This window comes from Amycolatopsis sp. NPDC058986, from assembly GCF_042741125.1.
GTDB lineage: Bacteria > Actinomycetota > Actinomycetes > Mycobacteriales > Pseudonocardiaceae > Amycolatopsis.
The window spans coordinates 1-52,850 of sequence record NZ_JBHYJW010000039.1 but is presented as its reverse complement, the minus strand read 5'-3'; the positions used below and the strand labels follow the sequence as shown (position 1 = coordinate 52,850).

The 52,850-nt window shown below is 68.9% G+C and carries 56 protein-coding genes and 1 pseudogene; 24 read left to right on the top strand and 33 right to left on the bottom strand.

Features of this window, described 5'->3' with window-relative positions; genetic code table 11:
* Positions 1 to 475 (bottom strand): annotated as a pseudogene (locus tag ACFW0G_RS29610) (DNA-binding protein); the annotation flags it as partial.
* A gap of 95 nt (positions 476 to 570) precedes the next feature.
* Between ACFW0G_RS29610 and ACFW0G_RS29605 the strand changes: the two are divergent.
* The 3 genes from ACFW0G_RS29605 to ACFW0G_RS29595 all read left to right on the top strand — a co-directional run bounded on the left by ACFW0G_RS29605 (position 571) and on the right by ACFW0G_RS29595 (position 3,923).
* Positions 571 to 753, top strand: a complete 183-nt coding sequence (locus tag ACFW0G_RS29605) for a hypothetical protein (protein ID WP_378328733.1) — start codon at positions 571 to 573, stop codon at positions 751 to 753.
* A 101-nt stretch (positions 754 to 854) separates the two neighbouring features.
* A complete protein-coding gene (locus ACFW0G_RS29600; RefSeq protein ID WP_378328701.1) occupies positions 855 to 2,255 on the top strand; it encodes an NAD-dependent malic enzyme in 1,401 nt (466 codons plus the stop codon).
* Between the two features lie 123 nt (positions 2,256 to 2,378).
* The gene (locus ACFW0G_RS29595; RefSeq protein WP_378328700.1) at positions 2,379 to 3,923 is read left to right on the top strand and encodes an alpha/beta hydrolase; all 1,545 of its coding nucleotides are present in this window, start codon (positions 2,379 to 2,381) and stop codon (positions 3,921 to 3,923) included.
* A 45-nt stretch (positions 3,924 to 3,968) separates the two neighbouring features.
* Here ACFW0G_RS29595 and ACFW0G_RS29590 read toward each other — a convergent pair whose 3' ends face one another.
* Both ACFW0G_RS29590 and ACFW0G_RS29585 read right to left on the bottom strand, forming a co-directional pair.
* Entirely contained in the window at positions 3,969 to 4,379 is a 411-nt protein-coding gene (locus tag ACFW0G_RS29590; RefSeq protein WP_378328699.1) for a PIN domain-containing protein, read from the bottom strand.
* A complete protein-coding gene (locus ACFW0G_RS29585; protein ID WP_378328698.1) occupies positions 4,367 to 4,633 on the bottom strand; it encodes a type II toxin-antitoxin system Phd/YefM family antitoxin in 267 nt (88 codons plus the stop codon). The genes ACFW0G_RS29590 and ACFW0G_RS29585 overlap by 13 nt, the downstream gene beginning before the upstream one ends.
* A gap of 93 nt (positions 4,634 to 4,726) precedes the next feature.
* Between ACFW0G_RS29585 and moaC the strand changes: the two genes are divergently transcribed.
* Entirely contained in the window at positions 4,727 to 5,197 is a 471-nt protein-coding gene (gene moaC, locus ACFW0G_RS29580) for a cyclic pyranopterin monophosphate synthase MoaC (protein ID WP_378328697.1), read from the top strand.
* Complete coding sequence (locus ACFW0G_RS29575) at positions 5,194 to 6,123, top strand: molybdenum cofactor biosynthesis protein MoaE (RefSeq protein ID WP_378328696.1); 930 nt, start codon at positions 5,194 to 5,196, stop codon at positions 6,121 to 6,123. Before moaC ends, ACFW0G_RS29575 begins: the two co-directional genes overlap by 4 nt.
* Before the next feature lie 750 nt (positions 6,124 to 6,873).
* Here the strand turns inward: ACFW0G_RS29575 and ACFW0G_RS29570 are convergent.
* The 3 genes from ACFW0G_RS29570 to moaA form a co-directional block, all read right to left on the bottom strand.
* The gene (locus tag ACFW0G_RS29570) at positions 6,874 to 7,500 is read right to left on the bottom strand and encodes a transglycosylase family protein (protein ID WP_378328695.1); all 627 of its coding nucleotides are present in this window, start codon (positions 7,498 to 7,500) and stop codon (positions 6,874 to 6,876) included.
* A 503-nt stretch (positions 7,501 to 8,003) separates the two neighbouring features.
* Entirely contained in the window at positions 8,004 to 8,270 is a 267-nt protein-coding gene (locus tag ACFW0G_RS29565; protein ID WP_378328694.1) for a MoaD/ThiS family protein, read from the bottom strand.
* A gap of 1 nt (position 8,271) precedes the next feature.
* A complete protein-coding gene (gene moaA / locus ACFW0G_RS29560; RefSeq protein WP_378328693.1) occupies positions 8,272 to 9,345 on the bottom strand; it encodes a GTP 3',8-cyclase MoaA in 1,074 nt (357 codons plus the stop codon).
* A 110-nt stretch (positions 9,346 to 9,455) separates the two neighbouring features.
* Here moaA and ACFW0G_RS29555 point away from each other — a divergent pair, with 110 nt between their 5' ends.
* The 5 genes from ACFW0G_RS29555 to ACFW0G_RS29535 all read left to right on the top strand — a co-directional run bounded on the left by ACFW0G_RS29555 (position 9,456) and on the right by ACFW0G_RS29535 (position 13,227).
* Entirely contained in the window at positions 9,456 to 9,944 is a 489-nt protein-coding gene (locus ACFW0G_RS29555; protein ID WP_378328692.1) for a MarR family winged helix-turn-helix transcriptional regulator, read from the top strand.
* A 50-nt stretch (positions 9,945 to 9,994) separates the two neighbouring features.
* Positions 9,995 to 10,399 (top strand): molybdopterin-binding protein, encoded by a 405-nt coding sequence (locus ACFW0G_RS29550; protein ID WP_378328691.1) that lies wholly within the window; start codon positions 9,995 to 9,997, stop codon positions 10,397 to 10,399.
* The gene (modA, locus tag ACFW0G_RS29545) at positions 10,396 to 11,196 is read left to right on the top strand and encodes a molybdate ABC transporter substrate-binding protein (protein WP_378328690.1); all 801 of its coding nucleotides are present in this window, start codon (positions 10,396 to 10,398) and stop codon (positions 11,194 to 11,196) included. The genes ACFW0G_RS29550 and modA overlap by 4 nt, the downstream gene beginning before the upstream one ends.
* Positions 11,197 to 11,216: 20 nt before the next feature.
* On the top strand, positions 11,217 to 11,984 hold the full coding sequence (locus tag ACFW0G_RS29540; RefSeq protein ID WP_378328732.1) for an ABC transporter permease: 768 nt from the start codon (positions 11,217 to 11,219) through the stop codon (positions 11,982 to 11,984).
* 163 nt (positions 11,985 to 12,147) lie between these two features.
* A complete protein-coding gene (locus ACFW0G_RS29535; protein ID WP_378328689.1) occupies positions 12,148 to 13,227 on the top strand; it encodes a sulfate/molybdate ABC transporter ATP-binding protein in 1,080 nt (359 codons plus the stop codon).
* Between the two features lie 54 nt (positions 13,228 to 13,281).
* Here the strand turns inward: ACFW0G_RS29535 and ACFW0G_RS29530 are convergent, their stop codons facing one another.
* Positions 13,282 to 15,111 (bottom strand): multicopper oxidase domain-containing protein, encoded by a 1,830-nt coding sequence (locus ACFW0G_RS29530; RefSeq protein ID WP_378328688.1) that lies wholly within the window; start codon positions 15,109 to 15,111, stop codon positions 13,282 to 13,284.
* Between the two features lie 259 nt (positions 15,112 to 15,370).
* On the opposite strand from ACFW0G_RS29530, the gene ACFW0G_RS29525 reads away from it, so the two are divergent.
* Positions 15,371 to 16,165 (top strand): HAD-IIA family hydrolase, encoded by a 795-nt coding sequence (locus tag ACFW0G_RS29525; RefSeq protein ID WP_378328687.1) that lies wholly within the window; start codon positions 15,371 to 15,373, stop codon positions 16,163 to 16,165.
* A 36-nt stretch (positions 16,166 to 16,201) separates the two neighbouring features.
* Positions 16,202 to 17,008 (top strand): metallophosphoesterase family protein, encoded by an 807-nt coding sequence (locus tag ACFW0G_RS29520; protein WP_378328686.1) that lies wholly within the window; start codon positions 16,202 to 16,204, stop codon positions 17,006 to 17,008.
* On the opposite strand, the gene ACFW0G_RS29515 is transcribed toward ACFW0G_RS29520, so the two are convergent.
* The 6 genes from ACFW0G_RS29515 to ACFW0G_RS29490 all read right to left on the bottom strand — a co-directional run bounded on the left by ACFW0G_RS29515 (position 17,005) and on the right by ACFW0G_RS29490 (position 21,708).
* The gene (locus tag ACFW0G_RS29515) at positions 17,005 to 17,379 is read right to left on the bottom strand and encodes a YccF domain-containing protein (RefSeq protein ID WP_378328685.1); all 375 of its coding nucleotides are present in this window, start codon (positions 17,377 to 17,379) and stop codon (positions 17,005 to 17,007) included. The genes ACFW0G_RS29520 and ACFW0G_RS29515 overlap by 4 nt on opposite strands.
* Complete coding sequence (locus tag ACFW0G_RS29510) at positions 17,379 to 18,140, bottom strand: PhzF family phenazine biosynthesis protein (RefSeq protein WP_378328684.1); 762 nt, start codon at positions 18,138 to 18,140, stop codon at positions 17,379 to 17,381. Before ACFW0G_RS29510 ends, ACFW0G_RS29515 begins: the two co-directional genes overlap by 1 nt.
* A 76-nt stretch (positions 18,141 to 18,216) precedes the next feature.
* The gene (locus ACFW0G_RS29505) at positions 18,217 to 19,662 is read right to left on the bottom strand and encodes a hypothetical protein (protein ID WP_378328683.1); all 1,446 of its coding nucleotides are present in this window, start codon (positions 19,660 to 19,662) and stop codon (positions 18,217 to 18,219) included.
* A 13-nt stretch (positions 19,663 to 19,675) separates the two neighbouring features.
* Positions 19,676 to 20,242: a DUF3558 family protein gene (locus tag ACFW0G_RS29500; RefSeq protein WP_378328682.1), complete on the bottom strand. Its 567-nt coding sequence runs from the start codon at positions 20,240 to 20,242 to the stop codon at positions 19,676 to 19,678.
* Positions 20,242 to 20,739 carry a hypothetical protein gene (locus tag ACFW0G_RS29495; protein WP_378328681.1) on the bottom strand — a complete coding sequence of 166 codons (498 nt, stop codon included), beginning with the start codon at positions 20,737 to 20,739 and terminating at the stop codon, positions 20,242 to 20,244. Before ACFW0G_RS29495 ends, ACFW0G_RS29500 begins: the two co-directional genes overlap by 1 nt.
* A 189-nt stretch (positions 20,740 to 20,928) precedes the next feature.
* Complete coding sequence (locus tag ACFW0G_RS29490; protein WP_378328680.1) at positions 20,929 to 21,708, bottom strand: ESX secretion-associated protein EspG; 780 nt, start codon at positions 21,706 to 21,708, stop codon at positions 20,929 to 20,931.
* 375 nt (positions 21,709 to 22,083) lie between these two features.
* On the opposite strand from ACFW0G_RS29490, the gene ACFW0G_RS29485 reads away from it, so the two are divergent.
* Entirely contained in the window at positions 22,084 to 23,736 is a 1,653-nt protein-coding gene (locus ACFW0G_RS29485; RefSeq protein ID WP_378328679.1) for an AMP-binding protein, read from the top strand.
* Here the strand turns inward: ACFW0G_RS29485 and ACFW0G_RS29480 are convergent.
* From ACFW0G_RS29480 to ACFW0G_RS29465, 4 genes are all read right to left on the bottom strand, one after another.
* Positions 23,733 to 24,302 carry a L,D-transpeptidase gene (locus ACFW0G_RS29480; protein ID WP_378328678.1) on the bottom strand — a complete coding sequence of 190 codons (570 nt, stop codon included), beginning with the start codon at positions 24,300 to 24,302 and terminating at the stop codon, positions 23,733 to 23,735. The genes ACFW0G_RS29485 and ACFW0G_RS29480 overlap by 4 nt on opposite strands.
* Before the next feature lie 114 nt (positions 24,303 to 24,416).
* Complete coding sequence (locus tag ACFW0G_RS29475; protein WP_378328677.1) at positions 24,417 to 25,184, bottom strand: serine protease; 768 nt, start codon at positions 25,182 to 25,184, stop codon at positions 24,417 to 24,419.
* A gap of 247 nt (positions 25,185 to 25,431) precedes the next feature.
* Positions 25,432 to 26,400 carry a R2-like ligand-binding oxidase gene (locus ACFW0G_RS29470; RefSeq protein WP_378328676.1) on the bottom strand — a complete coding sequence of 323 codons (969 nt, stop codon included), beginning with the start codon at positions 26,398 to 26,400 and terminating at the stop codon, positions 25,432 to 25,434.
* Between the two features lie 15 nt (positions 26,401 to 26,415).
* Positions 26,416 to 27,036: a TetR family transcriptional regulator gene (locus ACFW0G_RS29465; RefSeq protein WP_378328731.1), complete on the bottom strand. Its 621-nt coding sequence runs from the start codon at positions 27,034 to 27,036 to the stop codon at positions 26,416 to 26,418.
* Between the two features lie 118 nt (positions 27,037 to 27,154).
* Here ACFW0G_RS29465 and ACFW0G_RS29460 point away from each other — a divergent pair, with 118 nt between their 5' ends.
* Positions 27,155 to 27,787, top strand: coding sequence for an HAD family hydrolase (locus ACFW0G_RS29460; protein ID WP_378328675.1), 633 nt, complete (start codon positions 27,155 to 27,157; stop codon positions 27,785 to 27,787).
* A 40-nt stretch (positions 27,788 to 27,827) separates the two neighbouring features.
* Here ACFW0G_RS29460 and ACFW0G_RS29455 read toward each other — a convergent pair whose 3' ends face one another.
* Positions 27,828 to 28,064, bottom strand: coding sequence for a hypothetical protein (locus ACFW0G_RS29455; protein ID WP_378328674.1), 237 nt, complete (start codon positions 28,062 to 28,064; stop codon positions 27,828 to 27,830).
* A gap of 131 nt (positions 28,065 to 28,195) precedes the next feature.
* On the opposite strand from ACFW0G_RS29455, the gene ACFW0G_RS29450 reads away from it, so the two are divergent.
* Complete coding sequence (locus ACFW0G_RS29450; RefSeq protein ID WP_007033367.1) at positions 28,196 to 28,582, top strand: cold-shock protein; 387 nt, start codon at positions 28,196 to 28,198, stop codon at positions 28,580 to 28,582.
* Between the two features lie 350 nt (positions 28,583 to 28,932).
* Here ACFW0G_RS29450 and ACFW0G_RS29445 read toward each other — a convergent pair whose 3' ends face one another.
* The 3 genes from ACFW0G_RS29445 to ACFW0G_RS29435 are packed head-to-tail and all read right to left on the bottom strand — an operon-like array spanning position 28,933 to position 32,194.
* Positions 28,933 to 29,409, bottom strand: coding sequence for a DUF2771 family protein (locus tag ACFW0G_RS29445; RefSeq protein ID WP_378328673.1), 477 nt, complete (start codon positions 29,407 to 29,409; stop codon positions 28,933 to 28,935).
* Between the two features lie 10 nt (positions 29,410 to 29,419).
* Positions 29,420 to 31,381 (bottom strand): MFS transporter, encoded by a 1,962-nt coding sequence (locus tag ACFW0G_RS29440; protein ID WP_378328672.1) that lies wholly within the window; start codon positions 31,379 to 31,381, stop codon positions 29,420 to 29,422.
* 57 nt (positions 31,382 to 31,438) lie between these two features.
* Positions 31,439 to 32,194, bottom strand: coding sequence for a glutaminyl-peptide cyclotransferase (locus ACFW0G_RS29435; RefSeq protein ID WP_378328671.1), 756 nt, complete (start codon positions 32,192 to 32,194; stop codon positions 31,439 to 31,441).
* Between the two features lie 51 nt (positions 32,195 to 32,245).
* Here ACFW0G_RS29435 and ACFW0G_RS29430 point away from each other — a divergent pair, with 51 nt between their 5' ends.
* The 3 genes from ACFW0G_RS29430 to ACFW0G_RS29420 are packed head-to-tail and all read left to right on the top strand — an operon-like array spanning position 32,246 to position 36,665.
* The gene (locus tag ACFW0G_RS29430) at positions 32,246 to 33,397 is read left to right on the top strand and encodes a DUF3027 domain-containing protein (protein WP_378328670.1); all 1,152 of its coding nucleotides are present in this window, start codon (positions 32,246 to 32,248) and stop codon (positions 33,395 to 33,397) included.
* A 7-nt stretch (positions 33,398 to 33,404) separates the two neighbouring features.
* Entirely contained in the window at positions 33,405 to 36,233 is a 2,829-nt protein-coding gene (locus tag ACFW0G_RS29425; protein WP_378328669.1) for a sacsin N-terminal ATP-binding-like domain-containing protein, read from the top strand.
* A gap of 9 nt (positions 36,234 to 36,242) precedes the next feature.
* The gene (locus ACFW0G_RS29420) at positions 36,243 to 36,665 is read left to right on the top strand and encodes a GNAT family N-acetyltransferase (protein ID WP_378328668.1); all 423 of its coding nucleotides are present in this window, start codon (positions 36,243 to 36,245) and stop codon (positions 36,663 to 36,665) included.
* On the opposite strand, the gene ACFW0G_RS29415 is transcribed toward ACFW0G_RS29420, so the two are convergent.
* Positions 36,662 to 36,889, bottom strand: a complete 228-nt coding sequence (locus ACFW0G_RS29415) for a DUF2530 domain-containing protein (RefSeq protein WP_378328730.1) — start codon at positions 36,887 to 36,889, stop codon at positions 36,662 to 36,664. The genes ACFW0G_RS29420 and ACFW0G_RS29415 overlap by 4 nt on opposite strands.
* A gap of 82 nt (positions 36,890 to 36,971) precedes the next feature.
* Between ACFW0G_RS29415 and ACFW0G_RS29410 the strand changes: the two genes are divergently transcribed.
* The 3 genes from ACFW0G_RS29410 to ACFW0G_RS29400 all read left to right on the top strand — a co-directional run bounded on the left by ACFW0G_RS29410 (position 36,972) and on the right by ACFW0G_RS29400 (position 40,309).
* Entirely contained in the window at positions 36,972 to 38,429 is a 1,458-nt protein-coding gene (locus tag ACFW0G_RS29410) for an NCS2 family permease (protein ID WP_378328667.1), read from the top strand.
* A gap of 75 nt (positions 38,430 to 38,504) precedes the next feature.
* Positions 38,505 to 38,945, top strand: a complete 441-nt coding sequence (locus ACFW0G_RS29405) for a MarR family winged helix-turn-helix transcriptional regulator (RefSeq protein ID WP_378328666.1) — start codon at positions 38,505 to 38,507, stop codon at positions 38,943 to 38,945.
* Positions 38,946 to 39,061: 116 nt separating this feature from the next.
* Positions 39,062 to 40,309: an MFS transporter gene (locus tag ACFW0G_RS29400; protein WP_378328729.1), complete on the top strand. Its 1,248-nt coding sequence runs from the start codon at positions 39,062 to 39,064 to the stop codon at positions 40,307 to 40,309.
* 4 nt (positions 40,310 to 40,313) lie between these two features.
* Here ACFW0G_RS29400 and ACFW0G_RS29395 read toward each other — a convergent pair whose 3' ends face one another.
* The 6 genes from ACFW0G_RS29395 to ACFW0G_RS29370 all read right to left on the bottom strand — a co-directional run bounded on the left by ACFW0G_RS29395 (position 40,314) and on the right by ACFW0G_RS29370 (position 46,619).
* A complete protein-coding gene (locus ACFW0G_RS29395; RefSeq protein ID WP_378328665.1) occupies positions 40,314 to 41,351 on the bottom strand; it encodes a hypothetical protein in 1,038 nt (345 codons plus the stop codon).
* A gap of 266 nt (positions 41,352 to 41,617) precedes the next feature.
* The gene (locus tag ACFW0G_RS29390; protein ID WP_378328664.1) at positions 41,618 to 42,388 is read right to left on the bottom strand and encodes an arylamine N-acetyltransferase; all 771 of its coding nucleotides are present in this window, start codon (positions 42,386 to 42,388) and stop codon (positions 41,618 to 41,620) included.
* 88 nt (positions 42,389 to 42,476) lie between these two features.
* The gene (locus ACFW0G_RS29385; protein WP_378328663.1) at positions 42,477 to 43,100 is read right to left on the bottom strand and encodes a superoxide dismutase; all 624 of its coding nucleotides are present in this window, start codon (positions 43,098 to 43,100) and stop codon (positions 42,477 to 42,479) included.
* 637 nt (positions 43,101 to 43,737) lie between these two features.
* Entirely contained in the window at positions 43,738 to 44,400 is a 663-nt protein-coding gene (locus ACFW0G_RS29380; RefSeq protein ID WP_378328662.1) for a heme oxygenase (biliverdin-producing), read from the bottom strand.
* A 75-nt stretch (positions 44,401 to 44,475) separates the two neighbouring features.
* Complete coding sequence (locus tag ACFW0G_RS29375; protein WP_378328661.1) at positions 44,476 to 45,093, bottom strand: TetR/AcrR family transcriptional regulator; 618 nt, start codon at positions 45,091 to 45,093, stop codon at positions 44,476 to 44,478.
* A gap of 26 nt (positions 45,094 to 45,119) precedes the next feature.
* A complete protein-coding gene (locus ACFW0G_RS29370; RefSeq protein WP_378328660.1) occupies positions 45,120 to 46,619 on the bottom strand; it encodes a glutamate--cysteine ligase in 1,500 nt (499 codons plus the stop codon).
* Between the two features lie 219 nt (positions 46,620 to 46,838).
* Between ACFW0G_RS29370 and ACFW0G_RS29365 the strand changes: the two genes are divergently transcribed.
* Positions 46,839 to 47,642, top strand: a complete 804-nt coding sequence (locus tag ACFW0G_RS29365) for a TrmH family RNA methyltransferase (RefSeq protein ID WP_378328728.1) — start codon at positions 46,839 to 46,841, stop codon at positions 47,640 to 47,642.
* Between the two features lie 36 nt (positions 47,643 to 47,678).
* Positions 47,679 to 48,296: a DUF2537 domain-containing protein gene (locus tag ACFW0G_RS29360; RefSeq protein WP_378328659.1), complete on the top strand. Its 618-nt coding sequence runs from the start codon at positions 47,679 to 47,681 to the stop codon at positions 48,294 to 48,296.
* A 3-nt stretch (positions 48,297 to 48,299) separates the two neighbouring features.
* On the opposite strand, the gene ACFW0G_RS29355 is transcribed toward ACFW0G_RS29360, so the two are convergent.
* Genes ACFW0G_RS29355 through ACFW0G_RS29335 form a run of 5 tightly spaced genes read right to left on the bottom strand, consistent with a single transcriptional unit; the run spans position 48,300 to position 52,385 of the window.
* Positions 48,300 to 48,635, bottom strand: a complete 336-nt coding sequence (locus ACFW0G_RS29355) for a YbaB/EbfC family nucleoid-associated protein (protein ID WP_378328658.1) — start codon at positions 48,633 to 48,635, stop codon at positions 48,300 to 48,302.
* Entirely contained in the window at positions 48,632 to 50,137 is a 1,506-nt protein-coding gene (locus ACFW0G_RS29350; RefSeq protein WP_378328657.1) for a hypothetical protein, read from the bottom strand. The genes ACFW0G_RS29355 and ACFW0G_RS29350 overlap by 4 nt, the downstream gene beginning before the upstream one ends.
* Before the next feature lie 14 nt (positions 50,138 to 50,151).
* Positions 50,152 to 50,775, bottom strand: coding sequence for a hypothetical protein (locus tag ACFW0G_RS29345; protein WP_378328656.1), 624 nt, complete (start codon positions 50,773 to 50,775; stop codon positions 50,152 to 50,154).
* A 3-nt stretch (positions 50,776 to 50,778) separates the two neighbouring features.
* Complete coding sequence (locus ACFW0G_RS29340; RefSeq protein ID WP_378328655.1) at positions 50,779 to 52,005, bottom strand: WXG100 family type VII secretion target; 1,227 nt, start codon at positions 52,003 to 52,005, stop codon at positions 50,779 to 50,781.
* The gene (locus tag ACFW0G_RS29335; protein WP_378328654.1) at positions 52,002 to 52,385 is read right to left on the bottom strand and encodes a hypothetical protein; all 384 of its coding nucleotides are present in this window, start codon (positions 52,383 to 52,385) and stop codon (positions 52,002 to 52,004) included. Before ACFW0G_RS29335 ends, ACFW0G_RS29340 begins: the two co-directional genes overlap by 4 nt.
* 62 nt (positions 52,386 to 52,447) lie before the next feature.
* Between ACFW0G_RS29335 and ACFW0G_RS29330 the strand changes: the two genes are divergently transcribed.
* On the top strand, positions 52,448 to 52,807 hold the full coding sequence (locus ACFW0G_RS29330) for an MmcQ/YjbR family DNA-binding protein (RefSeq protein ID WP_378328653.1): 360 nt from the start codon (positions 52,448 to 52,450) through the stop codon (positions 52,805 to 52,807).
* The last annotated feature ends 43 nt before the right edge of the window (positions 52,808 to 52,850 follow it).

The following is a 52,850-nucleotide window of genomic DNA, read 5'->3' as shown; positions in this document are numbered from 1 at the left end:
CCGACAACGTCGTCAGTAGCGCTCGCTCGTCCGCGCCGACGTCCGCGAGCAACGTCTCGACGTCGGCTCCCGCCAGCGCGGGCGACGAAGCGCCGAGACCGGCGGGGAAGGGCCCGAGCGCGTCCCGCATCGACGGCGGTACGCGCAACGCGTCGTCGGGTCCCCACACGAGCGCGCGGGCACGCAGCCGCGCGAGGGCTTCGGCGACGTCGGCTCCGATGAGGTCGGCGATGGCGGCCAGCGGTACCGGCCCGGCGTCGGCACCCGCGAGCAGGAGCGCGTCCAGCACGGCGAGGGTGAACGTGTCGAGGTCCTCGCAGGCCCGCGCGATCGAGCCCGGGGTGCCCGCGCGCGTGGCGAGCACGGTGGTGTCGGACGGGGGCGGGGTCGACAGATCACGCCGCGAGCGGAGCAGCGCGGTCAGTGCGTCGTCGGACTCCGCACGCAGCCAGTCCGCCAAAGAGGTCGCGGGCATAGACGACCAGGATACCGGGCTGGTGCCGGTCCCCGAGCCGTGCTCAGGCAGACTGTGTACCTGAGGACCGGTTGAGCAAGTTCTTGGAGGGCGTTGTGGCGAAGGGTCAGCAGAGCAAGAGCAAGGGCATCGACCCGACGTGGCCTGCGGAGAACGGTGACCACCCGGTGACCGAGCTGGCCGCCGACCGGCAGGGCGCGCTGTCGCCGTTCGGCGACACCACGTTCCCGCTCGAGCAGGTGCCCTACCGGCACCCGCAGACGGAGATCAACAAGTAGCGTTGTTACTGGTCAGTCACCCAGCTGGGGCCGCGTGGCGCCGATCACGGGGCTAGGGTTTCACCCGTCCCATTCGGAGTTTCCCAGCGGGGGTAAGTGCCATGCCGGTTCCCGGTCCCGGGTATTCGATCACTGTCCGGGTCGAGGCCCCGGCGTCGTCCACCGCCGCGGGTGATCTGACCACCGCCGTCGGGCGTGTCGGCGGTGTCCTGACGGCGTTCGACGTCGTCGAGTCGCACGCCGACTCGATCGTCGTCGACATCAGCGCCAACGCGCTGTCGGAGAACCACGCGCAGGACATCACGCAGACCCTGGACTCGCTGCCGGGCGTGCGGGTCCGCAAGGTCTCCGACCGGACCTTCCTCATCCACCTCGGCGGCAAGATCGAGGTCACGCCCAAGGTCGCGCTCCGCAACCGTGACGACCTCTCCCGCGCGTACACCCCCGGTGTCGCGCGGGTGTGCCAGGCGATCGCGAACAACCCCGAGGACGCCCGGCGGCTGACCATCAAGCGCAACACCGTCGCCGTGGTCACCGACGGATCCGCCGTGCTCGGCCTCGGCAACATCGGCCCCGCCGCGGCGCTGCCGGTGATGGAGGGCAAGGCGGCGCTGTTCAAGAAGTTCGCCGACGTCGACGCCTGGCCGGTCTGCCTGGACACCCAGGACACCGAGGAGATCATCAAGATCGTCAAGGCGATCGCGCCGGTATACGCGGGTATCAACCTCGAGGACATCGCCGCGCCGCGCTGCTTCGAGATCGAGGCGCGGCTGCGCGAGCAGCTCGACATCCCGGTGTTCCACGACGACCAGCACGGCACCGCGATCGTCGTCGTCGCCGCGCTGCGTAACGCGCTGCGCGTGGTCGGCAAGAACATCGAGGACTGCAAGATCGTGGTCAGCGGCGTCGGCGCGGCCGGCTCGGCGATCATCCGCCTGCTGCTGCGCAAGAACCCGGCCGACATCGTCGCCGCCGACATCAACGGCATCGTGCACCCCGACCGCGGCGACCTCGACGACAACCTGGCCTCGATCGCGGCGGAGACGAACAAGCAGCGCGCGTCCGGCACGCTGCACGAGGCGCTCGTCGGGGCCGACGTGTTCATCGGCGTCTCGGCGCCCAACCTGTTCGGCGCCGAGCAGGTGGCCACCATGGCCGACGACGCCGTCGTGTTCGCGCTGGCCAACCCGGATCCGGAGGTCGACCCGCTGGAGGCGCAGAAGCACGCAGCCGTCGTCGCCACCGGCCGCAGCGACTTCCCGAACCAGATCAACAACGTGCTGGCGTTCCCCGGCGTGTTCCGCGGCCTGCTCGACGCGCACGCGCACAAGATCGACGACACCATGCTGCTGGCCGCGGCCGACGCGATCGCCGACGTCGTGGACAACGGCAAGCTCAACGCGTCGTTCATCGTGCCCAGCGTGTTCGACAACGCCGTCGCCCCGGCGGTCGCCGACGCGATCAAGAAGGCCGTGCGCGCGGAAGCCGCCGAACGGGCGTAGGGAAAACCCTGACGCGGGATTCACCACCGTGGGGGACGCCGGATACGCCCGGAGACGGACGCCCCCGCGGTGGGAAGTCCCTAGCCTGATTCCGACGATGCCGTCGATATCAGGGGGTTTGGGATGCGTTCGTCCGTCTCGCGCGGACTCGGCCTGCTGGCCGCCGCGGTCGCCACGACCGCGATCGTCGTACCCGGTACCGCCGCCGCGGCGGAGAGCCCGGCGGTGAAGTGGGGCCCGTGCCCTGCCGACGTCGCGGCTCCGCAGCTGCAGTGCGGCACGCTCGACGTCCCGCTCGACTACCGGAAGCCGGACGGGAAGAAACTCCAGGTCGCCGTGTCGCGCCTGGCCAGCACGAAACCCGCGCAGCGCCGCGGTGTCCTGCTGATGAACCCGGGCGGCCCCGGTGGGCCGGGCCTGAACATGCCGTTGCAGCTGCTGCAACTCGGCCTGCCCGCCAGTGTCGCCGACAGTTACGACCTGATCGGCTTCGATCCGCGGGGTGTCGGCCACAGCACGCCGGTGACCTGCGACCTGAAGACGCTGCAGAGCAACGTGCCGCCGTACGCGCGTGACGCGGCCGACGTCGCGAAGCGCGCCACGGCGGTGGAGGGCGTCGCGAAGAAGTGCGCCACCTCGAAGACGGCGTCGATCCTGCCCTACATCACCACGGCGAACACCGCCCGCGACATGGACGCCATCCGGGCCGCGCTGGGCGAGAAGAAGATCTCGTACTACGGCATTTCCTACGGCACGTACCTCGGCTCGGTGTTTTCGACGCTGTTCCCGCAGCGGACCGACCGGATCGTGCTCGACAGCGTCGTCGGCCCCGGCGGCCTCGACGTGACCGGCTCGCGCCGGTTCGGCCAGGGTTTCCAAGACCGCTTCCCGGACTTCGCGAAGTGGGCGGCGGCGCGCAACGACAGCTACGGGCTCGGCAAGACGCCGCAGCAGGTGACGGCGAACTACTTCGCGCTGGCCGAGCGGCTCGACAAGACCCCGGTGGGCGCCATCGACGGTTCCGCGTTCCGCGCCGGGGTGCTCGGCGCGCTGTACGACACCACTTCGTTCCCGAAGCTGGCGCAGCAGTGGCAGGCACTGACCCGTGGGGTCACACCCGCCGTCGAGGCGGCGGCGTTGCCGCCGGAGGCCATCGAAAACCTGCTCGCCTCGCAGCTGCACGTGGCCTGCAACGACAACGCCTGGCCGCGCTCGGTGGCGACGTATCAGCACAACGTCGCCGTCGACCGGGAGCGGTACCCGATGTTCGGCGCGGCGGCGGCCAACATCTGGGCGTGCGCGTTCTGGCCGTCGCAGCCGCTCGAACCGCCGGTGAAGATCGGCGACCGCGGTCCGTCGAACATCCTGGTCGTGCAGAACCTGCGTGACCCGGCGACGCCGCTCGTCGGTGCGCGGGAAACCCGCCGGGCACTGGGTGACCGGGCCCGGATGGTGACGGTGGACCAGGGCGGCCACGGCGTGTACGTGTTCGCGCCGAACGCCTGTGGCAACAACGCCGTGAACCGGTTCCTGGTGGACGGGCAGCGTCCGGCGCACGACACCGCCTGCGGTGCCGACACCGGGAACGCGTTCAGCGGGCTGTCGCCCGAGCAGCAGCGTCAGCGTGAGCAGGCGCTGGACGAGCGGCGGGCACTGCCGGTCTCCTGAGGTTGTGCCCAGCCGGTGAATCCCGGGCTTTCGCGGGCCCGGGATTCACCGGCTGCGTTCGAGCAGCCGCACCTCGACATCGGGGAGTTCGTCGAAACGTGCGTGGGCGTCAGTGGTCACGAGCACCCTGCCGGTCGCGCGAGCCGTTGCGGCGATCATCAGATCGTGGGCTCCTCGGCTTTGTCCGGTGCGTTGGAGGTGCGCTATGAGTTCGGCGTGGTGATCGACGATCTCGATGGTGTACTCGACGGTCGGTGTGACAGCCAGGATCTCGTCCAGGTAGGCCGTGTGTGCCGCGCGGCGGGCCGGATTCGGGTCGAGCAGCAGGCCGACGCGGTACTCCGCGATCGCCACAGCGGGTACGGCGACATCATCGTCACTACCGATGGCATCGGACGGCAGTCGTTGCCGGGCCGCCTCGATGAGCACGCCCGTGTCGAGAATCAATCGTGCCACGGGTCGCTGTCCCCCTCGGCGGACGCCGTTTCGCGAACCTTGGCAACGTTGTCCGCGAAGGTTTCGTCCGCGCTCAGCTTGCCACCCCAACGGTGGAACACCGCGCATACCGCGGCGCCGTTCGTGCGCGGCGCGGGGACGATGAGCGCCACTCGGCGCCCATTGCGCGTGACCACGATTGTTTCGCCGTTCTCCGCGTCGTCGAGTACGGAGGAGAACGACCGGGACGCTTCGGAAGCGGTGAGTTCTCGCACAGGAATCAGATTATCAGATATTGACTGTCTGATCGAGAGCCGTCCGGGTTGGCGGTACGTGCCCTGCCTGTGCAAGGCATTAGCCTCCTGCAGGTGAGTGAACTGAGCCATGTCGACGAGACCGGGGCCGCCCGGATGGTCGACGTCTCCGGCAAGACGGCCACGGCGCGCACCGCGCTCGCCGCCGGGACCGTGCGCACGACGGCCGAGGTGCTGGCCCTGCTGGCCTCGAACGGCCTGCCCAAGGGCGACGCGCTGGCGACCGCGCGGATCGCCGGGATCATGGGGGCCAAGAAGGTGCCCGACCTGATCCCGTTGTGCCACCAGATCGCGTTGTCCGGGGTCAAGGTGGAATTCGAGCTGGCCGAGGCCGCCGTGCACATCAGCGCGACCGCGAAGACCACCGACCGCACCGGCGTCGAGATGGAGGCGCTGACCGCGGTCGCCGTCGCCGGGCTCACCCTGCACGACATGATCAAGGCCGTCGACCCGGCCGCGACGCTCGACGACGTCCGGTTGCTGCGCAAGGACGGCGGCAAGACCGGGACCTGGGAGCGGCCATGACGTCTTCTCGCACTGCTCGCGTCATCGTGGCCTCGAACCGCGCCGCGAAGGGGATCTACGAGGACAAGACGGGCCCCGTCATCGCCCGATGGCTCGCCGACCGCGGCTACGACGTCCCGGCGCCGGTCGTGGTCGAGGACGGCGAGCCCGTCGGGGTCGCGCTGCGGGCCGCCGTGGCGGACGGCGTCGCGGTCGTCATCTCGACGGGCGGCACCGGGATCTCGCCGACCGACCGCACCCCGGACGTCACTCGCGGTGTCCTGGACTACGAGCTGCCGGGCGTCGCGGACGCGATCAGAGCCGCCGGCCTGCCGAAGGTGCCGACCGCGGTGCTGTCGCGCGGCGTCGCCGGGGTCGCGGGGCGGACGCTGGTGGTGAACCTGCCGGGGTCCAGCGGCGGCGTGAAGGACGGTCTCGGCGTGCTCGAAGGCGTCCTGGACCACGCCGTCGACCAGCTGGCAGGTGGTGACCACCCGCGTGCGGCGCCGACGGGTACCGTCGCCGTCCGGGTGGCGCGGGCGATCGTGACCGAGACGCCGCTTTCCGTCGAGGAACACGCCCAGCTCGTCGAGGACGACGCCGCGGGAGCCGTGGTGACCTTCGGCGGGGTCGTCCGGGACCACGACGGCGGCCGTTCGGTGCGGGATCTGGTCTACGAGGGCCACCCGAGCGCCTCGGACGTCCTCGCCTCGGTCGTCGCTGAACTCGCGGCGGGCTGGACGGGGGTGCGCGCGGTGGCGGTGAGCCACCGGGTCGGGCCACTGACGATCGGCGACGTCGCCCTGGCGTGCGCGGTGGCGGCCGAACACCGGGGGCAGGCGTTCGCGGCGTGCTCGGCGCTGGTGGACGAGCTCAAGGCCCGGTTGCCGATCTGGAAGCACCAGCACTTCACCGACGGCACCGACGAGTGGGTCAACTCGCCCTGAGCGGCTCTGTCCGCCGTTAAGGCCCCCTTACGGGCGTCCGACGCCCGTAAGGGGGCCTTAACGGCTATGTGCCGTTCCTGAGGGTGCCGGGGGAGCAAGGGACCTTTGCTCCCGTTTCGCGTGGAGTGTCGGCTAGTCACAGTGGCCTCATTGGTCATATGAGCCACAGCAGCACCTTTTGTCACATTGACGCGCTTCGATTCCCGCCCGGTGCCGTGCGCCCCAATGCCACTTTCGGTGCGTTGGACGCACCGAACGCCACATTGGGGTTTTCTCGGTAAGGGGCGGGAGTGTGGCTTCGCTGGGGGTGTTTTCCCGAGGTGGTCGGGTGGTGTCGGTGGCTGGTGGGGCGGGCTTGCGGAGGTGTCGGTGTCTCGAAAGCTCCGTTGGGGGCGGTGAACGTCCTGAACGACGCGTTCGGGGCATGAGGCCCGGCACTGGAGTGTCGTGAATGGACATTGACGGCGTTGAACGTCCCCAATGTCCCATTCGCGACACTGCTGACCAGGGCGAAAGCCCGCAACCGCTGTCGCCCGTATCGAACGCAACCGACCACTACTGAGAAACCTCATTGGGGCGCTTGGGGCGTCGCGGGACCCGGAGGTGGAGACGCGAAGGTGCCCACGGCCGGAAGAAGGCCGCGGGCACCTCGCGGGGAAAAGCCAGGACCCCACCGCCGGGGGAATTCGCGGTGGGGTCCTGGGCAAGTACGGCGAAGCCGCCGGACTCAAGCCTTCAAGCAGGCTCGGGTCACTTGGTGGCGAGCTTCTGGCCGACCACGATGAAGTCGGGGTTCGGCACGTACTGCTTGTTCAGCTCCTGCAGCTTCTGGTAGCCGCCCTGGACGTTGAACTGCTGGGCGATCTTGGAGAGCGTGTCGCCCGCGGCGACGGTGTAGTCACCGGCCGGGTTCGAGCTGGCCACCTGGGTCACCGGGGCAGCGGACTGGACCGGCGCCGGGGTGCTCTTCTTCGGGGTGGCCTTCTGCGGGGTGCTCTGCTTGGGGGTCACGGACTTGGCGGTCGTGCCGCCGGCACCCTTGGCGCCACAGACCGGCCAGGCGCCGATGCCCTGGCCCTGCAGGACGCGCTCGGCCACGGCGATCTGCTGCTCACGCGAAGCGTTCTGCGGGCTGCCGGTGCCGCCGTAGGCCTTCCAGGTGCTCGGGGTGAACTGCAGACCGCCGGAGAAGCCGTTACCGGTGTTGGTGCTCCAGTTGCCGCCGCTCTCGCACTGCGCGATGGCGTCCCAGTTGGTCGCCGACGCGGGGGTCGCGGCGATCGCGATGGGGGCGCCGACCGCGATGCCCGCGACAGCGACGCGGGCGATGTGGCGGGTAGCGGCGGACATCTTGCGGTGCTTGCCTCGGTAAGACATTTGAGTACTTCTCGTTTCCTGCGCCTACGAGACTGAGCTGAGGGTCAGGCCTGGGTTCGGCCTGTCCGTCCGTTGCCGGCCGGCTGACCTCGACTCCGCACGACGCGTCGTCTCGGTCCCCTCGTCCCTGTCCGGAATGCTTTCGCTCGGGGTATGGGTCCGGGGATCCGTCGGACAGGGCTAGGCGCTACGGATTCCCGGTCTTGCGTGGTCGGTCGGGGCCAACCGAAAAGCGACGGTACGTAACGAGAGCCGTGATCGGAAATTATTCGGGGTGTGACCTACGTCACAGTAACAGCACGGAACCCACTGCGATTCGGCTGTTTTCCCTGTTCAAGCCACCGTTATCTGCCCGTTTCCTAGTCGAGATAAAACACAGATCGTGAGGTCTGCATCACGTGTTTCGCGGAGCGATTGGACCATTCGTGCGCGTGGCGAACGAAATAGCCGCGCACCTTATCGATCTTGGGGCCGCTATGCCAGTCCACTGAATGACAAGCGTGTCAGCCACCCGCGAACGGGGGGAGTACATCCAGCTGGTCACTGTCACACAGGGTGCGGCTCGTGTCCCGGACGGCGACCTCGTTCAGCAGGAGGCTCGCCGCGTCGAGGACGCGGTCGAGCGCGCCGGGGTGCAGTTCGCGCACCTGCCGGACGGCGTCGGCCACGGTGGCGCCACCGGGCAGCCGCACCTTCTCCTCTTCCACGCCCGCCGCGGCCCTCGCCGAGGCGAAGTAGCGCACGAGCACCGACACGGTCGTCTCAGTCATCTCAACCGCCGATCGCGCTCATCGGCCGGATCGGCTGCGCGAACCCGGCCTCGTTGATTTCGTGCCCGGCGAGCTTGCCCCACATCGTGCGCCGCCAGGCGTCGGCCACCTCTTCGTCGCGCGCGCCCGCGCGCACGAGCGCGCGTAGGTCGGTCTCGTCGTTGCTGAACAGGCAGGACCGGACCTGGCCGTCCGCGGTCAGCCGGGTGCGCTCGCAGGCCGAGCAGAACGGCCGCGTGACCGACGCGATCACGCCGACGTCGCCGGGGCCGCCGTCGACCAGCCAGCGTTCGGCGGGGGCGCCGCCGCGCGCGGCGGGGAACGGCGAAAGCTCGAACTCCGCGCGGAGCATGCCGAGGATCTCCTCGGCGGTGATCATGTCGCCCCGGTTCCAGCCGTGCTGGGCGTCCAGCGGCATCTGCTCGATGAACCGGAGGTGATAGCCCTCGGCGAGGCTGAACCGCAGCAGTGGCACGGCTTCGTGCTCGTTGAGCCCGCGCATCAGCACCGCGTTGATCTTGACCGGTGTCATCCCGGCGTCGCGGGCGGCGGCGAGACCGTCCAGTACATGGGAAAGCCGGTCGCGCCGGGTGATCCGGACGAACGTCTCGGGGGCGACGCTGTCGAGCGAGACGTTGATCCGGTCCAAACCGGACGCGGCGAGCGCGGCGGCCCGCTTCGCGAGGCCGATCCCGTTGGTGGTCATGGACAATCGGGGCCGCGGCTCGAGGGCGCTGATCCGCGCGACGAGGTCCTCCAGGCCGGGTCGCAGCAGCGGTTCCCCGCCGGTGAGCCGGATGTCGGTGACGCCGAGCCGCTCGACCGCGACCCGGAGCAGCCGCAGCAGCTCGTCGTCGGTCAGCACCTGCTCGCCGGGCATCCAGTCGAGCCCCTCGGCGGGCATGCAGTAGGTGCAGCGCAGATTGCACCGGTCGGTCAGCGACACCCGGAGATCGGTGGCGACGCGGCCGAACGTGTCGATGAGTTCCGGCGTGTCGGGACGGGGTTTCGTGGGCGCGCCGGACGCACCTCGTGTACCGGGGACGCGAGGAAACCCGAGATCCACTGCTGTCATTGGCTCCAGCCTAACCCCGGAGTGTGTCGAGTCCGACTCGTTAGACTCTTTCATGAAGTGAGCCGCTCAGTAGCCGAACGACCCGCGGCACACGGTGAAAGGGTTGCGTGATGTCGAGCACCACAGGAAAGACGTATCCCGTCACCGCCGGCGAACTCGCCAGGTTCGCGCAGCTGGGCCGGGAGGGCAGCACCCTTGCCGTCATCCGGCACGCCAGGATCGCCGAACAGATGGGGCTGGCCTCCAGTGATCACAAGGCGCTCGACCTGGTCAGCCAGGCTCCAGGCCCGCTGACCGCGGGCCGGATCGCCGAGCTCACCGGGCTTTCCACCGGCGCGGTCACCGGCGTCATCGACCGGCTGGAGAAGGCCGGGCTGGTCCGGCGCGTGCGCGACCCGGAGGACCGCCGCAAGGTCCTCGTCGAGGTGGTGCCGAACGCCATGGCCAAGTTCGCCCCGCTGTTCGAGTCGGCCGCGGACGCGCTGGAGCGGATCCTGGCAGGGTTCTCACCCGAGGAACGGAAAGTGGTGGAACGCTTTCAGAACGCGATGCTCGACGAGGTACGCGCCGACATCCTGGACAATTCCCGCCCCGCGTAATTCCCCACCCGCCATGGCTATTCCGCAGGTGCGGCGTTAATGTCGCTGCCATGCCGCAATTCCGGCTGTCCGAGGCAGCCAAACTCCTCGGCGTCAGCGACGACACCGTCCGCCGCTGGGTACGGGCCGGTCAGCTGACCGCCACCGACGACGCCGTCGGGCGGAAGGTCGTCGACGGCGCCCAGCTCGCTGCCTTCGCCCGCGCACAGGCGTCCGGGCCCGACGATCCCTCCGAGGTCGGGCGGTCGGCGCGCAACCGCTTCGTCGGGCTGGTCACCGAGGTCATCGTCGACAAGGTGATGTCCCAGGTGGAACTGCAGTGCGGCGCGCATCGCGTGGTGTCGCTGATGAGTACCGAAGCCGTCCGCGAGCTGGGCCTGCGCCCGGGCGTGCTCGCGGTCGCCGTCGTCAAGGCCACCACCGTCGTGGTGGAAACCCCGGAAGGAACCCGATGAAGCTCTCCGGCGCCCCCACCGTCGCCGCGGTCGCCGCCGCCGTCGCGCTGGCCGCCACCGCGTGCAGCAGCTCCGACAAGGCCAGCTCGAACCCCGGCGGCCAGGCCCCGGCGCCGTCGCCGGGCGGCACGCTCACGGTGTTCGCGGCGGCCTCGCTGACCGAGTCCTTCGGCGCGCTCGGCAAGCAGTTCGAGGCCAAGCACCCCGGCGTCACCGTGAAGTTCGACTTCGAGGGTTCGTCCGCTCTGGTCCAGAAGCTCACCAACGGCGCGAAGGCCGACGTCTTCGCCTCCGCCGACCAGGCCAATATGGACAAGGCCGCCAAGGCGCAGGTGATCGACGGCTCGCCGGCGGTGTTCGCCACGAACAAGCTGACCATCGCCGTTGGCAAGGGCGATCCGAAGGGGATCAAGGCGTTCGCCGATCTCGCCAAGGGCGGCACGACCGTCGTCGTGTGCGCACCGCAGGTGCCGTGTGGCGCGGCGACGAAGAAGATCGAGCAGAGCACCGGCGTCACGCTCAAGCCCGCGAGCGAGGAGCAGGACGTCAAGCAGGTGCTGGCGAAGGTGTCGTCGGGCGACGCCGACGCCGGGCTCGTCTACGTCACCGACGCGACGTCGGCGGCGGGGAAGGTGGACAAGGTCGACTTCCCCGAGGCCGCGGGGGCGATCAACAACTACCCGATCGGCGTCGTGAAGGACGCGCCGCAGGCCGCGCTGGCCAAGGAGTTCACCGAGTTCGTGCGCGGGCCGGAGGGGAAGGCCGAGCTGGGCAAGGTCGGGTTTGGCACGCCGTGACCGAAGTGCGCGTCCCCGGGGTGCTGTGGGTGCCGGCGGTGCTGGCGCTGGCGCTGGTGGTGTTGCCGGTGGTGGGGCTGCTGACGCGGTCCGATCTGACCCGGCTGCCGTCGCTGCTGGTCCAGCCCTCGTCGCTCAACGCGCTGCGGCTGTCGCTGGTCACCGCCGCACTGTCCACAGTGGCCTGTGTACTGCTCGGCGTCCCGCTGGCCGTGGTGCTGGCGCGCTCGCGGGTGCCGGGGATCCGGTTCCTGCGCTCGGTCGTGCTGCTGCCGCTGGTGCTCCCGCCGGTGGTCGGCGGGCTGGCCCTGCTGTACCTGCTGGGCAGAAAGGGCTTTCTCGGCGAGCTGATCGGCTGGGCGACCGGTGCGCAGGTGCCGTTCACCACCGCCGCGGTCGTCATCGCGCAGACGTTCGTGGCGATGCCGTTCCTGGTGGTCAGCCTGGAGGGTGCGCTGCGGGGCGCCGGTGACCGTTACGAACGGATCGCCGCGACGCTCGGGGCCCGGCCGTGGACGGTGTTCCGCCGGGTCACCCTGCCGCTGCTGCTGCCCGCGCTCGGCTCCGGCGTCGTGCTCAGTTTCGCCAGGGCGCTGGGCGAGTTCGGCGCCACCATCACCTTCGCGGGCAGTCTGGAGGACGTCACGCGCACGCTGCCGCTGGAGGTCTACCAGCAGGCCGAGGTCGACGTCGACAGCGCCGTCGCGCTCGCCCTGCTGCTGATCGTGGTCGCGATCGTCGTCATCGCCCTCGCCCGGCCGCGTGCGCTGGAAGGGGTGCGGTCATGAGCGATGCTTGCGAGCGAATCATGGGCATCATGCTCATGCGCGACAAAGGATTGGACACTGTCTCGCGAAGCGAGTCGACCGCCATGAGCGATGCTTGCGAGCGAATCATGGATGTCATGCGCCGAAAAGGATTGGACGCTGTCTCGCGAAGCGAGTCGACCGCATGACGCTCGAGGCCGGGCTCGAACTCACGAGGGGCGAGTTCGAGCTGGCCGTGGACTTCACCGTGCCCGAGGGGCACGTACTCGCCCTGCTCGGCCCGAACGGCTCGGGCAAGTCGACCGTGCTCGGCAGCCTTGCCGGGCTGATCGCTCCTCGGCAGGCCAGGATCACGCTCGCCGGGCGGGTGCTCGCCGACGACCGCGTGCGCCTGGCGCCCCACCGGCGGAAGATCGGCCTGCTCGCGCAGGACGCGTTGCTGTTCCCTCATCTGTCCTCTTTGGACAATGTCGCCTTCGCGCCGCGTTCGGCGGGTGTGGGAAAGCAGCGCTCCCGCGAGATCGCCGAGGGGTGGCTGTCCGAAGTGGACGCCGCGGAACTCGCGGACCGGAAGCCCGCACAGCTTTCCGGCGGGCAGGCCCAGCGCGTCGCGATCGCGCGGGCACTGGCCGCCGAGCCGGATCTGCTGCTGCTCGACGAGCCGTTCGCCGCGCTCGACGTCGATTCGGCACCCGCCATCCGCGGGCTGCTGCGCCGGGTGCTGCGGACCGGCCCGACGACGGTGCTCGTGACCCACGATCCGCTGGACGCGCTCGCGCTGGCCGACCACGTCGCCGTGCTCGCGGGCGGCCGGATCGTCGAACGCGGGCCGACCCGCGAGGTGCTGGCGGCGCCGCGCTCGGCGTTCACCGCGCGGATCGCCGGGCTCAACCTGGTCGCCGGGACCGCGGTCGCGGACGGGCTGCGGACCCCGGAAGGTCAGGTGGTGAGCGGTATTCCGGCCGACGACGCGGTCGACGGCGAAGCCGCGGTCGCGGTGTTCGCGCCCAGCGCCGTCGCGGTCTATCCGCACGACGGCGAGCACCACGGCAGCCCGCGCAACACCGTCGACGCGGTCGTCGCCGCGCTGGAGCCGCACGGGCCGGTGGTGCGGCTGCGGGTCCGCGGCGACGGCTGGGCGCACGGCCTGACCGCCGATCTCACCCCGGCCGCCGTCGCCGACCTCGCGCTCGAACCGGGATCCCCGGTCACGTTGTCCGTCAAGGCCGCCACGGTCGCCGTCCACCCGGCCGCCGGGAGCTGACGCCGCGGACCGTGGGGCCTCCTTGAACTACGGGAGGCCCCACGGACCGACCCCTCAGCCGTGGTGGTGGCCACCGCCGTGGTGGTGGAACTTCGCCACCTCCTTCGGGTGCACCACGAACGGCCGCATCATGCCCTCGTCCTCGTGGTCGAGGATGTGGCAGTGGTACATGAACTCCCCGGTACCGCCGCCGAAGTTGCCCGCGACGCTCACCCATTGCCCCGGCTTGACGATGAAGGTGTCCTTCCAGCCTTCCTCGTACTTCTCCAGCGGGAGATCGTCGATCGGGTCGGGCTTCCCGGTCTGCGGGTTCACGCTGCCGATCGGGCGTGTCGTCCGCTCGTCGCGCGAGGAGAACGTCGTGGTGAAGTGCTTCCGGAACAGTGCCTGGAACTCCGTCAGGTGAATGTGGATCGGATGCTGTGGGCCACCCAGGTGCAGGATGTTCCACACCGCCCAGCCGTTGTACTCGAGGAAGATGCCCGTGGTGTCGTCGAACAGCTTCCCGATCCGGCGGAACGTCCGCAGTTTCGGCGGATTCGCCGTCGGGTCCTGGAGCTGGATGATCCCGTCCCCGCCGGGGTCCGGCGTGTGCAGCTCCTCCAGATCCCACATTTCCGGGTGCCCGTCCTTGTTCAGCAGCAGCGCGATCCACACGTGGTCGTGCTTTTCGGGCAGCGTGTCGCCGTGCTTCAGCCGGACATAGGACTTCGACACCTTTTCCGGCAGCTTGAACGCATCGTGCCGGTTCCGGTTCTCCACCCGGAACTCCATCAGATCCGGTTCGACGGTGCCCAGGTTCGGGTCGAGGTTGGTCAGCCGGAGCTTCCGCCCTTTGAACCTGCTGAAGTCGATCAGCAGATCGAACCGCTCGGCCGGGGCGGTGCTGAGGCCGCCGGGATACTCGGCGGTCTTGGCCGGTAGTGGCGCAGGGGCGGGCAGCAGCCCGCCGTCGGTCCCGATCAGGCGGACCGCGTCGTTCTGCGGCACCCCGTTCTCGTCCACCAGGTTCAGCACGTAGAACCGCGCGTTCGACGCGTTCAGCAGCCGGAACCGGTACCACCGGGCGTCCACGTCCAGATGCGGCCAGACCACGCCGTTGACCAGTGTGAACGGGCCGGTGAACGGGAGCAGGATCCCGCCGCCCACGTCCGCCACCTTGTACAGCAGCTGGCCGGTGAGCGCGCCCGTCGCCGGGTCGCGGTCGAGGTTGCGGTCGGCGATGATCAGCGGGATCTCGTGATCGCCGCCCGGCAGGTCGAGCGCGTCCTCCTCGTCGTCCCTGACCAGGTACATCCCCGCGAGTCCGGTGTGGACGTTGAAGCGGGTGATGGCCATCGCGTGGTCGTGGTACCACAGTGGCATCGCCTGCTGGACGTTGTCGTGCTCGGTCAGCTGCGAGGTGCCGGCGAGGTTGGCGTTGTGTGCCCAGCCGTCGTTGCCGGCGTTGGTGCGGGCGCCGTGCAGGTGCACCACGGTCCACGCGGGCAGGTCGGCGACCCCTTCGATGATCTTGTAGTCCTTGAGGTCGAGTTCGCTGCCCGGCCTGCTCGACGGATTGGTGCCCGCCGGGCCCTGCGCCGCGACGAGCGGAATCTTTCCCTCGATGTCGTTGTTCCACGAAATCCGCAGTCGCTTGCCGCTGCGCACTTCGATTGTCGGACCCGGGAATTCCCCCGCATAGGTCCACAGCTTCGACGGCGGCAGCTGTGAATGCAGCCGCTGCGTCTTGGTGACCATCGGAATGGTGATCATTTCGTGGTGCCACCACGAATGCGGCCGGATCACCGGCGGAATCCGCAGTGGATCAAGGAACTTGGTCAGTCCCCAGTTCGGCCCCGCCAATTCCGTGGTTTGTGTCCGGCGGTCGATTGTTTCCGTCATGAATCGTCCCTGCCCTCCTGTGTGTGGCAATGCCAAGGGCAGGGTGAATTGCGCTGAGAGACATGTGATTCCCCCGCTCGCACGAAAACTGTGTTCGTGACTTTTCGTATTCCCCCAAATCCCCGTTGTGCGCGCCGACCCTGCGACTCCCCTCGCAATCGGCGGCTATTTCCACTGTAGCCAGTTCGGCGGTACGGCGCACACGTGTCGTGGGCGGAGTGCCAGGAGAGCTCCCGGGTTTGCCCGTAGGATCCGGGACATGAACGATCGGCAGTGGACTTACCTGAGCGACATGGACGGCGTCCTGGTCAGGGAGGAACACCTCGTTCCCGGCGCCGACGAGTTCCTCGCGGAGCTCCGGTCGAACGGGATCGACTTCCTGGTGCTGACCAACAACTCGATCTACACCCCGCGTGACCTGCGGGCCCGGCTGCTGCGCACTGGTCTGGACATCCCGGAGGAGGCCATCTGGACCTCCGCGCTGGCCACCGCGAAGTTCCTCTCCGCACAGCGGCCGAACGGGTCGGCGTTCGTGATCGGCGAGGCCGGGCTGACCACGGCGCTGCACGAAGTCGGCTACGTGCTGACCGAGCGCGACCCGGACTACGTCGTGCTCGGCGAGACCAGGACGTACAGCTTCAGCGCGATCACCCGCGCGATCCGGCTGATCGAGGGCGGGGCGCGGTTCATCGCCACCAACCCGGACGCCACCGGGCCGAGCCTGGAGGGTTCGATGCCTGCCACCGGATCGGTCGCCGCGTTGATCGAGAGGGCCACCGGGCGCTCGCCGTACTACGTCGGCAAGCCGAACCCGCTGATGATGCGCAGTGCCCTGCGCAGGCTCGGCGCGCATTCGGAGTCGACGCTGATGATCGGCGACCGGATGGACACCGACGTGCACTCCGGGATCGAGGCCGGCCTGCAGACCATCCTCGTGCTCACCGGCATCTCCACCCGGGAGTCGGCCGAACGCTATCCGTATCGGCCCACCCTGGTGCTCGACTCGGTGGCCGACCTGATCGGGCGGACCCGTGACCCGTTCGGCGAAGGCTGATCGTCGGCTGCCGGGAGCAGGGCTTATCGTCGGGAGATGAGCAAGGACCGGTCCACGTATGTGGTGGGCGACGTGCACGGCCACCGTGACGCGCTGGCCGATGCCCTCAGAGCCGAAGGGCTCCTCGACGACGACGAGAACTGGGCGGGAGGGGAGGACCACCTGTGGTTCCTCGGCGACTTCGTCGATCGCGGGCCCGACGGCGTCGGCGCGATCGACCTGGTGATGCGGCTGGAAACCGAGGCCGCCGAGGCGGGTGGCCTGGTCCAGACGCTGCTGGGCAACCACGAGATCCTGCTGCTGGGGATGTACCACTTCGGCGACGAGCCGGTGCCGTCGGATTTCGGGCCACGCAGCTTCGCGCGCAGCTGGGAGATCAACGGCGGGCTGGCCGACGACCAGGACAGGCTCACCGGCGAGCACATCGCGTGGCTGACCAGCCGTCCGCTGGGGGCACTCGCCGACGAGCACCTGCTGCTGCATTCGGACACGCTCGAATACCTCGAATGGGGCGAGGACATCGAGGGCATCAACGCCGGTGTCCGCGAGATCCTCGAAGGCCGTGATCTGGAGGCCTGGTGGGACGTGTGGCGGCGGATGACCACGCGCTACGCCTTCCGCGGCCCGGACGGCGAGGAGGCCGCCCAGCGCCTGCTCGACCTGCTCGGCGGGGAGCGGGTCGTGCACGGCCACAGCGTGATCGCCGACCAGCTGGGGATCCACCCGGCGCAGATCGACGGGCCGTACCTCTACGCGGGCGGCAAGGCGCTCGGCGTCGACGGCGGGTTGTTCGTCGGCGGTCCGTGCCTGGTCGTCGAGCTGCCGTTCGAGCCGGAGGACTAGGGCAGGTCGACGATCTCCTTGCCCAGCGGGGTCAGCGACACCGGGATCATCTTGAAGTTCGCGATGCCGAGCGGGATGCCGATGATCGTGACGCACAGCGCGATCCCGGTGAGGACGTGCCCGATGGCCAGCCACAGCCCGGCGAACACGAACCAGATGACATTGCCGAGGCACGACGCGGCACCGGCGTCGCGGCGGTCGACGACGGTCCGGCCGAACGGCCACAGCGCGTAGTGCGCGATCCGGAACGACGCGAGCCCGAACGGGATCGTGATGATCAGGACGCAGCAGATGATCCCGGCGACGAGGTAACCGAGCGCCATCCAGAAGCCGCAGAAAACGACCCAGATGATGTTGAGGATGAATCGCATCAGACGTGCAGCTCCCCGCTCACGATGGTGACGGCCTGACCGGCCAGCTCGACGCGGTCGCCGTCGAGCTTCGTCCGCACGATCCCGCCGCGTTCGGACACCTGGTGCCCGGTCAACTCGGCGCGGCCGTGCCGCCCCGACCAGTACGGCGCCAGCATGCAGTGCGCCGAGCCGGTGACCGGGTCCTCGTCGACGCCGACGCCGGGCCCGAAGAACCGGCTGACGAAGTCGACGCCCTCGGCGTCGCCCGGTGCGGTGACGAGCAGCCTGCCGTTCCAGGTCGCCTTCAACGCGGCGAGGTCCGGCGTGAGGCGGCGGACGACGTCGGCGTCCTTGACCACCGCGAACAGGTTGTCGACCCCGCGCCCGGTTTCCTCGATCTCGACACCGGGCAGGATCGCGCTCAGGTCGTCCTCGGTGGGCTGCGGCGGGTCGGCGGGGAAGTTCAGCGTCACCCAGCCGTCCTCGGCCCGGCAGCGCAGCTCGCCGCTGCGGGTCGTGTAGACCTGCTCGCCGCCGAGCACGTGCGTCGTCGCGACGGTGGCGTGGCCGCAGAGATCCACTTCGGCGGCCGGAGTGAACCAGCGCAGCGACTTCGGTCCGTCGCCGGTGGTGACGACGAACGCCGTCTCGGAGTGCTTCATCTCCGCGGCCACCATCTGCATCCACGTGGGATCGGCGGGCGCGTCGAGCAGGACAACCCCGGCCGGGTTACCCGCGAAGGCACGGTCGGTGAAGGCGTCGACCAGGTAGAAGCGCATGACTTCCACGATATCGAGGCGAGCGGCCCGGAGGGACCGCTGTGAGGAGGTCCCCAGCGGCGCAACCCCCTAAGGGTCAGCCGCCGATGACCGGCGGGACGATCTTCTCGCCGTCGGGCCCGCGATCCGGCTTCACCTCGAACACCTCGTCGTCCTGCAACGGCATCTTGTTCTTGTGTTCCTTGTCCTCTTCTTTCTTCTTGCCGGCGCCTTGCCCGCCCGCGGCACCCGGCGCTCCCGCCTTGCCCGCTTTGCCTGCGTTGGCCGCGGCCGTCGCGCCACGCTCGAGGCGTTCCCCTGCGGGCTTGCCCGAGCCACTGCCGCCGCTGCCCTTGCCCACGGCCTGCTCGCCCTTGCCGGGGCTGTAGCCACCGCCGGACACCCGGGAGCCCGCGAAGTTGCTGCCCGCGCGTCCGGACCCCGTCCCCGGCTTGCTCCGCGTGATGTCCCCGCCCTTGCCGCCGGGATTGACCGGCGGGGCGCCGGCGAGCCCGAAGTCGCCGGGGCGCGTGCCGGGGGGCATGGTCATCGGCGGCCTGGTGCCGGGGCCGCCGACCGGGGGCAGGTTGGGGTTGCCCGTGCCCGTGGTGAGTCTCGGCGGCGGGCTGTAGCTGCTGCCACCACCGCCGGTGTACGGCGTGGAGGAACCGGTGAACTGGCCTCCACCAGGTGTTCCCGTCCCCGGGCCGACACCGCTCGTGGTGCCCGTGCCGCTGAACCCGGTGGCGTGCGCGCTGCTCGCGGTCGTGCTGTCGTTGCCCGGCTGCGGCGGCGGAGTGTAGGTCGGCTGGGTCGAGGCCGTCTCGTGATAGGTCGTGTCCAGGTTCTGCATGACCTGCACCGCCCGGCCGTGCGCCTCGTCGGCCTGCTGCTGCTTGGCGGTGATCCCGCTCATCGTCTCGGTCGCCGCGGCGTGGTCACCGGTGACGAACTGCTGGACCGCCTTGTTCATCTCGGCGTCCTGGTTGAACCCGGTCGGCTCCGGCATGTTCGTCTTGGCGTAGTGCGCGGCCGAGGACTGCTGGGAGTACCGGTTCGACGTCAGCTGCACCGCGTTGCTCGCCTGCTCGGCATGGCTCGCGGTGGATTGGAAGAACCCGTGCGCGCCGGACGCGGCCTCTCCCTGCCACTGGGTCTGCGCCCCGCTGCCCGCGTCGGCGAACGCGTTGGACACATCAGCCAGCCAGTTACCGAACTGGTTGGTGACCTCGCTGTACCTGTTGATCTGTTCAAGGTCCAGATTGTCGTGGGCCATGCGGTACAACTCTTCGTGCGCCATGCCCGGGTAGTGCTGCTCGGGCGTTGGAAAATCAGTCCGCGTTGTCTGGCCCTGCAGTAGCGCGTGCCCCTGGGTGACCGAATACACGGAGGCCATGTCCTGGGTCTGTTGCCCGATCCCGTCCCGCGCTTCGTCCCAGTCCTCGGACCCCAGGTGGCGTGCGTTCCCCGCCAGCTGCCGTTGCGTCTCGGCGTAGAACTCACCCGCCGACTGCTGGTGTTGTGCCCGGTGCGGCTGGTTCATGACGGAGCTCCCCTCACGCCTTCGGCAACAACGGATCGACCTTTTCCGCAAGGTCACCGGCCATCTTGCACGCACGTTCGGTATCCAAACCTGACGTCACCAGAACGTCCATCCGTGAATTGGTGGCGACCTGGAGATTGATCTGGCACTGCCCACTGGAGTTGAGCGGCTCCGGCTGGAGAACCACAGGACGACCACTGGCGTCGATCGTTCCCGGCTTGGCCTTGGCCGGGTTATTGATGTTCTCGTTGACCTTCTGGCCTGGGTAAAGTCCGAGACCGATCGATGCGCTCCCCTTGGGGTCGTTCACAGGCCTGGTCGTGTCGCACGCGTGTTTCTTGTCCGCCAGCGACGGAGCGGCTGGGGGAAACCCCTGCCCGGACAGCAACTGGTCCAGCATCGTGCACGGATTCATGCCGGCGAACGGGTTACTCGGATCTGCTGTGGTGGGAGTCGACCTGGTCGCCGCAGGGGACGATGCCGAAGGGCTGGCTTGGCCGCCGACCTGGCTGGAACACGCGGTGAGTGTGATGACCGCTATGGCCAGGGACATGATGCTGGGCAGGACGTGTCGGCTCACTAGTGATCGAGTTCCTTGTTGAGCTTGGCGAAGGTGATGTTGTGGGCTTCCTCGGTCTCGCGGTAGTTCTTCCGCGCGATCAGCAACGCCGCCCTGGCGTCCTCGATGCCCTTGTACATGAGCTGGAGGTTCGGCAGTAGTGCCTGGTCATCACCACCCGCGACCTTCGCGTTGAAGTTCGCGACCTTCTTCGCGTAGTCGCTGCCGCCCATCTTGGCCGGCTGGGTAAGGCGCTGGAGCTGTCCTCTCCAGTAATCAAATCCGCCAAGGAACTTGTCGCAGGCTTTGAGGTAGGCCTGGAGTCCGGCTTCGTTGATCGCGAAGCTGCCGTTCTCGGCCATCTTCTTCAGATCGGCCCCACCGGTCGAGATTCGCTTGGCCGCGTCGGCGTCCATCGGCGCGCTCAGTATGCCCTTGAGAAGGTTTTGGCCCGCATCGCCGGCGGCCTGGCTCGTGCCCGGTACCGAGCCCTCCTCGCCGAAGGTTATCCCGGCCATAGTGCCCCTCCCGCACCCTCCGTGACCACCGTGCGTGGCCTACTGGCACTGTACTAGTGACCAGCCGGGGCCGTCTGCGGTTTCGTGAGCAGGGACTACCCCGGTCAGGGGACGAGGGTGGTCCGGAGGGCGTGCGCAGGTTCGTCGGAGAGGCGGCGAGGCGGCGAATGCGCTCGAAACGACGGCGGGCTAACGGGCGACTTCGGCAATGGTGTCGTGCAGCCAGCGCCGTAGGTGCGAGCCGTCCGACGGGACATACCTGAGCCGGGTTTCGCCGCCGGAAAGCGGCTCGGTGAAGACGAGGAAGCGGCCGCCCTCGGAGTCGAAGAACGTGACCGCGCCTTGGTTGTGGAGCACCGAGTGGCTGCTGCGCACGTGGAGTTCGACGCTGCCCAGCCGATGTGGTGGCCACTGGCTGAACGAGGTCAACGCCTCCTGCTCTGCTCGGCTGGGCTCGGCGGTGAAGTCCTCGGCGCTGAAGTCGCGATCGCCCTGTGGCGCGGGGCGCGAGCGGCGCGTGATGGTCACCGGGCGAACCGGAACGGGGCGATACGGCGGAAGCGTGCCGACCATCGCGTCGACCAGGCGGTCCGGGCGGATCTGCAGGAAGGTGATGTTGTCGCCCACCTGCTCGGAGAGGACGCCGAGCCCTTCGGCGATGGTCGCGCGGTAGTAGACGCGACGGCGGTCGGCGAGCTCGGTCGCCCGCACGATGATCAGCACGTCGGGTTGCGTCCAGGCGCGGAGCGTGTGGGCGACATCGACGTCCAGCTTGTCCCGGTCGGCGAGCCGACGGGCACGCAGGGCGTCCCACGCCTCGGTATTCAGCCGGTCATAGGTGGCGATCGCGTCGTCGCCGGCCGCCTGGACCGCGCTCCGGACGTCGAACGGAGCCCAACTGGCGGGAAGCCCAGCCCGGCGGACGGCGACGTCCACCTCGAACATGCCCAGCGAGAATTCCTCCGGCACGAACCGATCCCTCCGCCACATCGAGCCTGCCGCCGAGGGTAGCGGAACCGCTACGCCCGGCGCCCGCTACGCCGACGGTCGGCCGCATTGACCCGGGGAGGATCAACGCACCCGGTTTCCGCCGGGGATGCCGAGATCTGCCGGTGTCGTTCAATGATCCGAAAAAGCGAGACGAACTGGACCATTCCTGTCGGCATTTCACCGCACGAGAAGGTTCGGTCACCGGTTTCCGTACGTCGCCGAGCATCTGGGCGTTCCGCAGACCGGGCTGCCGCCGCGGTCCGGGCCCGCTACCGGTGGAGCCTGGTCCGCTGGCAGCCCAGCCGCCGGGTTCTTAGACTGCGGTCCGCAGCCGCCGACGTCTGGGAGGTCTCCATGCCCGCACCCTTGCCCAGTTACGCCTCCGGGGTCTCCGACGTGCCGTTGCTGGGGGACACGATCGGCGGCGACTTCGATCGCACGGTGGCGGCGTTCGGTGACCGGGACGCGCTGGTCGACCGCGCGGCGGGGCGGCGGTGGACTTACCGGGAGCTGGCCGGAGAGGTCGACACGCTCGCGCTCGGCCTGGTGGCGCTCGGCATCGGCAAGGGCGACCGGGTGGGGATCTGGTCGCCGAACCGGTGGGAGTGGACGTGCGTCCAGTACGCCACGGCCAAGATCGGCGCGATCCTGGTGAACATCAACCCGGCGTACCGGTCGCACGAGCTGGAGTTCGTGCTGAACCAGGCCGGGGTGAAACTGCTGGTGGCCGCGGCGTCGTTCAAGACCTCGGACTACGCCGCGATGATCGCCGAGGCGCGGCCGAAATGCGCGGCGCTGCAACACGTCGTGTTGCTCGGCGGCGACGAGTGGACGTCGCTGATGGACGCGGGGCGGCGGGGTGATCCGGCTCGGCTGGCCGAGTTGCAGGCCGGGCTTTCGGCGGATGATCCGATCAACATCCAGTACACCTCGGGGACGACCGGGTTCCCGAAGGGCGCGACGCTGTCGCACCACAACATCCTGAACAATGGCTTCTTCGTCGGCGAGCTCTGCGGCTACACCGAGCGTGACCGGGTGTGTATTCCCGTTCCCTTTTATCACTGTTTCGGTATGGTGATGGGGAATCTGGCGTGTACGTCACACGGGGCCTGCATGGTGATTCCGGCTCCCGCGTTCGATCCGAAAGCCACGTTGGAGGCCGTGTCGGCGGAGAAGTGCACTTCGCTTTATGGTGTTCCGACGATGTTCATCGCGGAACTCGCCGATCCCGATTTCGGCAGTTTTGACCTGTCGTCGTTGCGGACGGGGATCATGGCGGGGTCGCCGTGTCCTGTCGAAGTCATGAAGCAGGTCATCGAGCGGATGGGGATGGCGGAGGTGTCGATTTGTTACGGGATGACGGAGACGTCGCCGGTGTCGACGCAGACGCGGGCGGATGATTCGGTGGAGCGGCGGGTGTCGACGGTGGGGCGGGTGGGGCCGCATCTGGAGGTGAAGGTCGTCGATCCGGAGTCGGGGTTGACGGTGCCGCGGGGTGAGCCGGGTGAGTTGTGTACGCGCGGGTATTCGGTGATGTTGGGGTATTGGGAGCAGCCGGACAAAACGGCGGAGGCGATCGATGCGGCACGGTGGATGCATACCGGGGATTTGGCGGTGATGGATGACGCCGGTTATGTGAACATCACGGGGCGGATCAAGGATATGGTGATCCGGGGTGGTGAAAACCTGTATCCGCGGGAGATCGAGGAGTTCCTGTACACGCATCCGGATGTTCTGGACGCGCAGGTGATCGGCGTGCCGGACGTCAAGTACGGTGAAGAGTTGATGGCGTGGGTGCGGATGCGTGAGGGTGCGACGCCGTTGACGGCGGAGAGCTTACGGGAGTTTTGTGCGGGTAAGCTGGCGCATTACAAGATCCCGCGTTACGTGCACGTCGTGGACGAGTTCCCGATGACCGTGACCGGTAAGGTCCGTAAGATCGAAATGCGGCAGCAGGCCGTCACCATTCTCGGCCTGGAAGACGTCGCGAAGACCAAGCACGCCTAGAAAACAGCCACCTCGGCGCCGACCGGGAGCGCGTCGAAGTACCGGCCGGCGGCCTCCGGGCTCAGGTGCACGCAACCGTGCGACGCGGCGATCAGGCTGCCCTCGTGAAAGGCGATGCCGCCGGGAGCGAAGAACACCGCGTTCGGCATGGCTTCGGGGAATTCGTTGCTGACGTGGTGGGCGTCCTTCCATGCGACATGGAAGACGCCCTTCGGCGTGGCCACGGAATCGTCCGGGCCGTCGGTGCCCGGCATCACCGGCACCGGGCCGTAGGTGATCTTGCCGTCCTTCTGCAGCCAGCTGATCCTGAGCCCTTCGTCCACACACGCCGTCGCGGACACCGGGCATTTGTTGAGTACCACGGCCGAAACCGGTTCCTGGGACGGAGATACCCGGCCCGGGGCCGCGGCGCCACCACCGGGCGCCGCGGCCGGTGCGATCGCAGCCGCGCTCGCATTCGGCGCGGGCTCCGTCGATACGCGGACGACCGTCCACGCGGTGAGCGCGGTCAGTACGGCGATTCCGGCGCACCACAGCAGCCGATCGCGTTTCGTCACCCTGGTCATGATCACCACCCATCCGGGGCCCGAGGGTACCCGACGCCGCCTTGAGGACAACGGCCCTGAACAGCGCGATTCGCGCTGTTCAGGGCCGTTTCGGTGGTGTTGACCGAGTTCGGCTCAGCGGTTCTGCTGGATCCACTTCGCATAGGCGCTCACGCTGGTGAACACGTCGGGATAGCCCTTCGCACAGGGAACTCCCCAGGACACGACGCCGACCTGCTTGCCGCCCGCCACCAGTGGCCCGCCCGAGTCGCCCTTGCACGCCCCCTTGCCCTTCGGGCTGATGGTGCACAGGTTGCCCGCGGAGATCGGGAGGTCGGTCGGGTTCTGCTGGACGCACGCCGAATGGCCGAGAACGTGCATGGTGAGCGTCTGCAACGCGTTCGGGATCGTGCCGGGGAAGCTCGTCAGGCCCCAGCCGCTCAGCGTGACCTGGCTGCCCGCCGAGGGATCCGAGGTCGCCAGCGGCACCGCGGCGACGGCAGAGCCGAACGTGAGACCGGACGAGAGTTTGAGGATCGCGATGTCGTTGACGATCCGCTGGGCGTCGTACTGCTTGTGCGTCACGATCTTCTTGACCCTGGACTTGACGCCGCCCCGGTCGAGCAGGTTGCTGCCCGCGACCACGTACAGCTTGCTCGCGTCACCGTGGAAATCCGCCACACAGTGCGCCGCGGTGAGCGCGGTGTATTTGTCCAGAATGGACGCTCCGCAGAAATGTTTGCCACTGAACGAGTCACGAAGACTGAGCTGGTGGGGGAACTCGCCCTTCGTCGCGGGCCGCCCGCCCACTATGTCGGTGTCCGCAGCGGCGGGTGCCGCCGTGATCGCCGCACCGGCGAGCAGCGCCGCCGCCAACGTGCCCATCGTCCTCAATGCCGACATCCGTATCCCCGTCCGCGTTAGGCAAGGCATGAACAGTGTGCTTTTCGACGCTGCTACGGCCGTGCCCGCGGCGTAAGTCCACGACCGGGTGGCAGCGCCGAACGGTCACCTCCTTCCTGGAAGTATTCACTTTCGTGTGAAGAGAATTCACCTGAACGGACAGGATGAAGGGGACTTTCCTCGCGTGAGACGAGCTGAAGGGGACTTTCGTCGCGTCGGATGCGGCGAAAGTCCCCTTCAGCTCATGTCAGCCGGCGTTCGCGGCCGCTTCGGCGAACGCTTTCGCGTCCTCCTCGCCAAAAGTGTCTTCCAGATGCTCGGGCGAATAGTCGACGTCGATCTGCTCGACGGGCATCCCGCGGGCCGATTCGATCGCGCCCAGTCGCCGTTGCGCGCGGTCGGCGGCGTACTGGATCAGTTCCTCCGGATCGTTGTCGAACGGCACTTCCTCGAACTGGTCGTTCACCCACTGGATCATGTTCAACGCGTGTGGCAGCAATTCGCCCATTCGCTGCTGCACGGCGTCCCACAGCGAATCGTCGGCGGCGACGTGCCGTCGGCAGGTGAAGGTGCCCCACGCCATGTGACGGCGTTCGTCGTCGCCGATGCGGCGTACCAGTTCCTGCATGCCCGGCAGGATGTCGTGCTGGGTGCAGATCAGCTGCCACGAGTAGTACCCGGTCAGCGCGAGGCTGCCCTCGATGACGTGGTTGTACGTGACGCTCGCGCGGATCTGGTTGAGGGGACTGGGATCCTCCTCCAGTGCTCGCAGCGACTGCGGCAGCTCCTCGTAGAAAAGCTTGCGGTAGTGCGGGTTCTCCGCGACGAACGGGTGCAGGTCCTCGGTCAGCCCGACAGCGTCCATCCAGCGCCGGAACACCTCGGTGTGTTTGGCTTCCTCGAAGCAGAACTGCGTCAGGTACATCTCGTCGCCGAACCGGCCGGTGGCGGACATGGCCCGCATGAACGGCTGGATGTCCTCGGTGACGGCCTCTTCCCCGGCGATGAACTGCGCGACGAGGTACGTCGTCGACCGGCGCTGCTCGTCGTTGAGGGATTCCCAGCCCTCCCGTTCCCGGCCGAAGTCGATGTCGGCGGGGTTCCAGAACTTCTTGTTCCCCTTGGCGAACAGTCGCAGCGGGAACGAATCCCAGTTCAGTCCACCTTTGCGCAGCGAGGAGAATCCGGTGCGAAGCTCGGCGAGTGTGTCGGTCATGACGGCCCCTTCGTGTCACTCCATTGTGGACGGTTGGGAATCCTGGGCGGTGAAACGGGAGATGGCGGGTTCGAGCACGGCGACGACGGCGTCCGCGGCCTCGGACGCCGAATGCGTGGACAATGTCAGGTGGGACAACGAGAGCCGCACGACCGTCTCGGCGAGCAGTGCCGCCGACGCGGGCGGCATCTCCGGCTCGAACTCCAGGTACTGCCCGGCGGCCAGTTCCGCGGCCGCCGTGAGGATCGGCTCGCCCTTGGTGGTGAGCAGCGGCAGCAGATCCTCGCCGGCTTCGGTGCCGAGCGCCGCGGCGACGAGGCGGTTCTCCCTGGCGTGCTCGATCGTGTAGACGACGGCGCCGTGGATGGCCGTGAGAAGGTCCTCCGCCACCTCCACGCGCTGGCGGATGCCGTCGAGGAACTCCGACGCCGTGCGCAGCACGACGGCCTGGACCAGTGCCGACTTGTTCCCGAACTCGTTGTAGACGGTCTGCCTGCTCACTCCGGACCTGGCGGCGACGTCGGCCATCCGCAGCCCGGCGTACCCGCGCTCCGCGAGCAGCTCGGTGGCCGCTTCGAGCAGCGCTTCGCGCAGCGATGCCTTGACGCGGTCGGTGAAGCTGGTGATCTCGCCCACATCGACCAGCTTGACACAGGGTGCCACCGTGTCAAGAGAGTTGACCTGATGGAGCTTCGTGTACACCGTGCGTTCCCGGGGAACGAGTTCTGCCGGGGGTGGCGGCTACGGTGGCTGTGTGGGAATCACCGTGGGGTTCGACCTCGACATGACACTGATCGACTCGCGGCCGGGCATGCTCGTGGCGATGAACACGCTCGGCGCGGAGTCGGGGCTGCCCTTGGACGGGGAGCACTTCGCGGCCAACCTCGGGCCGCCGCTGGACGACAGCCTGCGTGGCTTCGGTGCCCCCGAGGCGCGCATTCCCGCGCTCGTCGGCCGCTTTCGTGAGCTGTACCCGGACGTGGTCGTGCCGGTCACGATCGCGCTGCCCGGCGCCGCCGAGGCGTTGCGAGCGGTTCACGACGTGGGCGGCAGCACGCTCGTCGTCACCGGGAAGTACGCGCCGAACGCGAAGCTGCACATCGACGCGCTCGGCTTCGAGGTCGACGAACTCGTCGGCGAGCTGTGGTCGACGGGGAAGGCGGAAGCGCTCAAGGCGCACGAAGCCAAGGTGTACGTCGGTGATCACATCGGCGACATCCTCGGCGCGCGTGCCGCCGGAGCGGTCGCGGTCGGTGTCGCGACCGGCCCGTGCAGCCGCGCGGAGTTGCTGGCCGAGGGGGCCGATGTGGTGTTCGACTCGCTCGAGGAGTTTCCGGCGTGGTTCACCCGGGCACTCGCCGAGGAGGCGGTGCGCGCGGTGCCCTGATGCATCCATGCGCCTCCGCCACCCGCGGCGGAGCGGCAGGCTAGTTCTTGGTCCGCGCCTCGCGGACCAGCGCGATCAGTCCCAGCAACAGCCCGAGCGGGGTGACGACCCCGGCGCCGACGCTGAGCCACACCGGCAGGTTCTCCATACCGGTGGCGAAGAGGATGAACACCACCACCACGGCGAGCATCCCGAGGCCGAACAGGCCGATGCCGATCCGCATCAGGAACGGTTTGCCGCTTGCGGTCACGGCGGTCTCCTTCGTCGCGGTGCTCATAGCGCAGAGGGTAGCCGCCGGTATCCACTTCTCCCCAGGGCCTGTGTCGAGATACGCTTAGCGGACGCGCGCCCTGGGTACGCCCCGGGCGCGTTCGTCGTGAGCAGCACAGCAAAGGATTGGTGAGGGAAGTGCCGACCGGCAAGGTCAAGTGGTACGACGCGGAGAAGGGGTTCGGCTTCGTCACGCAGGACGGCGGCGCCGACGTCTACATCCGCAAGGCCGCGCTGCCCCAAGGCGTCGAAGGACTCAAGGCCGGTCAGCGCCTGGAGTTCGGGGTCGCCGACGGCCGCCGGGGCCCGCAAGCCCTTTCCGTCCGGCTGCTGGACCCGCCGCCGTCGGTGGCCGAGGCCCGCCGCCGCCCGGCCGAGGAGCTGCATGGCCTCATCGAGGACATGATCAAGCTGCTCGAGCTCAAGGTGCAGCCGGACCTGCGGCGCAACCGCTACCCGGATCGCAAGCACACCAAGCAGATCGCCGAGATCATGCGCGCGGTCGCCAGGGACCTCGACCCGTAAACCGCCCGTTCGCGAGGTGGCTCGAACGCCCGAATGCGGCGTTGGGTCCGGGGCGTGTGTCGCGAACGCTCCGTTCGGGACGTTCATCGTCGGCAACGGAGCGTTCGCGACATCGGCGAATGGTGTCGGCTCGTGCGCGGGGTAGTCCAAGGGACGCCCTGGGTGCATCCACCGCACCCAGGGACGCCCTTGTCGCACCCCAGACCAGCGCACCGAAGGCGTCCTGCAGCGCCCACAGCCCCAGAACCCTTGGTGAGAAAACCACATCGGGGCGCATAGGCCCGCGCGGTACGGGAGCAGGGGGAGCGATAGCAAAGGTCCCTTGCTCCCGCGCGGTGAGCGGTGAAACGTCAGCCGGGCTGGACCTGGAGCGACCAGAGCGCCGTGGTGATCGGCTCCGCGTCCTCCGGGTTCCCGGTGCGCGTGATCACCGACGCCTGCGCGATTTCGATGACCTGGATCTGGTCGTCCTTCGACGGCGGCGTCACGGTGTAGGCGTAGCGGTCGCGCGAGGTGATGATGTTCTCCATCAGCGGCTGGGGTTCGCCCTTGCCGTTGACGTACTGCGCGGTGACCTTCCACAGCGACTTCGCGATGTCGCCGGGCACCGAGATCTGGACCGGGCGGCCGGGCCGGACCTTCAGGCTGCCCGCGGCGTCCGGGTCCGGAACGCATTTGGCGGACTTCAGATCGCACAGGGTGAACGGCGTCACCCGGATCGTGTGACCGTCCGCGAAGAACGTCACCTCGGCCGGGCCGGGCGCCGAGCATCCGGCCACCGCGAAACCACCGGCCGCCAGCAAGGCCACCACCCGAGAACGTCGCATGGTTCGAAGACTACGAGCCCGCCTGCCGCCGCGGCCCACCGGGGACCGGCCTGCTGCCGGTCGCCTGCGGGCGCTCCGGGCGGTTGCCGCCGAGGCCGGGCACGAGCGAACCGCCGCGCTGCACCATGAACGTCTGGACGAGGCCGATCACGAGCAGGATCGACACCACTAGGAAGCCGATCCAGTACGTCGGCGGCAGCAGCAGGCCGACCGCGCCGCCGAAACACCAGGCGAGCTGCAGCACGGTCTCCGAGCGGCCGAACGCCGACGCCCGCGACTCCTCCGGCAGGTCCTCCTGGATCACCGCGTCAAGACTGATCTTCGCCAGGGCACTGGCCGTCGCGCCGATGAGGCCGACGATCGCAGCGGTGGCGAGCCCCGAGGCGAGCGTCGCGACCACAGTGGACAGTACGCACGCCGCGACACAGCCGAGCAGCACCTGATCCGGGCTGCCGAAGTGCAGCCGCGAGCCCAGCGCGTTCCCGAGGAATCCGCCCGCCCCGGCCGCGGCACCGATGATGCCGAGCAGCAGCAGCTGGATGAACGGGCTGTGCCCGGTGCCCTCCATCTGCGATTTCACCGCGAACGCCGCGAACATCATCAGGAACCCGGTCAGCACGCGCACGCTGCCGTTGGCCCACAGCGCGACGACGATGTGCCGCCCCATCGGCTGCCGCTTGCGACGCTCCCGCCGATCCGGCTGCGTCGTCAGCGACGCGGGCACCTCGCCCTCGGTCACCTCGACCCAGCTGGGGATCCGCATCGACTGCACCGCCGCGCCGAGGCAGATGAGCACGGTGAACCACAACGCGCCCTGCGAACCCCACAGCGCGTTGATCCCGCTGGCCAGCGCGCCGAACGCGCCCGCGGCCACCAGGCCGAACACGGTCAGCCGCGCGTTCGTCTTCGACAGCGTGATCTCCGGCGGCAACACCCTCGGTGTCACCGCCGACTTGAGCACGGTGAACGACTTCGACAGCACCATCATCCCCAGCGCGGCTGGGTAGAGCAGCCAGTCGTCGAAGTGCAGCGCCATCACCACGGCCATCAGCGCCTGCCCAGCCGAGGACACGCACATCGCCAGCCGCCTGCCGCGCTGGATGCGGTCGAGCGCGGGCCCGATCACCGGCGCGACCAGCGCGAACGGCGCGATCGTGATGAGCAGGTAGAGCGCCACCTTGCCCTTGCTCTCGCCGCTGGTCGCCGCGAAGAACAACGTGTTGGCCAGTGCGATCGCCATCGCGGCGTCGCTGGCGTAGTTGAGCATCACCGCGTAGGTGAGCGAAGTCAGGCCGGACTTGTCGGCGCCATCGGCCTTCGTCGCGCGCTGGAACGCGCCGACGGCCTGACCGGTCAGCTGGCGGCTGCGCAACGCCGCGACCCGGGTCACGGTGATCTTCTTCGGCATCCGCGGCAGGCTGCCCGCGCCCGCCGCGGCCGTGGTCCGCGAGGCCGTTTCCGTTTCGGGGGCGTCGCGCTCGGGGACGTCGCGTGGCTCACCGGCGTAGCCACCGGTGTCGTAGTGCTCGTACTCGTCGCTGCGCGGACGGTCCGAGTAGTAGCCGTTCGGGGGAGGGGGTGGCACCGGACGGTCCCGGCGGACCGGCTCGGTCTGCCGCTGCGAAGGATCGGGCGCCGGATACGGGCGGGCGCCGCGGGGAGGCGGTGGCTGGTGGTAGCCGAGCGGCACGGCCCCGGTCGGGGCGTCGTCGGCGGTCGGCCCGGGCGGCCGGTAGGCCGGGGGCGGCGGAGGCGGGACGTCGTCGTAGAACCGGCTGCGTGGCTGCTCGGCGGGCACGGGCTGGGCGGGCTGCTCGACGCGGGTCGGCTGCGGCGCCTCCCGCCAGGGACGTGCCTGCGCGGCCGCCCCGGGCTCCGGTGTCCACTTGCGCTTGCTCTTGCGGCCACGACCAGCACCCGACCGGCCGGATGAACCGCCGTCGGAACCGGAGCGCGAACCGAAGATACCCACGGGTCAATCCTGCCTTACCGCTGGTCGGTTCCGCCCGCTCATCCCCTGCTTTGCTGCTCAGGCCGGGACGAACCTCACCCGGAACAGCGAGGGCCAGTTCTTCCCGGTGATCAGGAACTCGCCGGTGCCGGGGATCGCGGCGATGCCGTTGAGAACGTCCTCACCTGCGGTTTTGGGCTGGTACAGCCCGTCTGCGTCGATGGTCGCGGTGACCCGGCCGCTCGCCGCGTCGATGCGCAGGAGGTGGCTCGTCTGCCAAACGTTCGCGTACACCGCGTCGCCGACGCATTCCAGCTCGTTGAGCTGAGCCGTTCCGACCTCGACCGAGCCGGTGACCGCGAACGTGGCGGGGTCGCGGAAGGTCAGCTTCGACGAGCCGTTGCTCATCACCAGCCGTCCGCCCGCCTGGTGACACAGCCCCCACCCCTCGCCCTCGAAGGGAACGCGCCGCAGCTCGGCGAGGGTTTTCGCGTCTCGTTCGATGGCGAAACCGTCCTGCCAGGTCAGCTGCCACAGCTTCGGCCCGAGCACGGTCACGCCTTCGGCGAACAGTGGCGAGGGCAGCGCGACGCGCGTCGCCGGCGTCCCGCCGGCCGGGCCCGCGGTCAGTGTCGACTTCCCGGCGAGCCCGGCGCTCTCGTACAGCGTGTCGCCGGCGAATTCGAGGCCCTCGGTGAACGCCGACGTGTCGTGCGGCAGCGTCGCGAGCACCTGCACCCGGAGCCGCTCGGCGGCGGGCGGTACCGCCGGCGCCGCGGCACAACCGCCGAGGACGGCGACGAAGAGCAACGAGAGAATGATCGGCTTCCGCACGAGACACAGCCTGACACGGACAGCGCGGATGCGTGCGGCACAATTGACCCCATGACCCTGCTGTTGACGCTGGACGACGGCTCGATCCACCGCAAGCTGACCGACGCCGTGGAGTTCGCGCGCGCGGCGCTGCTGGAGGACGCGCCCGCCGAGCAGGTCGGCGCGCACGCCGGCGTCGAGCGTGAGGACGCCGTCTCGGTGAGTCACCTGTTCGAGGCGGCCGTGCCCGGCTACCGGGGCTGGCGCTGGTCGGTGACGGTCGCGCTGGCAGCCGCGGACGGTCCGGTCACCCTCAGCGAGATCGCGCTCGCCCCCGGCCCGGACGCGCTGGTCGCCCCGGCGTGGGTGCCGTGGGAGCGCCGGGTCCGCGCCGGCGACCTCGGGGTCGGCGACATCTTCCCGACGGACAAGGACGACCCGCGGCTCGTGCCCGCGTACCTCCAGTCCGACGACCCGGCGGTCGAAGAGGTCGCGTACGAGGCCGGTCTCGGCCGCGTACACGTGCTTTCCCGCTTCGGTCGCGAGGACGCCGCGACGCGCTGGCACACCGGCGAATTCGGGCCGCGTTCGGACATGGCGCGCAGCGCGCCCGGCACCTGCGGGACCTGCGGGTTCTTCGTACCGCTCGCCGGTTCGCTGCGTGGGGCGTTCGGCGCGTGCACCAACGACATCGCCCCGGCGGACGGACACGTGGTCGATGTCGAGTACGGCTGTGGCGCGCACTCCGAGATCGAGGTCGAGGTGACCTCCTCGGTGCCGGTGGCGGAATTGGTCTACGACGATTCGCTGCTGGACTTCGCCCCGGCGCCCGAGCCCGCGCCGGAACCCGAGGCCGCCGGGGAAACGGAAGCTGTGGCCGAGGCGGTGGCCCCGGCCGAAGCCGCCGAAGTTCCCGAGGCTGAGACAGCGGAGCCCGAGGTTGCCGAGGTCGTGCCCGAGGCTTCGGCCGCCGAGGACGTCGTAGCGGAGGACGCTGTCGCGGAGCCTGAGGAGGCTGCCGTGGTCGAAGCCGTCGAGTCCGAGACCGAGTCGGCTGTGGCTGAAGAGGTCGCTGCCGAGCGTCCCCAGGCCGAGCCGGTGGAGGTTCCGGAAGCCGTGACCGAGGCGGAGCCCGCCGCGGAAGTCACGCCGGAGACCGAGCCCGCTGAGGCCGAGTCCTCGAAAAAAAACAGCGAAGCAGCCGGTGAGCAGCGCGACGTCTGAGCCGCCCGTGACCGATCCGTTCGGCACCGAGCGGTTGCGCACCGCGGTGCTGCGGTCCTGGCAGGATTCGCCGACCCGGTTCGTCGAGGACACCAACGCGGAGGGCGATCTCCGTGTCGGCGCTTACCGTGACCGGTTGTTCGTCGAACTCGCGCAGAACGCCGCCGACGCCGCGCAGGCCGCCGGGACGCCCGGGCGAGTTCGAGTGTCCGTTGTGGACGGTGAGCTGCGCTTCGCGAACACCGGCGCGCCGCTGGACGCCCGTGGCGTCGAGTCGCTGGCCTCGCTGAGGGCCTCCGGTAAGGACGCGTCGGACACCGTCGGCAAGTTCGGTGTCGGGTTCGCGGCCGTTCTGACGGTGTCCAGTGAGCCGCGTGTCGTGTCGCGGACCGGTGGCGTCGCCTTCTCCGCGGAACGCACTTGCGCTGCCGCTGGACGCGAGGGTGACGTCGCGGTGTTGCGCCTGCCTTGGCCGGTGTCGCCGGAGGAATTGCCGCTGCCGCAAGGTTTCGACACCGAGGTCAGGCTTCCGCTGCGGGACGGCGCGCGGGCCGGAGAACTTCTGCGTGCCCTCTCCGAAGACGTGGGCGATCTGCTGCTCGCCCTGCCGTGGCTGGCCGAATTCGACGTCGAGGGCGAGGTCTGGACGCGGGCAGCGGACGGCGACGTCGTCGAGATCCGCGGGCCACGCGGTCGGACGCGATGGCTGACGCATCGCGGGACGGCGGTCTGGGCGGTTCCGGTCGACGAATCCGGTACGCCGCAACCACTCGACGACGACGTGCTGCACGCGCCGACCCCCACCGATGACCGGTTTTCCCTGCCCGCGCGGCTGATCGCGCCGGTGCCGACCGAGCCGTCCCGACGCCGGGTGCTGCCCGGCGCGGCACTCTCCGCGGCGCTGGAAACGGCGGCCCGCGAGTATGTCGGCCTGGTTCGCCTGCTGCCGCCCGAACACCGCTTCGCGCTGGTGCCCGCCGCCGGGTTCCCGAAGTCCACTGTGGACGCGACCGTACGCGACCTCGTCCTCGCGGTGCTCACGGACGAACCGTGGCTGGCCGCGGAGTCCGGTGACGACCTTGCCGGGCGGCAGGCCAAGGTTCTCGATGCCGACATTCCCGGGCTCACACCGCTCCTGAAGGACCTGATTCCCGGTCTGATCGCCAATGCGCCATCGGGTGCCGCCGCGACGCTGAAGCCGGTTTCGGCCGAGCCGCTCGGTATCGGCGACGTGCTTGACGCACTGACCGGCGTCACGCGGGAGCCTCGCTGGTGGCATGACCTCTATGCCGCGCTGGCGGTCGCCGTCGACACGCACGTGCTGACCCCGAACGCCCTCGAAGGCCTTCCGGTGCCGCTGTCCGATGGCCGGACGCTGCCGGGTGTCCGGGGCGCGCTGCTCGTCGAGGGCTCGGCCGAACTGCTCGAACTGCTGTCCGATGTGGACGTACCGGGGCTGCGGCTGGTCCATCCCGAAGCCGCGCATCCGCTGCTGGAACGCTTGGGCGCCAAGCACGCCGACGCGCGAGGGCTGCTGGAGTCCGAACAGCTCATGGACGCCGTCGAGCGCAGCGTCGAGGACATCCGGTCCGGTTTGGACGGCATGACGCTCGCGGGCGCGGTGCTGCGGCTGGTGGCCGACTGCGGGGATTCCGCGCCGCCATGGGCGCGGGCACTGGCGCTTCCGGCCGACGACGGCTGGCGTCGCGCCGACGAACTCGTCCTGCCCGATTCGCCGCTACTGGAGATTTTCGACGAGGAGGTCTTCGACGAGGACGGCGCACTGTCCGTCTTGGACGAAGAATTCGCCGAAGACTGGCCGAAGGAAACCCTGGTCGCCGTCGGCGTGCTCGACTCCTTCGCCGTGGTCGACGATTCAGAGCCACACGAGCCCGACCACGACCTTCCCGACGAGGAAGAGTGGTGGGATTCCCTGGCGAAGCCTCCAGCGACGCTGCTCGCGATCCGGGATCTCGACCTGGTCGCCGACGATGCCTGGCCCGCCGCGCTGCGCCTGCTGGCCGCGCGGCCGGAGACGTGGCGCGCGCTCACCGCGCCGGACGGACACGCGAGCTGGTGGCTTGCCCGCAACGCCCTGCTGGACGGCGAACCGCCCATCACCTGGCGGATGCCCGACTCCAAGGACCTCGCCGGGCTCTACGACGAGGTCCCGGATCTCGGTCTGAGCCGGGAAGTTCTGCTCGCCGCCGGAGTACGTACCGAACTGACTCTGTCCTCTGTGGACGAAGTGCAGGAGCTGCTCGATCGGCTCGGTGATCCGGAGCGCCGGATTACGCCCGGGCTTGCCGCACGGGCGTACGCGGCGCTTGTCGAATCCACAGTAGACGCTCATGAGCTGGACATGCCAGGCGGCATCCGGGTCGCGGACAGCTATGTCGCCGAAGCAGAGGACGTCGCCGTACTGGACGTTCCCTGGTTCGCCGCGGTGCTGGATCCGGGTGGAATGGTCGTCACGCCGGAGGAACCGGTGCGGCTCGCCGAACTTCTCGACCTGCCGCTCGCCAGCTCGCTGCGCGCCGAAGTGACGAGCGAAGGCGAGTACGTCCAGTGGGCCGACTTGCCTGCGCTGCGCTTGGCCGCTGACCAACTCGGCGTGCGGCTCCCGGACGGCGGCGTGCTCCTGCACGAAACGCTCACGGTGTCCTTTGAGGACGGTGAGCGCGACGTTCCGTGGTGGTCCGGCGACCGCCTGCACGCGGCGGACACCTCCGAGGGACTGGCGCGGGCCTTCGCCTGGGCCACCGATCGCTGGCCCGATCGTTACCTGCTGACGGCACTGCTCGACGACCCTGCTCCGGCGACGCTGCTGAACTGAGGGGACACCGTGATCTCGCTGCGTGTGCTCACCGCCGAGGACTGGGCGGCATGGCGGGAGATGCGCCTCGCGGCGTTGCGGGAAGCGCCGGAGGCGTTCGGCGCCTCACTCGCGGACTGGCAAGGGGCCGGTGACACGGAGCTGCGCTGGCGGCAGCGGCTCGGCGGGCACTCGTTCAACGTGCTGGCCGCGCTGAACGGCAAACCGGCCGGAATGGCCAGCGGGATGCCGCGCGACGACGTCGTCGAGCTGATCTCGATGTGGGTCGCGCCGTTCGCCCGAGGACGCGGCGTCGGTGACGCGCTGGTCGTCGCGGTCGTCGAATGGGCGAAGGAACACGGCGCCGAGCGGGTGGTGCTGCGCGTGCAACCGTCCAATCAGTACGCCGCGGCGCTCTACCGGCGCCACGGTTTCCGCGTGCGGGGCCGCTAGAGCCGTTGCGCGCTCTTCGAACCCCGGCGCGCCGCCGCGCGCTGCCAGCCGATGATGCCGAAGCCGATGAAGCCGAGCACGACGCCCGACAGCGCCGTCTGCACCCACACCCCGCTTGTGGTGAAGAAGAGCACGACCAGCGCGACAGCCCACAGCGATGTCCCTACGATCACCACGGGCGTCAGGTCGGTCAGCCGCTTGGGCAGCTCGGGCGTAGGCCGCAACGAGCTCGTAACGTCCGGAGGATTGATCGGTTCGCCCACGTGAGGAAGGGTACCTCGCGACAGCCAGGAGGGTAGGCAGGCGATGGCGCAGCAGCGGACGGCGTCCACTCTGGACCGTTTCTTCAAGATCAGCGAACGCGGCTCCACCGTGTCGCGCGAGCTGCGCGGCGGGCTCGTCACCTTCGTCACGATGGCCTACATCGTCGTGCTCAACCCGCTGATCCTCGGCAGCTTCTCCGCGCAGGACGCCGCCGCGCACAAGGACATCACCGGCGCGATCCTCCCCGTCCCGCAGGTCGCCGCGGTCACCGCGCTGGTGGCCGGGGTGCTCACCATCCTGATGGGCCTTGTCGCCAACTACCCGTTCGCCATCGCCACCGGACTCGGCATCAACTCGCTCGTCGCGGTCACCATCGCCCCGCAGATGACCTGGCCGGAAGCCATGGGCCTGGTGGTGATCGAGGGCGTCATCATCGTGGTGCTCGTGCTCACCGGCTTCCGGACCGCGGTGTTCCGCGCCGTGCCCGCCGCGCTGAAATCCGCGATCGCGGTCGGCATCGGCCTGTTCATCTGCCTCATCGGCCTGGTCGACGCCGGATTCGTGCGGCGGCTTCCCGACGACGCGCACACCACCGTCCCGGTCGGGCTCGGGATCGGCGGGTCGATCGCCTCCTGGCCGACCGCGGTGTTCGTGGTCGGACTCCTGGTCACCGGAATTCTGGTCGCGAAGCGGGTCAAGGGCGCGATCCTGATCGGGGTGCTGTCCTCGACCGTGCTGGCGATCGTCGTCGAGGCGATCTTCAAGGCCGGACCGTCCAAGGGCGTGAACCCGAAGGGCTGGAACCTGGGCTACCCGGCGCTGCCGGACACCGTCGCCGGGCTGCCGAATCTCTCGCTGCTGGGCGACGTCTCGTTCGGCGCCTGGGCTCGGCTGCCGATCATCACCGTGGTGCTGCTGGTGTTCACGCTGGTGCTCGCGGACTTCTTCGACGCGATGGGCACCATGACCGGGCTCGGCAAGGAGGCCGGGCTGCTCACCAAGGACGGCCAGCTGCCGAACGTCGGCAAGGCGCTGTTCGTCGAGGGCCTCGCCGGCGCGGCAGGCGGGTTCGCGTCCTCGAGTTCGAACACCGTGTTCGTCGAATCGGCGTCCGGTATCGCGGAGGGCGCGCGCACCGGACTGGCCAACGTCGTCACCGGTGTGCTGTTCCTCGCCGCGATGTTCCTGACACCGCTCTACCAGATCGTCCCGGTCGAGGCGGCCGCCCCGGCGCTCGTCGTGGTCGGCGCGATGCTGATGACCCAGGTCAAGGAGATCGACTTCACCGACTTCTCCATCGCGCTGCCCGCGTTCCTGACGATCGTGGTCATGCCGTTCACCTACTCGATCGCCAACGGCATCGGCGCCGGGTTCGTCAGCTACGTCGCCATCCGCGCGGTCACCGGCAAGGCCCGCCAGGTGCATCCGCTGCTGTGGGTGATCGCGCTCGCGTTCGTCGCGTACTTCGCGGTCGGGCCGATCCAGGCGGCCTTCAGGTAATTCGTTTGCCGGTCCCGGCCCGGTCGTGGTGAGGTTCACCCATCGGGACGATGTTTCGTAAGGTATGCTAACTATATGTCCGGCGACACGCATGAGCGCTCCCTCGCGAGCCGCCTGCGTCTCGCGGTGGTCCGGCTCAACCGCCGGCTCCGGGCACAGCGCGTCGGGGAAGACCTGAGCCTGACCCAGGTCGCCGCGCTGTCCACCCTGCACAAGTGCGGCCCGCTGACCCCCGGCCAGCTCGCCGCGAAGGAAGGCGTCCAGCCGCCCTCGATGACGAGGGTGATCGCCGCGCTCGAAGACCTGGGGTACGTGGAGCGCAGGCCGCATCCGACCGACGGCCGGCAGGCCATCGTCGAACTGTCCGAGAGCGGGCTGACCTACGTGCGCAAGGCGATCTCCGTACGCGAGGCATGGCTGGACAAACAACTGGCTCAGCTCGGCGACGAGGAGCGCGAAGTGCTCTCCCGTGCCGCCGAGATCATCGACAGGATGGCGGGGAACGAAAAACGGTGACGACAACGGGTAGCGGAACAGACTGCCAGTCCAAGACCTCTGCTACCCGGACATCAGCACCACCGTCCCCTTCGCCGGAATCACCGCCCCGCCGCAAACGCGGTGTCTTCGACTCGCTGCGAGTGCGCAACTACCGGCTGTTCTTCTCCGGCCAGATCATCTCGAACATCGGCACCTGGATGCAGCGCATCGCCCAGGACTGGCTGGTGTTCACCCTCAGCGGCAACAACCCGATCGCGCTCGGCGTCGCGGTGGCGCTGCAGTTCACCCCGACGCTGTTCCTCTCGCTGTGGGCGGGGGTGATCGCCGACCGGGTGGACAAGCGCAAGCTGCTGATGATCATCCAGGGCGCCAGCACCGTCCAGGCCGCCGTCCTCGGCGTGCTCGACCTGACCGGGGTCGCCGCGCTCTGGCAGGTGTACCTGCTGTGCCTGACGCTCGGCACGACCTCCGCGCTCGAAGTGCCGACGCGCCAGTCGTTCGTCGCCGAGATGGTCGGCCGCGACCAGGTCACCAACGCCGTCGCGCTGAACTCGACGATCTTCAACATGGCGCGGATCGTCGGCCCGGCGATCGCCGGGTTCGCGATCACCTGGGTCGGCACCGGCTGGCTGTTCATCGCGAACGCGGTGAGCACGGTCGCCGTCGTCGCCGGGCTCGCGATGATGGACCCCGGCAAGCTGTTCCGTGGGGCCGCCGTGCCGAGGGCGAAGGGCCAGCTCGCAGAGGGCCTCCGGTACGTCCGGCACCGCTCGGACCTGGTCACCGTGATGGTGCTGGTGTTCTTCGTGAGCACGTTCGGCATCACGTACTTCTCGTCGCTGCCGATCGTCGCCGCGAACGTGTTCCACACCGGTGCCGACGGCTACGGCCTGCTCTCGACGCTGGTCGCGGTCGGCACGTTCACCGGCGCGATCATGTCCGCGCGGCGTGGCACGAAGGGCAGGCCCCGGGTGCGCGTCATGCTGCTGGCGGCGCTGGCGCTCGGCGTGTTCGAGATGATCACCGCGTTCATGCCGACCTACCTGAGCTTCGGCATCGGCCTCATCCCGCTCGGCTTCGCCACCATGACGTTCCTGAACACGGCGAACGCACTGGTCCAGACCTCGGTCAGCCCGGAGATGCGCGGCCGGGTCATGGGCCTCTACGTGCTGGTGCTGATCGGCGGCAATCCCATCGGCGGCCCGATGACCGGCTGGATGGCCGACGCCTTCGGCGGCCGCTCGCCGTTCTACCTCGGTGGCGCGATCTCGGCGCTGGCCGCGGTGGTGTGCGCTGTCGTGCTGATCCGGCGGGGTGGCGTCACGTTGCCGGTGCGCCGGTTCAGCACCGGACTGCGTGTCTTGAAGCGCGACCGGGTGTAGCGCGTCAGCGGCCCAGCAACGGCGGCAAGACCTTCTCGACCAGCGCGTGCAGCCGGTCGTCGTTCTGGGTCCTGGCGAAGAAGGCGTGGAACCGGACGGCCTGGTCGGTGTCGTCGGTGAGTTTGACCTGCACGTAGTTCTTGGTGAACTGGGCGGGTCGGCCGCCGATCCTGTCCGGGTATTCGGCCTTGCCCGCGGTCGTTTCGATGTAGTCGGCGCTGGCGTTGAAGGTGTCGCCCTGGAGCTGGCAATCGCCGCGCATCGACGGTTTGGTCTTCTCGATGTCCACACCGAGTTCCTGTGCGAGCTGGGTGCAGAGCTGCCAGGAGACCATCGGGTAGGCGCCGTCCACGATGCCGAAGCGCGGGGTCGGTGGCACGGCCTTCGGTGGGATTCCGGACAGGCTTTCTGTGTCCTGGGGCAGGGAAAGCCCCGGCGCCGTCGTGGCCGCGATGACGCCTTCCGCGATGGCCTTGGCCATTCCGGCGAGGTCCCGTTCGCTGTCCCGGAAATCCTTCATGAGGCGGATGTTCAGTGTCGGGTTGACCCAGGTGCCCGGCCGGTTGCCGGTCAAGGCGAGCATCAGCGTCGCTCCTGTTTCGCTGTGCTCGGCGTAACCGCTTCGCCCGCTGATCGTGATCGGCTCGCTTCGGACCAAGGGCGTGGTGGACCCGTTGAGATCGACGGTCACGTCGAGGGTCGCGGTGACCACGTGGCAGCTGCCCGTGAGGCTGACCTCCATCAGCACCGGTCCGCCGAGGATTTCCGGCCAGCGTTGCGCAGGGACGGCCCGGCACAGCACCTGTCCGGCCGTGGTGCGCGGGAGCGCGGCGACCATCTCACCGGTGGGCATCGGGACCTCGTGGCGTACCGCGGTGCCGCCCTGGGTCGGCCAGATCGCGGGGAGGTCCTTCGGCGGGTCGCTCGTGCCGAAGACGGGGCCGAGCGTCAGCTTGGCGACCAGGCCGAGCCCGGCGAACATCGCCAGCACGCCGAGGATGATCGCGATCGCGATCCAGTTGCGCCTACCCACGGTGACCACGAAGCGACGCTAGCGGGCGGACCTCGCCGCGTCCCGCGAACGCGGCATATCACTCGAATGGGTGAGATCCGGGTCTCGGGCAAGATCCTCTTGCCCGACTACTGAGGTTAGGCTAACCTCATACATGTCCGCTTCGTGGTGGGAGCGGCAGTCAGTTCGGGAACGGACGGAGCCCCGCACCTGGGAACCCCGGGTGCGGGGCTCCGTTCATTGACCGCCGAGTTCATTGAGCGCCGAGTTCATGGTCGGGACCGGCGCGCGCCACGTCAAGGCTGTTCACGCGGTGAACGCGGGACGCTGGTCAGCGAGATCCCGAAGCGCTCGCGGTAGGTCGCGAGGATCGCGCCGTCGGTATCGAGTGTCGACTCGCGGCGCGTGTCGCCGACGGTCTCGATCAGCTGATCGCCGGAGAGGGAGATGCGGCCGTTCGGCGTCGGCAGCGAGCAGACGGGCTTCCGCACGAAATGCGAGTCCGGCGACGTCGCCTGGTACCAGGCCATGCCCGCGAAGTCGGCCAGCGCTCGCGGGCGCTGTTCGAGGCGGTACTGCGGTTTGCCGTCGCAGGAGACATCGGTGTCTCCGGCAGGGCCTTCCCGTATCAGGAATTCGCCTTCGAGGTCGGCCCGCGGTTCGGTGACGTCGAGTCGGAGCGGCGCGCGGCTGAACCGGCCGAAGCCGACGTCGACAAGCCACGGCTCGGCCAGGTCGACGCGGATCGCGGCGTGGTCGAGCGCCGGGCCGGTGGTGCCGTCGTCGTGGAAGACGTAGGCGCCGTGCAATGCCGCGGCGAAGCCGAGTTCGCGCAGGAGCGCGGCGAAGAGTCCGTTGAGCTCGTAGCAGAAACCACCGCGACGCCGTCCGACGATCTTGTCGAACAACGCTTCCTCGGTGAGCTCGATCGGTTCGCCGAGGTGGATGCTCAGGTTTTCGAAGGGCACGGCCGCCAGGTGGTGCTCCTGCAGTCGTCGCAACGCCGACGCGTCCGTGCCGACGGGCCGGGTGACTCCGATGCGGGCGAGGTAGGCGTCGATGTCCATGAGCCGACTCTCTCACTTCCCGCGCGCCCGCGCGGGAACGAAAACGGGGCCCTTCCGTGGAAGGACCCCGTTTCGTGGTGGGAGCGCCTCAGCTGAGCAGGAGGCCGTTGCCGCCGGCGACGGCGTTGTCGAACCGCTTGCTGATCTCGGCCCAGTTGAAGATGTTCCACAGGGCCTTGACGTAGTCCGGCTTGACGTTCTTGTAGTCGAGGTAGAACGCGTGCTCCCAGACGTCGACCAGCAGGATCGGCACGGTCGGCAGGATCAGGTTGTTGTGGTGGTCGCGCAGCTGCTGGGTGATCAGCGTCTTGCCGATCGGGTCCCAGGACAGCGCGCCCCAGCCGTTGCCCTGGATCGTGGTCGAAACCGCGGTGAACTGGGCCTTGAACTTGTCGAACGAGCCGAAGGCCTCGTCGATCGCCGCGGCCAGCTCGCCGGTCGGCTTGTCGCCGCCCTCCGGGGAGAGGATCTTCCACCACACCACGTGGTTCGCGTGCCCCGCCAGGTTGAACGCGAGGGTGGTCTCCAGGCCGACGATGGAGCCGAAGTCGTTCGCTTCGCGGGCGGCTTCGAGCTTGTCGAGCGTGTCGTTCGCGCCCTTGACGTAGGTCGCGTGGTGCTTGCTGTGGTGCAGCTCGTTGATCTCGCCGGAGATGTGCGGCGCGAGGGCGCCGTAGTCGTAGTCGAGATCGGGCAGCTCGTAGCGGGCCATTGGCCCTCCTTCTGTCTTCGACGCAAGTTTCCAGTACCGAACCTAGTAGCACACGCCCGATCTCGGCGACCGGGGGCCGTGCCCTGCCACAGCGTGGGACTACTGGCCGTTCGCGGCTTACCCGGAGGTGTGCCGCCTGAAACTCACTCTGCTCCCTCGACTTAACTTGAGGTCAACGTCCTGTGACCGTGATCATCGACATGGGTTGGTTTTCGGCTCAGCGAAGCCAAGTTTTCGGTGCACCTAAAACTCTGTCCACTGTGGATGGAGCCGGACAGTGGTACCGGCATGTGCCCCAAGGTGGCATTGGGTGCGTCCAACGCGCCCAATGCCACATTGGGGTTGTCACTAATGGGTTCTGGGACCGTGGGTGCAGGACGCCTTCGGTGTGCTGGTCTGGGGTGCGCCAAGGGCGTCCCTCGGGCTAGCCGCGCTCGCCGACGACATTCGCCCGATGCCGCGAACGCTCCGTTGCCGACGATGAACGTCCCGAACGGAGCGTTCGCGACACGTCCCCCAGACCCGCCGCACCACAACGACCCCGGGGAGGGCACCCACCAGCAAAAGTCCCCGCGCCTACCGAGAAAAGCTCAACGTGGCGTTGGGTGTGGCGGGGGTGTTGGGGCTTTTGGGGCGCCTATGCGGCGAGGCGGAGTTCGTCGGCGAGTTCGGTGAAGACGGCGACGTTGCACTCGAAGGCGACAAGGGCTTCGTCGACGACGCGGGCGCGCTCCTTGTCGCTCCACGGAGCCGTGTCGAGCTTGGCGCGATAGCGGTCGCGGAACGCGGGGGCGCTGCCGATCTCGTCGAAGTGGTAGAAGAGCGACCCGGCTTCGGACACCTCGTAGTTCTTCGCCAGCAGCCGCCGGATCGCCTGGCCGCCGGCGATGTCGCCGAGGTAGCGGGTGTAGTGGTGCGCCACGTAGCCGCCCGCCCACTCCGAGGCCTCGCGGATCCGACGCGCGTACGCCTCGGTCGCCGGGAGCTGACGGATCTTCGCGCGCCAGTCGGAGCCGAGCAGGAACTCCATGTCGCGTTCGAGGTTCGGCATCCGCCGCAGCTCGTCGAAGACGAACTCGCCGCCGACCGGGTCCCCGGCCATCGCGTCGCTCATCTCCTCGATCGCTTGGTAGACGAAGTAGTACTGCTCCGCCAACCGGGTGTAACCCGACAGGGGCAGATCGCCGCCGAACAGCGCATTCATGTAGACCGAGTGGTTCGCCCGGTCATGCACGGCGAGGGTCGACGCACGCAGGGTCGCGGAGAACGGGCGGGCTTCGAGTTCCGTGGTCACCGGCATGAGGCGCCTCCTGCTGACGATCGATCTGACGCGCTGTCAGAATCAGCGTACGGCACGACTCGGAGTTAGGCTACCCTAAATCGGCGGGGAATCCGGGGGTTCGTTCGCGCCGACCGCGCGGAGCACGAACCGGACGGCGGCCTCGATCGTGTGCTCCAGCTCGTCGGCCGGCACCTCGATCACCTGGCGGCTGCCGAGCGCCGCGGTGATCATCGGGATGAGCACCGCGGTGTCCTCGCCGGGCCAGCGGCCCGCCGCCGCGCCCGCGGCGAGGATGTCCCGCAGCCGGTCGGTGATCGGGTCGGCGTGCGCACTGATCCGGCGGTAGGCCGAGGGGGCCAGTGCGGATTCGAGCGCCGTGCCCGGCGGCAGGTGGTACTCGGCCAGCACGCGCAGCTGGAGCCGGACGAACGTGGCGAGCTGCCCGACCGGGTCCTCCTGCGCCTCGATGGCCTCGGTCAGCCGGTCGACATAGCGATTCGCCTCGTCCTCGACGAAGGCGACGAGCAGGCTTTCCTTGTCCGGGAAGTGGTTGTACAGCGCGGTCCGGCCGAGCCCGGCGTCCGCCGCGATCCCGGACAGGGTGATCGCGTCGAAGCCGCGTTCGTACAGCTGCGCGCGCAACACCTCGAAGACACGCGTCCGTACTTCGCGCCGGTGCGCCTCGATCGACCCGCCCAGAATCTTCGGCATAACCGCCGATTATCGCCCCTGGTGCGTCAATCCGTGAGCGACCAGGTGTGTACCGGGGCGCCGGAGGCGGAGAGTTCGAGGTAGCGGCGCAGCATCCGGCTCAGCGCGGCCTCCCGGTCGTCGCCGCGTTCCTGGGCGCGCAGGACGAAGTCGCGCTGCCACGACGCGCCGGTCCGCCGCGCGAGGCAGCGGCGCTCGATGACGCCGAGGTACTTCTCCCGAGCCTCGTCCGACACGTCGGAGCGGCGTAGTCCGTCGTGGGCCAGCGGCAGCAGCACCCGCAGCGCGAGTTCGTCCGGCGGGATCCAGCCGATGCCCGGCCAGTACAGCTGCGCGTCGAAGCCCCGGCGGGCCCCCGCGTACAGGTTCTCCTCGGCGGCCTGGAACGACATCTGGCTCCACACCGGACGCTCGGCTTCGGCCAGCGCCCGCTGCGCGCCGTAGAAGAAGGCCGCGTTCGCGACCATGTCCAGCACGGTCGGTCCGGCGGGCAGGACGCGGTTCTCCACACGCAGGTGCGGCAGGCCGTCGACGACGTCGTACACCGGCCGGTTCCAGCGCCAGATCGTGCCGTTGTGCATCCGCAGTTCGGTGAGTTTCGGTGCCTGCCCGGCGTCGAGTGTCTCGATCGGGTCTTCGAGGTCGGTTTCCGGGAGCAGGCCGGGGAAGTAGCGGACGTTTTCCTCGAACAGATCAAAGATTGAAGTAACCCAGCGTTCCCCAAACCACACTCTGGGTCGTACTCCCTGATTTTTCAATTCCTCCGGACGGGTGTCGGTGGCCTGCAGGAACAACGGGATCCGTGTTTCGTACCACAATGCCTTGCCGAGCAGGAACGGCGAATTGGCGCCGAGCGCGATCTGTACGCCGGCGAGGCATTGCGCCGCGTTCCAGTGCGGGGCGAATTCCTCCGGCGCGACCTGCAGGTGCAGTTGCACGGACGTGCAGGCCGCTTCCGGCAGAATCGATTCGGCGTAACTGCGCAGCCTTTCCGGCTGCCGTCCCGGCAGTGCGGCGCCTTCCATGCACAGTTCGGTGCGCTCCCCGCGCGCGGCGAGGATCTGGTCGTTCAACACCGCGTAGCGGGCCTTGTTGGTGAGCCATTTCTGGTCGAAATGCTCCTGGCGCAGCGTCGGCAGGATGCCGATCATCGCCAGTGCCGAACCGGTGTCGGCGGCCTTGGCGTCGGCCGCGGCGAGGTAGGCGCGGAGGTCGTCTTCCAGGTGCAGCGCGGAATCACCGGCGAGTAGCCGGGGCGGCACGTTGAGTTCGAGGTTGTGCTGGCCGAGTTCGGCGGTGAACGACGGATCGTCCAGCGCCTCCAGCACGGCGGTGTTGGACATCGACGGGCGCAGCTCGCTGTCGACGAGATTGAGTTCCACTTCCAGCCCGATGCTCTTGCGGGGGAAGGAAAAACTGCCGTCGGTGAGCATGCGGGCGAGGGTGTCCAGACAGCGTTGGACCTTGCGGCGGTACCGTCCGCGGTCGAGCGGGTTGAACGGTTGTGCCGCCAGGTCCATCCCCATGACCATCCCTGTTTTCGTCGGCCGAGGTACCAGGAGGTGTAGGTCTCCCGGCCGACAACCGTTGCACAGCATGAGAATCTCGGCTAGCGGCCAAACTGGTGCTCTCTGTCACTTCGGGTTAACCCTCCGCAAAAAGCCCCCGTTCGTACCAGAGCTTTCGTGACGTTCGGCCCAGCCGCGCGCGTGGCAGGTGGATGACAAACTGTGCGGGTGGCCCACATGATCTTCACCGAGGATCGGGACGATCCCCGTCTCGACGACTTCCGCGACCTGTCCACTGCGGACCGCCGCCCGGATCGCCCTGGCGGCAAGGGACTCGTCATCGCCGAGGGCACCGTGGTGGTCGGCAGGATGCTCGAGTCCCGTTATCCGGTGCGCGCGCTGCTCGGCGTGGAGCGGCGGTTCCGTGAATTGGACAACGCACTCGCGCGGGTTGACGTACCCGCCTACGTCAGCTCCGCGGAGACCATGGCCGAGGTCGTCGGCTTCCATCTCAACCGGGGCGTCCTCGCGGTCGCCGACCGGCCGGTGCCGATGACCGCGGCCGAGGTCGTCGCCGGAGCCGAGGTGGTCGCCGTCTTGGAAGGCGTCGGCGACCACGAGAACCTCGGCGCGTTGTTCCGCAACGCGGCCGCGCTCGGTGTCGGCGGGGTGCTGCTCGGGCCGGGCTGTTCGGATCCGCTGTACCGGCGCAGCGTGCGGGTGTCGATGGGGCACGTGCTGCGGGTCCCGTTCGCGAGCGTCGGCGACTGGCCGGGTGGGCTGGATTCGTTGCGGGCACAGGGTTTCCGGGTGGCCGCGCTGACGCCGCGGGCGGATTCCGTGCCGCTGCGCGCGGTGCGCGAGCACGCGCCGGGCAAGGTCGCGCTGATGCTCGGCGCCGAGGGGCCGGGCCTGACCGAGGAGGCGCTGTCCGCCGCGGATCTCGCCGTCCGGATCCCGATGGTGCCCGGTGTCGATTCGCTCAACGTGGCCACTGCGGCTGCCGTTGCGTTCTACGAGCTCCAGGGTGCCGACCGCTAAGGTGGCGGAACCGTCGCCACACCGGGAGCGAATGACATGGAATTGCGGGTCAAGGGCGAACGCGCGGTGCTGGCCGGGCCGGGCGGCGAGCAGGCGCGGGAGGTCGATCCGCACCGTCTCGCGATCGGTTCCGACCTCGCGCAGGCGCTGCACGAGTGGGCGCGCGTGGCCTCGGCGGTGTCCCGCGCGGAGCCCGGTTCGGGCGAACCGGCACAGGTCGTCTCGCAGCGCGGACGGCAACTCGCCGCGCGGCTGGCCGCCGTGATGGGGACGACCGTGCGGTTCGTGGATCCGGTGACCGGCGGCGAAACGGTGGTCGAGCCGCCGTCGCGGGCCAAGTCCGCCCGTGTCCGCTTCGCCGAGCAGTTGTTCGGCCCGCGCGGTCAGGGCGACGAGCCGACGCCGTGGCTCACCGGGCTCACCGTGTCGGCCTTCGCCGCGGTGCTGGTGGTCGTCGCGATGCTCGCGCTGGCCAGGACATTGGCACGGGAGACCAGCAGCTGGCTCGCACTGGCCGCGACGGTCGTCGTCACTGCGGGCATCGCGCCCTCGCTGTGGCTGGGCAGGCGCATTCCGATCGTGCGCTGGGCCGTGTTCGGCGCCGCCGCCGGGATCGTCGTCGCCTGGATCGCCGTGCTCGTTGTGGTGCTGTAGAAATCAGGCGTCGAAGATCGTGTTCTCATACGGCTCTTCGTGTTCCGGCGCGATTTGTTCGCCCGCCTCGGCGGGTTTCGTCGCGGTGCGGGCGCCACGCAGGACCGTGGTGATGAGGTGGCCGAGCACCTCGGCGTCCTGCTTCATGGCTTCCGGCGTCAGCTTCACCTCGATGACTTCGCCGTCCGGTCGGGTCAGTACGGTGACGGCGCCGTCAGGGGAGCTGACCTGGCCGGTGGTTCGCGAGAGTTCGGTGAGCAGCCGATCGTTTTTCGCCCGTTGTTCGGTGATGCGCCGCAGTTGCCAGCGCATCTCTTCGATGAGTTCGGGATTGCTCACCGCGCTCCTCCCGGGACGTACTTGACGAAACTGACGAACGTGCCCTGTGCCCGTGTCATGTTCTGCCCCGCCGGGAAATATCCGTACACGGCGGCCATCTGCGTGGCGAGGCCGAGTGAGACCCCGAAGGTGGACAGGAACAGCGTGACGCCGTTCTTGCCGGTGAACTCGCGCGCGAGCCAGCCCACCTTGGTGGAGCGGGGAAACAGCCGCAGCACGAAAACCAGCGGTGGAGCGAGCAGGACGCCGCAGCCGAGCAGGGTGCCCGCGACGACCCGGTTGTCGAACGCGAGCGACGCGACCGCTGACCCCGCGAAGCAGAACAGCAGCCAGAGCACGGGGATCAGATAGACCATCAGCGTCTTCCGCGGCCACCGGAATCCCTGTGGTTCGGGCAGCGGCAACCGGGGCGGGGACGGATCGCGGCTCAACCGCATCAGCCGGTCGGTCGCGTCCGCGAGTTCCGCCGACACCGTGAGCCCCGCGTCGCGGGCGGCGTCGACGACGGATTGGCGCGGCAGTCCCGTGTGCAGAAGGCTGATCCAGACCGCGTCGGCACCGGCAAGCCGCTTGCGCAGCCAACGTTCCCGGCCAGGGGACGGCTGGGGCGCCGGGGTGTCATACCGTGGCGGCGTCCGGGGGATGTCGTGCGCGACTTCGGGTTCGCCGGGGCCGCAGCGCCAGAACATCATGGTCGCGTAGCGGCGGTCGGTGCTCATGATGCCCGCGAAGAAATAGCCGTGGAGCGCGGCGATCTCGCAGATGAGGTCGTGGGAGAGCCGGTAGGAGGACTGGAAGAGCTGGACCGACGGACTGCCGTCGAACTTCGCGGCCAGCCAGCTCACTCGCGACGAACGGGGAAACACCGTGAGCGCGGCGCCGCCCAGCACGACGGCGAGCAGGGGAACGAAGAGGAACCACAGGATCGAATCCCCGGTGAAGCGGCTGAGGATCCAGATGGTGCCGGTCATGGCCGCGATCAGCCCGATACCGACGTAGCGGACGTACCCACGGACCATCCAGCGCAGGAAACGGGCCTCCCAGGTAACCCGGCCCGACGGTCTGTCCCGTTTCAGCAGCAGGATCCGGTCGGTCTCGTCGGCGACGTCGGCCGCGACGTGCATTCCCTCGGACCGCGCGACGTCCACGACGTGCTGCCGCGACATCCTGGCCTGGCGGACGCTGATCCACACCGTGTCCTCGCCGGAGAGGTGATTCAGCAGCTGACGTCCCCGGCTCGCGTCCGGCTGGGGCTCGTAGTTGTCGTAGGGCGACACCCTGGCGACCGACTGCGGGGCGTACTGGAAGCGCAGCGAACCCGGCTGCTCGGGTTCGATCTCGACGTAGCGGCGTTCGTAGGCGATCTGGCGGATCGTCCCGGCGTCGACTCCCCACTGTTCGGGGAAGACGTACACGATGGGACGTCCGGTGAAGAACCGGTAGCGCAACTCGCCGACGCGCAGCAGCCACATCTGTTGCGGCCACGTGGGTGGCGTGGACATCGGGTGCAGCGTGTTCAGCACGCTTCGTCCACTCGCACGCTGTTGGCGATCACGCGGGTCTGCTCCACGACCGCTTCCCACCGCGCCTCGTCACCGCTGACGACGTTCAGCACGGCGAGGCCTGCGTTGTCCGGCAACGGGATCTGGACCTCGATCCGCAATCCTGGCCGGACGACCTCGCCGTCGCCGGTGACCGCGGGTGGCAGGCGGAACTCGCCCTGCTCGACCGCGACCATCGCCGGGCCGATGGCCAACGGGACCGCACGGGCGTCCGCACCGGGATGCCGCTCGCGGTACTGCTCGGCGAGCGCGGACGCGACGATGTGCGGGTTGTCCGCGAAGCCGTCGGGCGGGGGAGCCGGCCAGGCCTGGATCGCCACGGTGAGCGTTGCGAGGCCCGGGTTTTCGTCGCCGGCGGCGAACCGGCCGAACAGCCGGACGCCCTGTTCGGCGAGTCCCGGTGTCAACGCGTGGAGGTACTGGGCGAACTCCTCGCGGGATTGGCCGGTCTCCTCGGCGACCTTGCCCGCGAGCGCCCAGGCCTGTGCGGCGTTCTGCTCGTCGGAGGTGCTGATCGGCAGGCCCGCGAAGCCGGGCGGCAGGTCGACCCGGACCTGCGGCAACGTCGGTGTGCTCATCGCTTACTCCCAGACCCGGCTGCGGTCGAGTTCCTCGCGGCGCTGCGGTTTGCTGTCTTCCTTCATCCCGTCGGCCGCCGCGTTGATCGTGGGGTGCACCGCGAGCAACGGCGGGGAGAGGAAGTAGCCCGCCGCCGCAGAAAGCCACTGCGATTTGTCGCGCGGGACCCAGTAGTTGATGAAGTCGTCGATCGGGCCTTCCTTGTTCCGGAGCTTGCCCAGCCCGGGGTTCTCCGTCATCAGCTGGCCACGGATGGCCCCGTAACCGATGCCCTTCATGACGGCCTCCGACTTCGGGAAGATCGTCCCGGCCAGGGAGGTGCCCACGCCGACCGAGTCCATGACGAGCGTCTGCGTCGACACCTCGGCGCCCGCGGCCTTCGCGGCGGCGTGCCCGGCGAGCGCGGTGACACCGAGCCCGGTCGCGACCGTTCCGCCGATCTGTTCCAGCGGGGGCGGCAGGAATTCCGACAGCAGGCTCAGGCCGTTGCCGATGTCACCGGCCACATCGGACAGTTTGGCGATCGTGTTCGCATGGTCCCCGACGAAGTTCCCGATCTTGTCTGCCACGTCGGCGACGTCGTTCGCGAAATCCTTGACGGCGTTGGTCAGGGAGTCGACGACCTCGTCGAGCAGGCCGGGCTCCTCGGGAGCCAGCTCGCGGGCGCGGGTCAGCTCGGCGGCGACCTCCTGCGCGATCCTGCCGTGCTGCTCCAGGACTCGCTTCGCGGCTTCCTGGATGGTCTCGCAGCCGTCGATCGCCTCCTGCAGCTTGCGGCCCGCGTCGTCGAGGAGGTTCTGCGCGAGCTTGAGCGAAGGTTCGTCCGGGAAGGTCTGGTTGGCCAGCGCGAAGTCCGGGTTGTTCCTGGCCGCCTGCGCGGCTTCGGCGGCTTGGCGGGCCTTGATCTCGAGCTCCCGTGCCTGCGCCTTCAACGTGCCGAGGTCGCCTTCCCACCGGCTGATCGCCTGCGCCGCCCGGGTCATCGACCGGGCCGCGGCGTCGAGGTAGCCGGGGAGCTTGCCGACGCGGCGGGCGAACGCCTCGCTGGCCTGTCCCTGCCAGATTTCGCCCTTCTTCTGGACGATCGCCTGCAGCGACTCCAGCGCGTCGGCGAGCCCGGTGGCGACCGTGCGGTACTTCTCGGCGATCGTGGAAACCTGGGCGAGGTCGCCGGGCGCGGGGTCGAAACCGAGTGCCTCGAAGCTGTCGACCGTGCCGGTGGAGTTCACTGGCCACCGTCCAGGATGCCGCGGATCCCGCCTGTGTAGCCGCCGCCGACCATGCCGTCGTCGGTGGACCACTCGTCGAACTCGTCGGGCGACCACTCTTCGAGCTGTTTGTGGTAGAGGTCCTCGACCTGCTGGTATCGCTGCTTCGCGCGTTCGAGACGTTCGGTGACCTGGCCGGCGGCCTTGCCCAGCTCGCCGATCCCGTACTCCCAGGTGTCCTCGAACTCGCGGGCGGCCTTGCCCAGCGCCGGATCGCCGAGACCGCCGAGATTCCGTGCCCCCGTGAGCTGTTTGTTCGCGCTCGTCATGTCGTCGGCGGCGGTGCGCAGCTCGCCGATGAGTTTGCCCAGTGCGTCGACCTGCAGCCGGTAACCGTCCATGATCACACCCTCTCCCAGCGTGACAGCCTAGCCGGAAACCCGTGGTCAGGGATACTGGTGCCATGGCCGACGACGCGTTGACGAGGCTCCGTCAGGTGTGCTTGGCGTTACCGGAAACCACCGAACGGCTGAGCCACGGTGAGCCCACCTGGTTCGTGCGGGGCAGGAAGACGTTCGTGATGTTCGCCGACCGCCATCACGACGACAAGCTCGCGTTCTGGTGTCCCGCGCCGCCGGGTGCGCAGGAGGAACTGGCCGGGAGCGAGCCGGACAGGTTCTTCAGGCCGCCCTACGTCGGGCATCGCGGCTGGCTCGGCGTCCGGCTGGACGTGGACGTCGACTGGGCCGAGATCACCGAGATCGTCCGCGACGCCTACCGCCTGGTCGCCCCGAAATCCCTGCTCCTCCAACTCGACGCCTGAAATGCCGTTAAGGCCACCTTACAGGCGTCAGACGCCTGTAAGG

Coding starts and splice junctions, on each gene's coding strand:
- ACFW0G_RS29360 (WP_378328659.1), top strand. CDS start 47,679: ATGGAATTGCGGGTCAAGGGCGAACGCGCGGTGCTGGCCGGGCCGGGC.
- ACFW0G_RS29480 (WP_378328678.1), bottom strand. CDS start 24,302: ATGACCAGGGTGACGAAACGCGATCGGCTGCTGTGGTGCGCCGGAATC.
- ACFW0G_RS29330 (WP_378328653.1), top strand. CDS start 52,448: ATGGCCGACGACGCGTTGACGAGGCTCCGTCAGGTGTGCTTGGCGTTA.
- ACFW0G_RS29335 (WP_378328654.1), bottom strand. CDS start 52,385: ATGGACGGTTACCGGCTGCAGGTCGACGCACTGGGCAAACTCATCGGC.
- ACFW0G_RS29505 (WP_378328683.1), bottom strand. CDS start 19,662: ATGAACCAGCCGCACCGGGCACAACACCAGCAGTCGGCGGGTGAGTTC.
- ACFW0G_RS29370 (WP_378328660.1), bottom strand. CDS start 46,619: ATGGGGATGGACCTGGCGGCACAACCGTTCAACCCGCTCGACCGCGGA.
- ACFW0G_RS29410 (WP_378328667.1), top strand. CDS start 36,972: ATGGCGCAGCAGCGGACGGCGTCCACTCTGGACCGTTTCTTCAAGATC.
- ACFW0G_RS29405 (WP_378328666.1), top strand. CDS start 38,505: ATGTCCGGCGACACGCATGAGCGCTCCCTCGCGAGCCGCCTGCGTCTC.
- ACFW0G_RS29385 (WP_378328663.1), bottom strand. CDS start 43,100: ATGGCCCGCTACGAGCTGCCCGATCTCGACTACGACTACGGCGCCCTC.
- ACFW0G_RS29570 (WP_378328695.1), bottom strand. CDS start 7,500: ATGTCTTACCGAGGCAAGCACCGCAAGATGTCCGCCGCTACCCGCCAC.
- ACFW0G_RS29350 (WP_378328657.1), bottom strand. CDS start 50,137: ATGTCCACGCCACCCACGTGGCCGCAACAGATGTGGCTGCTGCGCGTC.
- ACFW0G_RS29555 (WP_378328692.1), top strand. CDS start 9,456: ATGTCGAGCACCACAGGAAAGACGTATCCCGTCACCGCCGGCGAACTC.
- ACFW0G_RS29510 (WP_378328684.1), bottom strand. CDS start 18,140: ATGCGCTTCTACCTGGTCGACGCCTTCACCGACCGTGCCTTCGCGGGT.
- moaA (WP_378328693.1), bottom strand. CDS start 9,345: ATGACAGCAGTGGATCTCGGGTTTCCTCGCGTCCCCGGTACACGAGGT.
- ACFW0G_RS29595 (WP_378328700.1), top strand. CDS start 2,379: ATGCGTTCGTCCGTCTCGCGCGGACTCGGCCTGCTGGCCGCCGCGGTC.
- ACFW0G_RS29485 (WP_378328679.1), top strand. CDS start 22,084: ATGCCCGCACCCTTGCCCAGTTACGCCTCCGGGGTCTCCGACGTGCCG.
- ACFW0G_RS29565 (WP_378328694.1), bottom strand. CDS start 8,270: ATGACTGAGACGACCGTGTCGGTGCTCGTGCGCTACTTCGCCTCGGCG.
- ACFW0G_RS29550 (WP_378328691.1), top strand. CDS start 9,995: ATGCCGCAATTCCGGCTGTCCGAGGCAGCCAAACTCCTCGGCGTCAGC.
- ACFW0G_RS29375 (WP_378328661.1), bottom strand. CDS start 45,093: ATGCCGAAGATTCTGGGCGGGTCGATCGAGGCGCACCGGCGCGAAGTA.
- ACFW0G_RS29455 (WP_378328674.1), bottom strand. CDS start 28,064: ATGAGCACCGCGACGAAGGAGACCGCCGTGACCGCAAGCGGCAAACCG.
- ACFW0G_RS29430 (WP_378328670.1), top strand. CDS start 32,246: ATGACCCTGCTGTTGACGCTGGACGACGGCTCGATCCACCGCAAGCTG.
- ACFW0G_RS29475 (WP_378328677.1), bottom strand. CDS start 25,184: ATGTCGGCATTGAGGACGATGGGCACGTTGGCGGCGGCGCTGCTCGCC.
- ACFW0G_RS29495 (WP_378328681.1), bottom strand. CDS start 20,739: ATGGCCGGGATAACCTTCGGCGAGGAGGGCTCGGTACCGGGCACGAGC.
- ACFW0G_RS29575 (WP_378328696.1), top strand. CDS start 5,194: ATGACGTCTTCTCGCACTGCTCGCGTCATCGTGGCCTCGAACCGCGCC.
- ACFW0G_RS29525 (WP_378328687.1), top strand. CDS start 15,371: ATGAACGATCGGCAGTGGACTTACCTGAGCGACATGGACGGCGTCCTG.
- ACFW0G_RS29365 (WP_378328728.1), top strand. CDS start 46,839: ATGATCTTCACCGAGGATCGGGACGATCCCCGTCTCGACGACTTCCGC.
- ACFW0G_RS29515 (WP_378328685.1), bottom strand. CDS start 17,379: ATGCGATTCATCCTCAACATCATCTGGGTCGTTTTCTGCGGCTTCTGG.
- ACFW0G_RS29445 (WP_378328673.1), bottom strand. CDS start 29,409: ATGCGACGTTCTCGGGTGGTGGCCTTGCTGGCGGCCGGTGGTTTCGCG.
- ACFW0G_RS29530 (WP_378328688.1), bottom strand. CDS start 15,111: ATGACGGAAACAATCGACCGCCGGACACAAACCACGGAATTGGCGGGG.
- ACFW0G_RS29380 (WP_378328662.1), bottom strand. CDS start 44,400: ATGCCGGTGACCACGGAACTCGAAGCCCGCCCGTTCTCCGCGACCCTG.
- ACFW0G_RS29535 (WP_378328689.1), top strand. CDS start 12,148: ATGACGCTCGAGGCCGGGCTCGAACTCACGAGGGGCGAGTTCGAGCTG.
- modA (WP_378328690.1), top strand. CDS start 10,396: ATGAAGCTCTCCGGCGCCCCCACCGTCGCCGCGGTCGCCGCCGCCGTC.
- ACFW0G_RS29390 (WP_378328664.1), bottom strand. CDS start 42,388: ATGGACATCGACGCCTACCTCGCCCGCATCGGAGTCACCCGGCCCGTC.
- ACFW0G_RS29345 (WP_378328656.1), bottom strand. CDS start 50,775: ATGAGCACACCGACGTTGCCGCAGGTCCGGGTCGACCTGCCGCCCGGC.
- ACFW0G_RS29470 (WP_378328676.1), bottom strand. CDS start 26,400: ATGACCGACACACTCGCCGAGCTTCGCACCGGATTCTCCTCGCTGCGC.
- ACFW0G_RS29520 (WP_378328686.1), top strand. CDS start 16,202: ATGAGCAAGGACCGGTCCACGTATGTGGTGGGCGACGTGCACGGCCAC.
- ACFW0G_RS29600 (WP_378328701.1), top strand. CDS start 855: ATGCCGGTTCCCGGTCCCGGGTATTCGATCACTGTCCGGGTCGAGGCC.